At 57.1% G+C, this 56,767-nt stretch carries 55 protein-coding genes and 1 tRNA gene (2 of these 56 cut by a window edge); 28 read left to right on the top strand and 28 right to left on the bottom strand.

Annotated elements, in window-relative coordinates; genetic code table 11:
- Positions 1–252: the final stretch of a YbdK family carboxylate-amine ligase gene (locus FOY93_RS05865; RefSeq protein ID WP_143344787.1), read on the top strand. Its footprint begins 870 nt before the window's first position; 252 of the gene's 1,122 nt are visible here — the last part of the coding sequence; the start codon falls outside the window, past its left edge; it ends in the stop codon at positions 250–252.
- On the opposite strand, the gene FOY93_RS05860 is transcribed toward FOY93_RS05865, so the two are convergent.
- From FOY93_RS05860 to FOY93_RS05850, 3 genes are all read right to left on the bottom strand, one after another.
- Complete coding sequence (locus FOY93_RS05860) at positions 182–3,337, bottom strand: efflux RND transporter permease subunit (RefSeq protein ID WP_143344786.1); 3,156 nt, start codon at positions 3,335–3,337, stop codon at positions 182–184. The two genes, FOY93_RS05865 and FOY93_RS05860, sit on opposite strands and share 71 nt — an antisense overlap.
- Positions 3,338–3,346: 9 nt before the next feature.
- Positions 3,347–4,411, bottom strand: coding sequence for an efflux RND transporter periplasmic adaptor subunit (locus FOY93_RS05855; protein WP_143344785.1), 1,065 nt, complete (start codon positions 4,409–4,411; stop codon positions 3,347–3,349).
- A 139-nt stretch (positions 4,412–4,550) separates the two neighbouring features.
- On the bottom strand, positions 4,551–7,259 hold the full coding sequence (locus tag FOY93_RS05850; RefSeq protein ID WP_143344784.1) for a cation-transporting P-type ATPase: 2,709 nt from the start codon (positions 7,257–7,259) through the stop codon (positions 4,551–4,553).
- Positions 7,260–7,738: 479 nt separating this feature from the next.
- Between FOY93_RS05850 and FOY93_RS05845 the strand changes: the two genes are divergently transcribed.
- Positions 7,739–7,987: a DUF1158 domain-containing protein gene (locus FOY93_RS05845; protein ID WP_013097677.1), complete on the top strand. Its 249-nt coding sequence runs from the start codon at positions 7,739–7,741 to the stop codon at positions 7,985–7,987.
- 82 nt (positions 7,988–8,069) lie between these two features.
- Here the strand turns inward: FOY93_RS05845 and FOY93_RS05840 are convergent, their stop codons facing one another.
- Positions 8,070–8,411 (bottom strand): RamA family antibiotic efflux transcriptional regulator, encoded by a 342-nt coding sequence (locus tag FOY93_RS05840; RefSeq protein ID WP_032668308.1) that lies wholly within the window; start codon positions 8,409–8,411, stop codon positions 8,070–8,072.
- Between the two features lie 32 nt (positions 8,412–8,443).
- Positions 8,444–9,547: an MBL fold metallo-hydrolase gene (locus FOY93_RS05835; protein ID WP_143344783.1), complete on the bottom strand. Its 1,104-nt coding sequence runs from the start codon at positions 9,545–9,547 to the stop codon at positions 8,444–8,446.
- 190 nt (positions 9,548–9,737) lie between these two features.
- Here FOY93_RS05835 and FOY93_RS05830 point away from each other — a divergent pair, with 190 nt between their 5' ends.
- The 3 genes from FOY93_RS05830 to nfsB all read left to right on the top strand — a co-directional run bounded on the left by FOY93_RS05830 (position 9,738) and on the right by nfsB (position 11,460).
- Positions 9,738–10,328, top strand: a complete 591-nt coding sequence (locus FOY93_RS05830; protein WP_133293937.1) for a TetR/AcrR family transcriptional regulator — start codon at positions 9,738–9,740, stop codon at positions 10,326–10,328.
- On the top strand, positions 10,318–10,686 hold the full coding sequence (locus FOY93_RS05825) for an MmcQ/YjbR family DNA-binding protein (protein ID WP_133293936.1): 369 nt from the start codon (positions 10,318–10,320) through the stop codon (positions 10,684–10,686). The genes FOY93_RS05830 and FOY93_RS05825 overlap by 11 nt, the downstream gene beginning before the upstream one ends.
- A gap of 120 nt (positions 10,687–10,806) precedes the next feature.
- Positions 10,807–11,460, top strand: coding sequence for an oxygen-insensitive NAD(P)H nitroreductase (gene nfsB, locus FOY93_RS05820; RefSeq protein ID WP_133293935.1), 654 nt, complete (start codon positions 10,807–10,809; stop codon positions 11,458–11,460).
- Positions 11,461–11,487: 27 nt separating this feature from the next.
- Here nfsB and FOY93_RS05815 read toward each other — a convergent pair whose 3' ends face one another.
- Together FOY93_RS05815 and FOY93_RS05810 are read right to left on the bottom strand one after the other, a co-directional pair.
- Complete coding sequence (locus tag FOY93_RS05815; protein WP_143344782.1) at positions 11,488–12,090, bottom strand: hypothetical protein; 603 nt, start codon at positions 12,088–12,090, stop codon at positions 11,488–11,490.
- Positions 12,091–12,242: 152 nt separating this feature from the next.
- The gene (locus FOY93_RS05810; protein WP_104949205.1) at positions 12,243–13,112 is read right to left on the bottom strand and encodes a helix-turn-helix transcriptional regulator; all 870 of its coding nucleotides are present in this window, start codon (positions 13,110–13,112) and stop codon (positions 12,243–12,245) included.
- Positions 13,113–13,219: 107 nt separating this feature from the next.
- On the opposite strand from FOY93_RS05810, the gene FOY93_RS05805 reads away from it, so the two are divergent.
- Together FOY93_RS05805 and FOY93_RS05800 are read left to right on the top strand one after the other, a co-directional pair.
- Positions 13,220–14,656: an MFS transporter gene (locus FOY93_RS05805; RefSeq protein WP_136195311.1), complete on the top strand. Its 1,437-nt coding sequence runs from the start codon at positions 13,220–13,222 to the stop codon at positions 14,654–14,656.
- Between the two features lie 65 nt (positions 14,657–14,721).
- Positions 14,722–15,966 carry a mechanosensitive ion channel family protein gene (locus FOY93_RS05800; RefSeq protein ID WP_133293931.1) on the top strand — a complete coding sequence of 415 codons (1,245 nt, stop codon included), beginning with the start codon at positions 14,722–14,724 and terminating at the stop codon, positions 15,964–15,966.
- Between the two features lie 86 nt (positions 15,967–16,052).
- Here FOY93_RS05800 and pheP read toward each other — a convergent pair whose 3' ends face one another.
- The 8 genes from pheP to FOY93_RS05760 all read right to left on the bottom strand — a co-directional run bounded on the left by pheP (position 16,053) and on the right by FOY93_RS05760 (position 25,350).
- Entirely contained in the window at positions 16,053–17,441 is a 1,389-nt protein-coding gene (gene pheP / locus FOY93_RS05795; RefSeq protein WP_115874408.1) for a phenylalanine transporter, read from the bottom strand.
- Between the two features lie 103 nt (positions 17,442–17,544).
- Positions 17,545–19,728: a TonB-dependent receptor gene (locus tag FOY93_RS05790; protein WP_133293930.1), complete on the bottom strand. Its 2,184-nt coding sequence runs from the start codon at positions 19,726–19,728 to the stop codon at positions 17,545–17,547.
- Positions 19,729–19,912: 184 nt separating this feature from the next.
- Entirely contained in the window at positions 19,913–20,188 is a 276-nt protein-coding gene (yahO, locus tag FOY93_RS05785; RefSeq protein WP_023310654.1) for a DUF1471 family periplasmic protein YahO, read from the bottom strand.
- A gap of 149 nt (positions 20,189–20,337) precedes the next feature.
- Complete coding sequence (locus FOY93_RS05780; RefSeq protein ID WP_143344781.1) at positions 20,338–21,369, bottom strand: ABC transporter ATP-binding protein; 1,032 nt, start codon at positions 21,367–21,369, stop codon at positions 20,338–20,340.
- A gap of 1 nt (position 21,370) precedes the next feature.
- Positions 21,371–22,945: an ABC transporter permease gene (locus FOY93_RS05775; protein ID WP_168708019.1), complete on the bottom strand. Its 1,575-nt coding sequence runs from the start codon at positions 22,943–22,945 to the stop codon at positions 21,371–21,373.
- 24 nt (positions 22,946–22,969) lie between these two features.
- Positions 22,970–23,986: an iron ABC transporter substrate-binding protein gene (locus tag FOY93_RS05770; protein WP_133293927.1), complete on the bottom strand. Its 1,017-nt coding sequence runs from the start codon at positions 23,984–23,986 to the stop codon at positions 22,970–22,972.
- A gap of 354 nt (positions 23,987–24,340) precedes the next feature.
- Positions 24,341–25,171 (bottom strand): CPBP family intramembrane glutamic endopeptidase, encoded by an 831-nt coding sequence (locus FOY93_RS05765; RefSeq protein ID WP_136195308.1) that lies wholly within the window; start codon positions 25,169–25,171, stop codon positions 24,341–24,343.
- A gap of 102 nt (positions 25,172–25,273) precedes the next feature.
- Positions 25,274–25,350, bottom strand: a tRNA-Arg gene (locus FOY93_RS05760).
- 278 nt (positions 25,351–25,628) lie between these two features.
- On the opposite strand from FOY93_RS05760, the gene FOY93_RS05755 reads away from it, so the two are divergent.
- The 3 genes from FOY93_RS05755 (at position 25,629) to fimZ (ending at position 28,512) form a co-directional block, all read left to right on the top strand.
- The gene (locus FOY93_RS05755) at positions 25,629–26,327 is read left to right on the top strand and encodes an EAL domain-containing protein (protein WP_133293925.1); all 699 of its coding nucleotides are present in this window, start codon (positions 25,629–25,631) and stop codon (positions 26,325–26,327) included.
- Positions 26,328–26,351: 24 nt separating this feature from the next.
- On the top strand, positions 26,352–27,080 hold the full coding sequence (locus FOY93_RS05750; protein ID WP_111963361.1) for a helix-turn-helix transcriptional regulator: 729 nt from the start codon (positions 26,352–26,354) through the stop codon (positions 27,078–27,080).
- Between the two features lie 799 nt (positions 27,081–27,879).
- Positions 27,880–28,512: a fimbria biosynthesis transcriptional regulator FimZ gene (fimZ, locus tag FOY93_RS05740; protein ID WP_008499339.1), complete on the top strand. Its 633-nt coding sequence runs from the start codon at positions 27,880–27,882 to the stop codon at positions 28,510–28,512.
- A 51-nt stretch (positions 28,513–28,563) separates the two neighbouring features.
- Here the strand turns inward: fimZ and sfmF are convergent, their stop codons facing one another.
- From sfmF to fimA, 6 genes are all read right to left on the bottom strand, one after another.
- Positions 28,564–29,085 (bottom strand): fimbria assembly protein, encoded by a 522-nt coding sequence (gene sfmF / locus FOY93_RS05735; protein ID WP_115874402.1) that lies wholly within the window; start codon positions 29,083–29,085, stop codon positions 28,564–28,566.
- A gap of 9 nt (positions 29,086–29,094) precedes the next feature.
- Positions 29,095–30,102, bottom strand: coding sequence for a type 1 fimbria D-mannose specific adhesin FimH (gene fimH / locus FOY93_RS05730; RefSeq protein ID WP_115874401.1), 1,008 nt, complete (start codon positions 30,100–30,102; stop codon positions 29,095–29,097).
- Positions 30,095–32,656: a fimbrial biogenesis usher protein gene (locus FOY93_RS05725; protein WP_143344780.1), complete on the bottom strand. Its 2,562-nt coding sequence runs from the start codon at positions 32,654–32,656 to the stop codon at positions 30,095–30,097. The genes fimH and FOY93_RS05725 overlap by 8 nt, the downstream gene beginning before the upstream one ends.
- A gap of 14 nt (positions 32,657–32,670) precedes the next feature.
- The gene (fimC, locus tag FOY93_RS05720) at positions 32,671–33,363 is read right to left on the bottom strand and encodes a type 1 fimbria chaperone FimC (protein ID WP_127729854.1); all 693 of its coding nucleotides are present in this window, start codon (positions 33,361–33,363) and stop codon (positions 32,671–32,673) included.
- A gap of 34 nt (positions 33,364–33,397) precedes the next feature.
- Positions 33,398–33,943 carry a type 1 fimbrial protein subunit FimI gene (gene fimI, locus FOY93_RS05715; RefSeq protein ID WP_133293923.1) on the bottom strand — a complete coding sequence of 182 codons (546 nt, stop codon included), beginning with the start codon at positions 33,941–33,943 and terminating at the stop codon, positions 33,398–33,400.
- Positions 33,944–34,011: 68 nt separating this feature from the next.
- Positions 34,012–34,575 (bottom strand): type 1 fimbrial major subunit FimA, encoded by a 564-nt coding sequence (fimA, locus tag FOY93_RS05710; protein ID WP_023310641.1) that lies wholly within the window; start codon positions 34,573–34,575, stop codon positions 34,012–34,014.
- A 310-nt stretch (positions 34,576–34,885) separates the two neighbouring features.
- Here fimA and folD point away from each other — a divergent pair, with 310 nt between their 5' ends.
- The 5 genes from folD to FOY93_RS05685 all read left to right on the top strand — a co-directional run bounded on the left by folD (position 34,886) and on the right by FOY93_RS05685 (position 39,396).
- Positions 34,886–35,752, top strand: a complete 867-nt coding sequence (gene folD, locus FOY93_RS05705) for a bifunctional methylenetetrahydrofolate dehydrogenase/methenyltetrahydrofolate cyclohydrolase FolD (RefSeq protein WP_008499332.1) — start codon at positions 34,886–34,888, stop codon at positions 35,750–35,752.
- Between the two features lies 1 nt (position 35,753).
- On the top strand, positions 35,754–35,966 hold the full coding sequence (gene ybcJ, locus FOY93_RS05700) for a ribosome-associated protein YbcJ (RefSeq protein ID WP_023334767.1): 213 nt from the start codon (positions 35,754–35,756) through the stop codon (positions 35,964–35,966).
- 235 nt (positions 35,967–36,201) lie between these two features.
- The gene (locus FOY93_RS05695; protein WP_024906880.1) at positions 36,202–37,701 is read left to right on the top strand and encodes a PTS transporter subunit EIIC; all 1,500 of its coding nucleotides are present in this window, start codon (positions 36,202–36,204) and stop codon (positions 37,699–37,701) included.
- Between the two features lie 83 nt (positions 37,702–37,784).
- Positions 37,785–38,801, top strand: coding sequence for a Mal regulon transcriptional regulator MalI (gene malI, locus FOY93_RS05690; protein ID WP_115874396.1), 1,017 nt, complete (start codon positions 37,785–37,787; stop codon positions 38,799–38,801).
- Positions 38,802–38,874: 73 nt separating this feature from the next.
- A complete protein-coding gene (locus FOY93_RS05685) occupies positions 38,875–39,396 on the top strand; it encodes a metal-dependent hydrolase (RefSeq protein WP_136195304.1) in 522 nt (173 codons plus the stop codon).
- A gap of 87 nt (positions 39,397–39,483) precedes the next feature.
- Here the strand turns inward: FOY93_RS05685 and cysS are convergent, their stop codons facing one another.
- A complete protein-coding gene (gene cysS / locus FOY93_RS05680; RefSeq protein WP_143344779.1) occupies positions 39,484–40,869 on the bottom strand; it encodes a cysteine--tRNA ligase in 1,386 nt (461 codons plus the stop codon).
- 174 nt (positions 40,870–41,043) lie between these two features.
- Between cysS and ppiB the strand changes: the two genes are divergently transcribed.
- The 6 genes from ppiB to mnmH all read left to right on the top strand — a co-directional run bounded on the left by ppiB (position 41,044) and on the right by mnmH (position 45,509).
- A complete protein-coding gene (ppiB, locus tag FOY93_RS05675; protein ID WP_127729840.1) occupies positions 41,044–41,538 on the top strand; it encodes a peptidylprolyl isomerase B in 495 nt (164 codons plus the stop codon).
- A 3-nt stretch (positions 41,539–41,541) separates the two neighbouring features.
- Positions 41,542–42,264 (top strand): UDP-2,3-diacylglucosamine diphosphatase, encoded by a 723-nt coding sequence (gene lpxH / locus FOY93_RS05670; RefSeq protein ID WP_133293919.1) that lies wholly within the window; start codon positions 41,542–41,544, stop codon positions 42,262–42,264.
- 135 nt (positions 42,265–42,399) lie between these two features.
- Positions 42,400–42,609: a YdgH/BhsA/McbA-like domain containing protein gene (locus tag FOY93_RS05665; protein ID WP_111963370.1), complete on the top strand. Its 210-nt coding sequence runs from the start codon at positions 42,400–42,402 to the stop codon at positions 42,607–42,609.
- Positions 42,610–42,780: 171 nt separating this feature from the next.
- Complete coding sequence (gene purE / locus FOY93_RS05660) at positions 42,781–43,290, top strand: 5-(carboxyamino)imidazole ribonucleotide mutase (protein WP_014882834.1); 510 nt, start codon at positions 42,781–42,783, stop codon at positions 43,288–43,290.
- Positions 43,287–44,354, top strand: coding sequence for a 5-(carboxyamino)imidazole ribonucleotide synthase (purK, locus tag FOY93_RS05655; RefSeq protein WP_133293918.1), 1,068 nt, complete (start codon positions 43,287–43,289; stop codon positions 44,352–44,354). The genes purE and purK overlap by 4 nt, the downstream gene beginning before the upstream one ends.
- Before the next feature lie 84 nt (positions 44,355–44,438).
- Complete coding sequence (gene mnmH / locus FOY93_RS05650; protein ID WP_133293917.1) at positions 44,439–45,509, top strand: tRNA 2-selenouridine(34) synthase MnmH; 1,071 nt, start codon at positions 44,439–44,441, stop codon at positions 45,507–45,509.
- Positions 45,510–45,596: 87 nt separating this feature from the next.
- Here the strand turns inward: mnmH and FOY93_RS05645 are convergent, their stop codons facing one another.
- From FOY93_RS05645 to ybbA, 3 genes are all read right to left on the bottom strand, one after another.
- Entirely contained in the window at positions 45,597–46,742 is a 1,146-nt protein-coding gene (locus FOY93_RS05645; RefSeq protein WP_133293916.1) for a porin, read from the bottom strand.
- A 184-nt stretch (positions 46,743–46,926) separates the two neighbouring features.
- Positions 46,927–49,341 (bottom strand): putative ABC transporter permease subunit YbbP, encoded by a 2,415-nt coding sequence (ybbP, locus tag FOY93_RS05640; protein WP_136195302.1) that lies wholly within the window; start codon positions 49,339–49,341, stop codon positions 46,927–46,929.
- The gene (ybbA, locus tag FOY93_RS05635) at positions 49,338–50,024 is read right to left on the bottom strand and encodes a putative ABC transporter ATP-binding protein YbbA (protein ID WP_008499319.1); all 687 of its coding nucleotides are present in this window, start codon (positions 50,022–50,024) and stop codon (positions 49,338–49,340) included. Before ybbA ends, ybbP begins: the two co-directional genes overlap by 4 nt.
- Here ybbA and tesA point away from each other — a divergent pair.
- The 3 genes from tesA to FOY93_RS05620 are packed head-to-tail and all read left to right on the top strand — an operon-like array spanning position 49,995 to position 52,330.
- Positions 49,995–50,618, top strand: a complete 624-nt coding sequence (tesA, locus tag FOY93_RS05630) for a multifunctional acyl-CoA thioesterase I/protease I/lysophospholipase L1 (protein ID WP_115874389.1) — start codon at positions 49,995–49,997, stop codon at positions 50,616–50,618. The two genes, ybbA and tesA, sit on opposite strands and share 30 nt — an antisense overlap.
- Positions 50,619–50,646: 28 nt before the next feature.
- The gene (locus tag FOY93_RS05625; RefSeq protein WP_136195300.1) at positions 50,647–51,417 is read left to right on the top strand and encodes an SDR family oxidoreductase; all 771 of its coding nucleotides are present in this window, start codon (positions 50,647–50,649) and stop codon (positions 51,415–51,417) included.
- Between the two features lie 58 nt (positions 51,418–51,475).
- Positions 51,476–52,330 carry a co-chaperone YbbN gene (locus tag FOY93_RS05620; protein ID WP_023310624.1) on the top strand — a complete coding sequence of 285 codons (855 nt, stop codon included), beginning with the start codon at positions 51,476–51,478 and terminating at the stop codon, positions 52,328–52,330.
- Between the two features lie 51 nt (positions 52,331–52,381).
- Here the strand turns inward: FOY93_RS05620 and fetB are convergent, their stop codons facing one another.
- Together fetB and fetA are read right to left on the bottom strand one after the other, a co-directional pair.
- Positions 52,382–53,164 carry an iron efflux ABC transporter permease subunit FetB gene (gene fetB / locus FOY93_RS05615; RefSeq protein ID WP_111963376.1) on the bottom strand — a complete coding sequence of 261 codons (783 nt, stop codon included), beginning with the start codon at positions 53,162–53,164 and terminating at the stop codon, positions 52,382–52,384.
- On the bottom strand, positions 53,157–53,828 hold the full coding sequence (gene fetA / locus FOY93_RS05610; protein WP_136195299.1) for an iron efflux ABC transporter ATP-binding subunit FetA: 672 nt from the start codon (positions 53,826–53,828) through the stop codon (positions 53,157–53,159). Before fetA ends, fetB begins: the two co-directional genes overlap by 8 nt.
- A gap of 143 nt (positions 53,829–53,971) precedes the next feature.
- Here fetA and FOY93_RS05605 point away from each other — a divergent pair, with 143 nt between their 5' ends.
- The 3 genes from FOY93_RS05605 to FOY93_RS05595 are packed head-to-tail and all read left to right on the top strand — an operon-like array spanning position 53,972 to position 56,231.
- Entirely contained in the window at positions 53,972–54,823 is an 852-nt protein-coding gene (locus FOY93_RS05605) for a hypothetical protein (protein WP_143344778.1), read from the top strand.
- A 44-nt stretch (positions 54,824–54,867) separates the two neighbouring features.
- Positions 54,868–55,782 carry an SPFH domain-containing protein gene (locus FOY93_RS05600; protein WP_008499312.1) on the top strand — a complete coding sequence of 305 codons (915 nt, stop codon included), beginning with the start codon at positions 54,868–54,870 and terminating at the stop codon, positions 55,780–55,782.
- On the top strand, positions 55,779–56,231 hold the full coding sequence (locus FOY93_RS05595) for an NfeD family protein (protein ID WP_032656590.1): 453 nt from the start codon (positions 55,779–55,781) through the stop codon (positions 56,229–56,231). The genes FOY93_RS05600 and FOY93_RS05595 overlap by 4 nt, the downstream gene beginning before the upstream one ends.
- On the opposite strand, the gene cueR is transcribed toward FOY93_RS05595, so the two are convergent.
- A complete protein-coding gene (cueR, locus tag FOY93_RS05590) occupies positions 56,228–56,638 on the bottom strand; it encodes a Cu(I)-responsive transcriptional regulator (protein ID WP_021241620.1) in 411 nt (136 codons plus the stop codon). The two genes, FOY93_RS05595 and cueR, sit on opposite strands and share 4 nt — an antisense overlap.
- A gap of 108 nt (positions 56,639–56,746) precedes the next feature.
- Between cueR and copA the strand changes: the two genes are divergently transcribed.
- Positions 56,747–56,767, top strand: the beginning of a protein-coding gene (copA, locus tag FOY93_RS05585) for a copper-exporting P-type ATPase CopA (protein ID WP_143344777.1). The gene runs 2,478 nt beyond the window's last position; the window shows 21 of its 2,499 coding nt (coding positions 1–21); it begins with the start codon at positions 56,747–56,749; its stop codon lies beyond the right edge, outside the window.

Here is a 56,767-nt window from a genome sequence, read left to right as displayed (position 1 = left end):
GGGCTGGAGGGGATCCTGACGGACGTGCATACCGGTGAGCAAAAAACCGTGGCGGAAGACATCGCCTGGCTGCTGGAGCAGGTGGCGCCGTCTGCCGATAAGCTCGGCGCGACGAGCGCAATCAATGAAATTGCCCTGCTGTTAAAGCAGGGCAAGAGCGAGGCGCAGCGCATGCGGGAGTTTATCGCCGACGGTGGCTCGCTGATTTCTCTGGTTCAGAAGCACTGCGAGCTGTGGGCGACGAGTCCGTAAGTCCGTGGCCCCACTCGCGCAGGCGCTGGAACAGCACGAACAGCGCGGGGATAAACAGGATCCCCACCACGGTCGCCACCAGCATGCCGCTGAACACCGTGGTGCCGATGATGCGGCGGCTCTGGGCACCCGCCCCGGTCGCCAGCATCATCGGCAATACGCCGATAATGAACGACACGGCGGTCATCATCACCGCGCGGAAGCGGCGCGATGCCCCTTCCCGCGCGGCATCGACAATCGCCATTCCGTCCATGCGCCGCGCGCGGGCGAACTCCACGATCAGGATCGCGTTCTTGGCGGCAAGGGCTATCAACAGCACCAGACCAATCTGCACGTACACGTCGTTGGCGTAGCCCGCCAACCACAGCCAGACCAGCGCCCCGCCGATGGCGAAAAGCACCGAGAGCATCACGCTCGCCGGGAGCGTCCAGCTCTCGTACTGGGCAACGAGGAACAGCCACGCCATCACCACCGCCGCCAGCACAATCCATATCGCCTGATTGCCGGTCTGCTGCTCCTGGTACGACATGCCGCTCCAGGCGTAGTCGTATCCGGCCGGCAGGCTTTCCGCCAGAATCTCGCCCATCGCCGCCATCGCGGTGCTGCTGCTCACTCCTTCCGCCGCCGAGCCGCTCACCGACACGGACGGGAACTGGTTGTACTGCTGCAGGAACGGCGCGCCGACGGTCGGCGTAATGGTGACGAGGTTGCTCAGGCGCACCCGCTCGCCGCTGTTGCTGCGCACGAACAGCTCGCCGATCTGCTCGGCGCGCTCGCGCCACTGCATCTCGTTCTGCATCACTACGTGGTAGACGCGGTTGTTGACGCTGAAATCCCCGGCGCGCGTGCCGCCAAAGGCGGTTTGCAGGCTGCTGAAGATGCGCGACACCGGCACGTCGAGGCGCGCGGCGCGCTCGCGGTCAACGGTCAGCGTCAGCTGCGGCACGTTGCTGCTCCAGGTGGTGAACACGCGGCTCAGCTGCGGATGCTGGTTGGCTTTCGCCAGCACTTCACGCGTCACGCGCTCCAGCTCTGCCGGGCTCTGCCCCGCCTGCGCCTGGATGCGCAGGTCGAAGCCGGAGGCGTTGCCCAGCCCCGGCAGCGTCGGCGGCGCGAAGGTCATGATGGTGGCTTCCGGCAGGGCCAGCAGCTGGCGCTGCAGGGTGCCCATCACCTCCTCCAGCGGCGGACGCTCGCTCCAGTCCTTCAGCATGATGGAGATAAACCCGCCGTTGGAGGCGCTGGTGCCGTTGAGGATGTTAAATCCGGAGACCTGAATGACGTCCTCCACCGCCGGATTTTGGGCGATCAGCTCCCGCGCGGTGGTCATCACCGCTTCGGTGCGCTCCAGCGAAGCCGCTTCCGGCAGCTGAACGCTGGCGAAGAAGTAGCCCTGGTCCTCCTGCGGCAGGAAGCCTTTTGGCATCGACATAAAGCTGAACAGCACGACTGCCGCCGCGCCTGCGGTGGCCAGCAGCGCCAGCCACGGACGCAGGTTTAAGACATGCACGAGGCGGGTGTAGAAACCGCGTGTCGCGTCCAGCCCGCGGTTGAAGGCGCGATAAATGGCCGCCGGTTTCTCCGGGCGCGGACGCAGCAGCATCGCGCACAGGGCGGGCGTCAGGGTCAGCGCCACCAGGCTTGAGAGCGTCACGGCGGTGGAGAGCGTCACCGCGAACTGGCGGTAGAGTTCGCCGACAATCCCCGGCAGCAGCGCCACCGGCACAAATACCGCCAGCAGCACCAGCGTCGTCGCGATGACCGGCCCGGCAATCTGGCGCAGCGCCAGCGCGGTCGCCGCCGTGCGGCTCTGCCCTTCCGCCATCAGCGTTTCGACGCTTTCCACCACCACGATGGCGTCATCTACCACCATGGTCAGCGCCAGAATGATGGCGAACAGGCTCAGCGTATTGGCGGAGTAGCCGAGCGCGTAGAGCACCGCAAAGGTGCCCACCAGCGACACCGGAATGGCAAGCGCGACAATCAGCGTCGCGCGCCAGCTTTGCAGGAACAGGGAAACGACCACCACCACCGCCAGCATCGTGAGCGCCAGCGAGGCGCCGATCTCTTTAATGGTGGCGGCGACAAAGGTGGTGGTGTCGAATTTCACCTCATAGACCAGGTCGTCCGGGAAGCGCGTCGAGAGGCGCTCCAGCTCCCCGCGCACCGCGTCGGCCACGCGCAGGGCGTTGGCGGACGGCGTCGGGTAGATACCCAAATAGGCGGAGTCGTGCCCGTTCAGCTGCGCGCTGGAGCTGTAGCTGCGCGAGCCGAGCTCGATGGTGGCGACGTCCTTCAGGCGCACCAGCTGGCCCATCTCGCCCGAGCGGATGATGATGTCGGCAAAGTCGTCGGCCTGGCTTAAGCGCCCCAGCCCGTTGATGGTCAGGGTCTGCTGCTGGCCGTTGAATACCGGCGGCGTGCCCACCTGGCCCGCCGCCCCCTGCACGTTCTGCTCGCGCAGCGCCTGCGCCACGTCGTCGGTGGTGACGTTCAGGGCGTTCATGCGATCCGGGCGCAGCCAGATGCGCATGCTGTAGTCGCGCGCGCCGAACATCTGCACCTGCCCCACGCCGGGCAGACGCGACAGCGCCTCGCGCACCTGGGTGCTGGCGTAGTTGCTGACGAACAGCGGCGTGTGGGTGTTGTTCGGTGAGTAAAGACTTACCCCCATCATCAGGTTAGTGGCGCGCTTGCGCACCTGCACGCCATTTTGCTGCGCCTCGGTCGGCAGCTGCGCCACGGCCTGCGCCACGCGGTTTTGCACGTCGATGGCGACGAGATCCGGATCGGTGCCCGCCGCAAAGGTGATGTTCAGGCTGTAAGTGCCTTCGTCCGAACTGGTGGACTCCATGTAGAGCATATGATCCACGCCGTTCAGCTGGGTCTCCAGCGGCGTGGCGATGGCCTCCGCCACGTCGGCCGAACTGGCGCCCGGCCAGCTGGCAGAAACATTCACCACCGGCGGCGTAATCTGCGGATACTGCTCCACCGGGATAATCCTCAGCGCGATGGCCCCCAGCAGGGTAATGACCAGCGCAATCACCATCGCGAAGCGCGGGCGTTTGATGAAAAACGTCAGCATGAGGGCTCCTTAATTCAGTATCTGGACGGCAGCGCCGGGCTGCACGCGCTGCGCACCGTCAGTAATCGCTCGCTCACCGAACTTCACGCCGGATAAAATCCGGAACTGCTGGCCGATCTGTCCGGCGACCTTCAGCGGGCGCATTTCGGCTTTGCCGTCGGCATTTACCACCCAGGCAAAGAACCCGTCGCCGTTCTGCTGCACCGCTGCGGCAGGCAGGGTCAGCACCGGCTGCTCGCTTGCCGGACGCAAAAACACGTTCACATTGCCGCCGGGCAGCAGCTGATGGCGCGGGTTAGCAAACTCGGCGCGCAGCATCACGCTGGCGGTACGCGGGTCAATGCGGTTATCCACTGACGTCAGCTCGCCGCTGACGCGCTGTCCGTTGCTGTCGATCAGCGCCTGCCAGGCACGCTTCATGGCGTTGATATCCGCATGCTGTCCGGCTTTGGTGGAAAATGCCCCCTCTTCCAGCGCAAAGGCGATACGGATCGGGTCAAGCTGCACCACCTCCACCAAAACGCCGCTCGCCGGGTTGACCAGGCTACCCACGTGAAAGCTGCTGTGGCCCACGCGGCCGTCAATTGGCGAGGTGATTCGGGTGTAGCCCAGGGTGACGTTGCGGGCTTCGAGCCGGGCCTTCGCCTGCTCGAGAGCGGCACTGGCGACGTCGCGCTGCATGCGGGCGTTGTCCACGTCGTGACGGCTGATGGCGTTGCTGCTGCCGAGACTTTCAAAGCGGGAAAGCTGCTGCTGCGCCTGGCGCAGCGTGGCTTCGGTGCTTTTCACTTCGGCCTGCGCCAGGCGCAGGGCAGCGCGCGGCTCGGCGTCGTCCAGCTCAAACAGCACGTCGCCTTTTTTCACGTACTGCCCGTCGCGGAAGTGAATTTTGGTAATCATGCCTTCCGTACGCGCCCGTAGCTCAACGGTGTGGATGGCTTCGATGCGGCCCGGGATCTGGCGCTCGGCGGCGTGGGCGGTTTGCTCCACGGTGGCGACCCGAACGGGGATCGCAGCGGCGAAGACGGGTTGCAGGGTACTGACAAGAAGTGCGAACAGGAGTGGAAGTTTCATGGGAGTACCTCAGCGTTGTCTCCCCTCACCCCGGCCCTCGCCCCACAGGGGCGAGGGAGAAAACCGAGCCCAAGGGAGAGTACCAGACTGCCCCCTCTCCCCTGTGGGGAGAGGGTTAGGGTGAGGGGTAAGGTTTTAGTTATGCAGACTTACGGAACCTGCGGGTCAGTCGCTTCTCGATTTCGACGACGAAGAACATTACGCCTGCAACGGCCAGGGTCACAAACCAGTAGCGCAGCGGCAGGGCTTCGGTGCCGAACAGCATCTGCATAAACGGCAGGTAGATAATCGCCGCCTGGAGCAGGAACAGCACGCCCGTCACCAGCCAGATCCCTTTGTTTGCCAGCAGACCACGGTTGAGGGAGAACCCTTCGGTGTTGCGGCAGTTAATCATGTATACCCACTGGGCGCAGACCAGCATCTGCAGCAGCACGGTGCGGATGAACTCCGCGCTGTGGCCGCGCGGAGCCAGCCAGGCTTCCAGCGCAAAGGCGGCGATGGCAATCATGGTACCGACGAAAGCCACGCGCCAGACGGCGTAGGCATCCATCACGTGCTGCCCGGTCTGACGCGGCGGGCGGCGCATGATGTTGCGCTCGGCAGCTTCGAAGGCCAGGCCGAAGGAGAGCGTGGCTGAGGTGGCCATGTTCATCCACAGAATCAGCACCGGCGTCAGCGGAATAATGTTCCCCGCCAGCAGCGCAATCACAATCAGCAGCCCCTGCGCCAGGTTGGTCGGCATGATGAACAGGATGGTCTTCTTCAGGTTGTCGTAAACGCGACGCCCCTCTTTCACCGCGCTGGCGATGGTGGCGAAGTTATCGTCCGTCAGGACCATATCCGCCGCCTCTTTGGTCACTTCCGTGCCCTTGATGCCCATCGCGATGCCCACGTCCGCCTGACGCAGCGCCGGGGCGTCGTTTACGCCGTCGCCGGTCATGCCAACGATTTCGCCTTTGTCCTGCAGCGCTTTCACCAGGCGCAGCTTATGCTCCGGGCTGGTGCGGGCGAAGATGTCATACTTCACCGCGGCTTCCGCCAGCGCGGCGTCGTCCAACTTCTCCAGCTCGTAGCCGGTGACCGCCTGCTCGCTGTTGGCGATCCCCAGCATCTGGCCGATGCTCATCGCCGTCTGCGGGTGATCCCCGGTGATCATCTTCACGCGGATCCCCGCCTGCTGGCAGGCGTTAATCGCGTCAATCGCTTCCGGACGCGGCGGATCCATCATCCCGGCGATGCCGAGGAAGATCAGGCCGTGGCTCAGGTCATCGTGCGTCAGTTCCTGCTCGCCGTTCGCCGGCTTGAACGCCGCGGCGACCATGCGCAGCCCCTGACGCGCATAGCGCTCCATCTCACTTTCCCAGTACGTGCGGTTGAAGGGTTCCGCACCGTGACGGGTCTGCTGCTGCGAACACAGGGCAAAAATCACGTCCGGCGCGCCGGTGATCAGGATCTGCTCCTCGCTGCCAATCTGGTAGTGGGTGCTCATGTACTTGTACTGCGAGTCGAACGGGATCTTGTTAACCAGCGTGGTCATTACCGGCTCAAGGCTGGCCTTCGCCGCCAGCACCTTCAGCGCGCCCTCGGTCGGCCCACCGGTGATGCCCCACAGGCCGCGCTCGTCCTGAATCAGCTGGCTGTCGTTACACAGGTCGATGGTACGCAGGTACTGCTCCAGCACGGTGCCCGGCTGGATGTGGACCGGCTCGTCGCTACCTTCCAGATAGATGTTGCCTACCGGCTCGTAGCTGTTGCCGTCCACGCGGTAGCAGGCGTCGGCGGTGATGATCGCTTTAACCGTCATCTCGTTCATGGTCAGGGTGCCGGTTTTATCCGAGCAGACCACGGTCATCGCGCCGAGCGTTTCAACCGTCGGCAGCTTGCGGATAATCGCCCGCTTGCGCGCCATCGCCTGCACGCCCAGCGAAAGGATGATGGAGATAATGGCCGGCAGACCTTCCGGTACGGAGGCCACCGCCAGGCTAATCAGGGAGAGCAGGAGCTCGCCCATCGGGATCTCGCGGAACGCCAGGCTGAAGACAAACAGCGCGGCCATCATCGCCAGAATAATCACGAAAATCGCTTTACCCAGCTTGTCCATCTGCACCAGCAGCGGCGTACGGTGCTTTTCGATACCCGCCATCATCTGGTTGATGTGGCCGAGTTCCGTATCTTTACCGGTCGCGGTGACCACACCGATACCGCCGCCCGCGCTGACGGTCGTCCCGGAGAAGACCATGTTGGTGCGATCGCCCAGCGGTAATTCCCCGCTAAGTGGATTAACGTGTTTATCCACCACGGTCGATTCACCGGTCAGAATCGCCTCTTCCACGCGTAAATTATGCGCTTCGATTAAACGCATATCCGCCGGAATACGATCCCCCGCGCGTAATACAATAATATCGCCCGGGACGATTTCAGTTGTGGGGATTGTTTCGTGACTGCCGTTACGAATAACGCGCGCCTCGCTGGCGAGCATATTACGAATACTCTTCAGGGATTTTTCCGCGTTGCTTTCCTGAATATGACCAATTAGGGCATTGATTACCGCGACGCCCAAAATAACCAGCGTATCAACCCAGTGGCCCATTACTGCCGTTAATACGGCGGCGGCCAGCAGGACATAAATCAGCACATCATTAAAATGGGCTAAGAAACGCAGCCAGACAGGCTTGCCTTTTTTCTCCGGCAGCGCGTTCGGACCTGTTTTTTGCAGACGCGCCTGCGCCTCTGCACGGTCCAGACCGCTTGCCTGGCTCTGCGCATGTGCAAGAGCCTGCTCTACGGTCTGCTGGTATGCCAGCCCGCCGGAAGGCGGCACGTTAGGAGTCAATTTTTTTTCAGTCATCGTATTTTTCCTTCAATTTCCGGTGAACAGAAGCCTGAATTCCTTTCGGGCTTAAATAAATTCATTTTAAAGTCTTGCGGGTAAAATTGATCTACCGCAATATAATGACTTCTCGGTTATTCAAAACTGATTAAAACTATTTCGATGATCTGATTTTTACAAAATATTTCTAAACCAAAACTAAACGAGGGGGAACCATGTGGGGTATTTATCGCGGGCGCAGACTGGTGTTATACGTTATCGCGGCCATTGTTATTGCCACGTTAATTGGTTATAGCACCTATACATTTGTAAAATTATTTTCCTGATGCGGACGTTTATTTACATAACGCGATATTAATATAAACGCCGGGTCGTATGTTGTTATTTGTGCGCAGTAATAATGTCTTTGTTTTATTCAAAAAGGTCAGCGGGGCTGATATTGCTTTACGTTACAGAATGCCGGACAATGACATTTTTAACTGACGATTAACATTACGATGAAACACCCGCTAGAATCGCTGCTCACCGCAGGCGGCATTTTATTACTGGCCCTGCTTTCGTGCCTGCTGCTCCCGGCGCCTTCGCTTGGGCTGGTGCTGGCGCAGAAGCTGGTTCAGACCTTTCACATGGTCGATCTGAACCAGCTTTACACCATTCTGTTCTGCGTGTGGTTTTTACTGCTCGGGGCGATTGAATTCTTCGTGCTGCGTTTCGTCTGGCGACGCTGGTTTTCCCTGGCGTCGTAAGCCAATAAAAAAGCCGGGTGGCGACTTCGCCTTACCCGGCCTGTGATGGCAATTTTCCTGACCCGCCAGGGCGGAAAACAGCTCAGTGCGGCTGACTGTGGTTCTCCTTGCGGTACGCACCAGGAGGCTGGTTGAACGTGCGGGTGAAGATACGGGTAAACGTCTGCTGCGAGTCAAACCCGTAACGCAGGCAGATGTCGTACACCCGGGCGTCGGATTCACGCAGATCGCGCGCCGCCAGCAGCAGCTTACGTTCACGGATATAACGCCCCAGGCTCTCCCCTTTGTACTGCATAAACAGCCGCTGCAGGTGCCACTTCGAGTAGCCCGCGTGGCGGGCAATCTCTTCTATACGTAATGGCTGGTGCAGATTGTCGTCGATCCATTCGACGATAGTGTCGATGACTTGAGCGGAAATGGTCATACTGCTGTCCCCCTCTGCTTCTCGCTTAAACATTATTCCCACCACGCGCGAAAGGTTTGCGTGGCGTCATTCACCCGGACGGGCTCGCCCAGTTCCGGCGTCAGCAACCGATAATTTTTATCCTTGCTGGCTTTTGCCAGCTGGATCAGCGGATCGTTCCAGGCGTGTTTCGCCAGCACGAAGCGTCCGTTATGCCCCGGCACCACGGCTTTCGCGTTCAAATCCGCCGAGGCCTGCGCCGTTTCCTCCGGCAGCATGTGGATGTACTTCCAGTCCTGGTCGTACTGGCCGTTCTCCATGATGGCGACGTCCACTTCGCCAAACTGTTCACCGATGGCCTTGAAGTGCGGGCCGTAACCGGAATCCCCGCTGTAGTAAACATTCTGCTCTGGCGTAACGAACATGAAGCTGCCCCACAATGTGCGATCGCGTTTGATGCCGCGACCGGAGAAGTGACGCGCTGGCAGAACGTGCACCGTCAATTCATCGCTGATGCTTACCGACTGGTTCCAGTCGCGCTCGTCAATAATCTCGGACTTCATCCCCCAGTAGCGCAGGTGGGATCCTACGCCCAGCGGCGTCACCACGCGCTTTACCTTCGGCATTAGCGCCCGGATGGTGGCGTAATCCAGATGATCGTAGTGATCGTGCGAAATAATCAGCAGGTCGATCTCCGGCATGCGTTCAGCGCGCCACGGATACTCGCCGGCAAAGGCCTTATTGAGGAACGAGAACGGCGCGGCATAGTTGCCAAGAACCGGGTCAATCAGGATGCGTTTACCCGCGAGCTGCAGATACCACGATGAGTGACCGAGCCACACCAGTGTGTCCTGCTCCAGCGGCAGGCTCGCAAGATCGGTTTTCACCAGCGGCAGCGGCCGGGTCGGGCGGGCGTTTTCGGTTTTTTTGGTCAGAAACTCCCACATCGCGACCAGCATATTTTTGTCACCGTTATAACCCGGCGTCGGCAGCGTGTTGTGGAATTTCCCCTCGCGATACTGTGGGGAGGCCTCCACTTCAGTGAGCCTTTCACACTGCGGCGGCTGGCCGAATCCGGCATTCAGAACAAACGGTAAACTCGCGGCTGAAGCAATAATCATGATTAACACCACGCAGATGAAGAGAGGTTTTTTCATATCCTGACCCGAAAACGCGCCCCATCCGATAGCGTGCGCAGGGTAAACTTGATTATGAGTGAGTAAGCACTCATTATAGATATGATGATAAAGTCGTCAAGACGTTTTCGATCTTTGACATTCCGCGTTGCAGCGTGTCAAAGCACGTGTTTCAATCAGGGTTTTTATAATTGACAGGAGGAAAAATTTAGTGGCACGTCCGAAGAGTGAAGATAAAAAACAGGCCTTACTGGAAGCCGCAACGGTGGCGTTTGCACAGTCAGGTATTGCCGCCTCAACGGCGCTCATTGCCCGTAAGGCGGGCGTCGCCGAAGGCACCCTGTTCCGCTACTTTGCTACGAAAGACGATCTGCTGAATGCCCTCTATCTGCACCTGAAGCAAGATCTCTGCCAGACCATGCTCGCGAACCTCGATCGCACCATCACGCTGCCTAAAGAACATACCCGCAATATCTGGAACAGCTATGTGGACTGGGGTATTCGTAACCCCGTTGCGCATGCGGCGATCCGCCAGATTGGCGTCAGTGAAAAGCTGAGCACCGAAACGGAACAGGCGGTGAAAGAGATGTTCCCGGAGCTGCATGAACTCTGCCGCCGCTCGGTGCGTCAGGTGTTTATGTCTGATGAATTTAAAACGTTTGGCGATGCGCTTTTCTTATCGCTGGCCGAATCCACGATGGAATTTGCCACCCGCGATCCGTCCCGCGCCGTTGAGTTTAAAGCGCTCGGCTTTGAGGTGATGTGGCGCGGGCTTGCCCAGGAAGAGAGCGATGGACAGTAAAACGTTGCAGGAGCACGCAAAACGCGTGGCGCTGGAGCTGCCGTTCACCGAACACTGCTGGCCGTTTGGGCCGGAGTTTGACGTGTTTAAAGTGGGTGGAAAAATTTTCATGATTGTGGCCGTCGCACACGGGCGGCCGCACGTCAGCCTGAAGTCAGACCCGGAAAAATCGCTGTTAAATCAGCAGATTTATCGCGGCGTTGAACCGGGCTATCACCTCAACAAAAAGCACTGGATTTCCCTTTACGGCACTGAAGACGTGACGCCGGAACTGGTTACCGATCTCATTAATGATTCCTGGCATCTGGTGGTGGATAAACTGCCGAAAAAAGACCAGAAGTGGATCCGGCCGGTCTGATTGTTCGTCTGAGACGAACAGATTAAGCGCTCGAATTGCCCTTATCTTTTTCCGCGTCCCGCTGTAATCTGCTCTCCTTTCGCGCCCGCACGCGGGCGAATTTCATCATCAGGAGTTGTTATGGATATCATTTCTGTTGCGCTGAAACGCCACTCCACCAAGGCGTTCGACGCAAGCAAAAAACTGACCGCTGAAGAAGCGGAAAAAATCAAAACCCTGCTGCAGTACAGCCCGTCAAGCACCAACTCCCAGCCGTGGCACTTCATCGTGGCCAGCACCGAGGAAGGAAAAGCGCGCGTGGCGAAATCCGCTGCGGGCACCTATGTGTTCAACGAACGCAAAATGCTGGATGCCTCTCACGTGGTGGTGTTCTGCGCGAAAACCGCGATGGACGATGCATGGCTGGAGCGCGTTGTCGACCAGGAAGAGGCCGATGGCCGTTTCAACACGCCGGAAGCTAAAGCCGCGAACCATAAGGGCCGCACCTACTTCGCCGACATGCACCGCGTGGATCTGAAAGATGACGACCAGTGGATGGCGAAGCAGGTTTACCTGAACGTCGGTAACTTCCTGCTGGGCGTTGCTGCGCTGGGCCTGGACGCAGTACCGATTGAAGGTTTCGACGCCGGGATCCTCGACGAAGAGTTTGGCCTGAAAGAGAAGGGCTTCACCAGCCTGGTGGTGGTGCCGGTTGGGCATCACAGCGTTGAAGATTTCAACGCCACGCTGCCAAAATCTCGCCTGCCGCTGAGCACGATTGTGACCGAGTGCTGATCAACACGGGCCGCTCTGTGCGGCCCGTTACGCTTTACTGATGTCTAACCTGGGATGTGGATGCACGTCGCGATCGTATCTCCAGGCAAACGCAATCCAGCGCTCCTCCAGTTCGGCATATGAACTCACCGGTGTTAAGTGCCACTCTTCCCCTACCGTACCGTCCGCCACGCTTATCCGATAATTCATGCTGAACGCCCAGTCGATCATGCGTAACCAAAACCACTGTCCGTCACCGGTTTGCTCGCTGTCAGAAACCACAATGTCGTATTCGCTTAGCACCCACTGGAAGAAGGATTGGGGTAATCCACTGATTACCCGCTGATGGACAGCGCGTGGCGTACGCCAGACCATAACCTGTGTCGCAGCCCCGTGGGGAAAGGTAATTTCTTTATGAAACGTCAACCTAACGGCATACGCCGTATAGGGTTTTCCGTCGTCGATGGTGACGAGACGATATTCATTACCGTAGCGCGATTTTATCAGGCGATATCCCACCGGCAGCATAAATCCGGGCAGATGAAAATCCACCGTACCCCGCGCAAGAAACGCTTCGGTATGTTCGACGTTTCGGGAGATAAGGCCTAATTTTTGGCTGAAATCTGCGGAATCAATCATCAGTGGCAACATGGTGGTTGCTCATTGCGAGAGTATAGACGACTTAACACCTCGTCGAAATGATGTCGATTCAGTCGATGGGTTTAAGCTAAACCCAACATTACACCGGTCTCCTCCACTTAGCAGATTCGGCTCTTATTCCCTGAAACCGTCTCGCAAAAAACTTATTTCCCCTGCGCCGCCAGCCACGCCATCGCCCGCTCCCCGGCCTCATCCACCGGCAGATACACCAGCAACCGCGAGCCGTTTCGCGGCGCGGAATACCAGTACATCTGCTGCAGCGTAAAATCCCCCAGCTCGGGATGGGTAAACAGCTTGAGCTGGTTCTCCACGCCGCGCACGTCGTTGCGCTGGTGCCACAGGGTTTTAAACTCTTCGGACACCGCAAAGAAGCGCGCCAGTTTGGCCTCCCACAGAGGATCGCCCCGGTGTTCGGCCATCGCCGCCCGGAAATAGGAGACAAAGATGGGCAGCACGTCGTCGCGTCTGCCGAGGCGGGCGCGCCACGCCGGATGGGTGAGGAACAGATAAATACAGTTGCGATCTTCGGGAGGGATGTCATTGAAATCGACGCCCATCAGATGCCCGAAGCTGTCGTTCCACGCCACGATATCGAAGTTCGGTTTCTGAATGCTGGCGGGTTTCGGCATCAGCGTATCCAGCAGGCGGCGCGTGCCTTCGCTGATGCCCTCGCAGCAGACCGCCTGCGGCGCTTCACCCGGCGGTAAACCGGCTAATACAAACAGGTGCCGGGCTTCAGTTGGGGTACATTGCAGCGCTTTTGCCACGGCCGCCATCACCGCGCTGGACGGATTGACGTCCCTGCCCTGCTCAAGCCAGGTGTACCAGGTCACGCCCACGTCAGCGAGCATCGCCACCTCTTCCCGGCGCAGACCCGGCGTGCGGCGACGACCGCTGCGCGGCAGGCCGAGACGCTGCGGATCGAGGCTTTCACGCCGGGCGCGTAAAAATGCCCCGAGCTGTTTTCGGGTGTCATCCTGAAGTGAGACGACAGGTTCAGACATCAGCGCCATAAATCCCCCTGCATGGTAGTGCCAGTACCAGTATAAGCAAGAACTGGTACCCGTTTATCTGATGGTAGATGCTACGACCATCTGCTGAATGACGCAATGGAGTTACCATGAATACGTCAGTTGTTTCACCGGGTCGCGCTGGCCTGATATTGCTGTTAACCGGCCAGATGCTGCCGATGATTGATACCTCAATCACCAACGTGGCGCTGGACGCCATTACCCATTCACTGCACGCTACCGCCACCGAGCTGGAGCTGATCGTCGCGCTCTACGGCGTGGCCTTTGCCGTCTGCCTCGCGCTCGGCAGCAAGCTGGGGGATAATTTTGGCCGTCGCCGTCTGTTCATGTGGGGTGTGGCGAGCTTTGGCCTGGCCTCGCTGCTCTGCGGAATAGCGGGGAACATTGAACAGCTGCTGGCCGCGCGCATCGTTCAGGGCGCGGGTGCCGCACTCATCATGCCGCAAATTCTTGTCACGCTGCACGTGACGCTGAAAGGTACCGCCCACGCAAAAGCCATCAGCCTGTTTGGCGGCATCGGTGGGATTGCGTTTATCGTCGGCCAGATGGGCGGCGGCTGGCTGGTGTCGGCGGATATCGCCGGGCTGGGCTGGCGTAACGCCTTCTTTATCAACGTGCCGATCTGTCTGGTGGTGCTGGCGCTAAGTCGCCATTTCGTACCCGAAACCCGTCGCGAGACGCCGTCACGCATCGACTGGACCGGAACCGTGCTGCTGGCGATCATTCTTTGCTGCCTGCTGTTCCCGATGGCGCTCGGCCCACAGTGGCACTGGTCGTGGCCGCTGAAGGTTATGCTTCTCGCCATTATTCCGCTGGGCTGGCTGACGGCGCTGAATGCGCGCAAAAAGGAGCGTGAGAATGCCCACCCGCTGATCCCGCCGCGCCTGCTGCAGCTTCGCAGCGTTCGCTTTGGCATTCTGATTGCGATGCTCTTTTTCAGCGTCTGGTCCGGGTTTATGTTCTGTATGGCGCTCACCATGCAAACCGGTCTGGGGATGGCCCCATGGCAGTCCGGAAACAGTTTTATCGCCCTTGGCGTGACCTACTTTGTTTCGGCCTGGTTCGCGCCGCGGCTGATTGCCCGCTACAGCACCAGCACTATTCTGCTGACGGGTCTGGCAATCCAGATTATCGGCCTGCTGGCTCTGATCGCCACGTTCCGCATTTGGGGCGTGGAAAATACCCCCCTGACGCTGGCACCCGCCACCGGACTGGTGGGCTACGGTCAGGCGCTGATCGTGAACAGTTTCTACCGCATCGGGATGCGCGATATTCAGCCTGACGATGCCGGGGCCGCGAGCGCCATTCTCAGTACCCTGCAGCAGGCCGCGCTGGGGCTTGGCCCGGCCATTTTCGGCGCGATTTTGCTCCACGCGCTGCAGAACCATCACGGGGATTACACCCAGGCGGTGAACGTCTTCCTGATGGTGGAAACGGCGATGATGGTGGTGCTTGCCCTGGCGACGCTGCGCATCCGCCATCGCCTGTGCCTGCCGGTGGTAAAGGTCTGCCAGGCCACCAAATAAGCCCGTGAATTTGCATAATAGATCCGCAGCCGCCATTATGGGGCTGCATCAATACAGGAGACGTTATGCAGGAATTAATTGCTCAGGTTGAAGAGTTAGGCATTGAAATTAATCACACCACCTCTTTAGTGATTATCTTTGGTATTATTTTTCTTACCGCCATCATCGTTCATTTTATTCTGCACAAAGTGGTGCTTCGCGCTTTCGAAAAACGCGCGCAGGCCAGCAGCCATTTGTGGCTGCAGATCATCACCCAGAATAAATTATTTCACCGTCTGGCCTTCACCCTTCAGGGGATAATCGTCAACGTTCAGGCGGTACTGTGGCTGCAAAAAGGCAGCGAAGCGGCGGAAATTCTCACGACATGCGCAAAGCTGTGGGTCATGGTGTATGCCCTGCTCTCCTTCTTCTCGCTGCTGGACGTGATTTTTAATCTGTCGCAGAAAATGGCCACCGCATCACAGCTGCCGCTGAAGGGGATCTTCCAGGGCATCAAGCTGGTGAGCGCCATCCTGGTGGGGATATTGATTATCTCCCTGCTCATCGGCCAGTCCCCGGCGATTCTGATCAGCGGTCTGGGCGCCATGGCTGCCGTTCTGATGCTGGTGTTTAAAGACCCGATACTCGGACTTGTGGCGGGGATTCAGCTTTCCGCCAACGACATGCTCAAGCTCGGCGACTGGCTGGAGATGCCGAAATACGGTGCCAACGGCACGGTGACGGACATCGGCCTGACCACCGTTAAGGTGCGAAATTTCGATAATACGATTACGACCATTCCGACGTGGGCGCTGGTCTCCGACGCCTTTATCAACTGGAGCGGCATGTCGGCCTCCGGCGGTCGACGCATTAAGCGCAGCCTGAACATTGATACCACCAGCATTCATTTTCTCGACGAGCAGGAACAGCAGAAACTTATTCAGGCGAAACTGCTTAAGCCCTATCTGGCCGCTCGACATGAGGAAATAAACCTGTGGAATCAGAAGAACGGTGAAGGAGAATCGGTATTAAACCTTCGCAAGATGACCAATATCGGCACCTTCCGCGCCTACCTGAACGAATATCTTCGCAACCACCCGCGCATTCGCAAAGATATGACGCTGATGGTGCGTCAGTTGGCGCCTGACGCGAATGGCTTGCCGATTGAAATATATGCCTTTACCAATACGGTGGTCTGGGCAGAATATGAGGAGATACAGGCCGACATCTTCGACCATATTTTCGCGGTGGTGGATGAATTTGGTTTGCGTATTCACCAGTCGCCGACGGGGAATGATATTCGCTCCCTGTCGGGGGTCATCGTCAGATAATCAGTTTCGGACACCGGGCGTGAAGGCAGGTGCGGTCTGGTGCCCTCACCCCGGCCCTCTCCCACGGGGAGAGGGTGAAAAGCAGATCACTTTTTTCGGGATAGCTTAAACGCCACAAACAGGAATATAACCCACACCGGCAGCAGCATCGCGGACAGGCGCATCTCATCCATGGTGCACATCAGCACCAGAATCAGCCCCAGGAAAGCGATACAGATGTAGTTCCCCGCCGGGTAAAGGAGCGCTTTGAACTGCGTTTCGCGTCCCTTGCGGCGCATCGCGGCGCGAAAGCGCAGGTGCGCCAGGCAGATCATGATCCAGTTCAGCAGCAGCGTGGCGACAACCAGCGCCATCAGCAGGCCGAAGGCCTCTTTCGGCAGGAGGTAGTTGATCAGCACCACCAGCGACGTGATGGCCCCTGACAGCAACAAAGAGTTCACCGGCACGCCGCGACGGCTAACGCGGGTTAAAAAGCGCGGTGCGTTGCCCTGTACGGAGAGGCCAAACAGCATACGGCTGTTGGAGTAAACGCCGCTGTTATAGACCGACAGCGACGCCACCAGAATGACGAAGTTCAGCGCCGAGGCGACCACGTTGCTGTTCAGATCGTGGAAAATCATCACGAACGGGCTGCTGTCGGACTTCACTTCCACCCACGGATAGAGGGCCAGCAAGACCACCAGCGAGCCGATGTAGAACAGCAGGATCCGATACACCACCTGGTTAACCGCTTTGGGAATGCTTTTATGCGGGTCGCGCGCTTCGGCGGCGGTAATGCCAATTAGCTCCAGCCCACCGAAGGAGAACATGATCACCGCCAGGGAGAGAATCAGCCCTTTCCAGCCGGTGGCGAGGAAGCCGCCGTGCTGCCACAGGTTGTCGATCGTGGCGCGCTCGCCGCCGTGGCCAGAGAACAGCAGCCACAGGCCAAAGCCGATCATGCCGATAATCGCCAGCACCTTGATCAGCGCAAACCAGAATTCGGTTTCGCCATACAGGCGGACGTTGACGAGGTTAACGGCGTTAATAATGATGAAGAAGGCCGCCGCCCAGACCCACGTCGGGACATCCGGCAGCCAGTACTGCATATAGATGCCTGCGGCGGTTAACTCCGCCATCCCCACCAGCACGAACATTACCCAGTAGTTCCAGCCGGACAGGAAGCCGGCAAACGGGCCCCAGTATTTATAAGCAAAGTGCGCGAAGGAGCCTGAAACCGGCTCTTCAACGACCATCTCGCCAAGCTGGCGCATGATCAGGAAGGCAATAATCCCGGCGATACCATAACCCAGCAGAACCGCCGGGCCAGCCATCTGAATAGCGGGGCCTATGCCGAGAAACAGCCCGGTACCGATTGCGCCGCCAAGGGCAATTAACTGAATATGTCGATTTTGCAACCCACGTTGCAGCGTCGGATTCTGATCCGACGAGGCTTCGGCGCTACCATGGCCTGAAGCGGATGACGCGTCTTTCACGTCCTACCCCTGTCTCTTTTTTAGAAGGGGCACGTTTTAACACTTCATGCTGGAGGTAGCAAGGGATTGGGGCATCCCTGCCCCGGATAACGAGATGGAACGCTTAGAATTCGTAGCCAACCGAGACCTTAAAGGTGCGCGGTTCGCCCTGCGTAATATAGGTACCGGAATCGTCCACGCTGGCCCAGTAGTTTTCATTGGTCACGTTGTCGATGCCCGCGCGCACGGTCATCTGGTTTGCATTGTGGTTCACCGCGAAGCGATAGCGCATCCCCAGATCCAGCGTGGTGTAGCTGTCCAGCTTTTTGGTGTTTGCAAGGTCAGCATATTGCGCGCCGGAGTGATTCACGCGGGCGGTGGCAGTCAGGCCGTCAATCGGCTTAATGTCGTACTCTGCGCCCAGCACGGCGTAAAAGTTCGGAATACCGATCGCATCGTTACCCTGATTTACGCCGTTTTTGGTTTTGGTTAGCTCAGCCTGCAGCCAGGTAGCGCTGGCGTTCAGACGCATCCCCAGCATTGGCTCGCCGAAGACGTTCAGCTCCACGCCACGGTTACGCTGTTCAGCGTCAAGGCCGTAGTGACCGCTGTCGTCGAGGATCGCCGACGGCATTTTGATTTCGAACAGCGCAAGCGAGCCGCCTACGCGGCCAAAGTCCGCCTTCACGCCCACTTCATTCTGCTTAGAGTGAACGATACCGGTGCTCTGGCCGTAGTTGGTGGCGGTATTAGGCGCGGTTTTGCCCGGCTGCAGCGCTTCGGTATGGTTGGCATAGAGGGAAAGCGTCTCCCACGGCTTGTAGACCACGCCGTAGGTTGGCATCCAGCGGCTGCCGTCGAAGCCATCCGCCGCGTTTTCCGCACCGGTAATTTTGTTATACCCGCGAATGACCACCTTCTGGTGGCGGGCGCCTGCGGTGAACAGCAGTTTGTCGTCCAGTACGCCCAGCGTATCGCTCAGCAGCCAGCCCTGTGTGCGCGTGCGTCCGCTGGTCAGCGGGTCGCTGTACTTTCCGCCGGAGCCGTTGAAGTTGCTGCTGTCCGGCATATCGACGCCGGTATTGTGGTAGATGTTGGTGGTCGGGTTATCCTTCGCAGCCGACATTTTCCACGCGATTTTTTCGTTTTTGGTCATCGCCGAATAGCCGACATTGACCTTGTGCGAGATAAAACCGGTATCAAAGTTACCGCGAATGCCCGCCATGCCGCTGACGGAATCGCTGATACGGTTGGTATCAAGGCGGCTGGCCGTTGCCTTACCGCTTTTATCGACCAGCTTCGGCGCGCTGTAGATCCCTTCCTCGTGCGCGTGCTGCGCGCCCAGGCCGGTGTAGGCGGTCCAGCCGTCGGTGATGTCGTACTCGCTGCGCCACATCCCGAACTCGTTTTCGATGTCGCTGTAGGCCCACTTCTGAGAGAAGTTGCGATCGTTTTTCGGCGGCTCGGGTACGAAATCCACCGCGGAGATATTGACGCTGATCGGGCTGCCGTGGAAGGTTTTCTTCTGATAGCCGAGATCCAGCGAGGTGCGGAAGCGGTCACCGCTGTAATCCAGGCCGGTAGAGAGCAGCGTGGTGCGGCGGCGGTCATTCGGTATGCCGGTTTCCCCTTCGCGATGGACCAGGTTCACCCGCGCGCCAAACTGGTCGCTGTCGCCGTAGCGACGGCCCGCATCCAGCGTGGTGCCAATCTGGGAATCAGAGGTATAGTCGATGCCCACTTTCGCCTGCGGGAGTTCGCCCGCGTGTTTGGGCTCAAGGTTGATCATCCCGCCCACGCCGGAGCTCGCCGCGCCGTTCATCAGCGAGTTGGCCCCTTTGAAGATCTCGATGCGATCGACCATCTGGGTATCTACTACCTGCCGCGGCAGCACGCCGGACAGACCGCCAAAGGTCATGTCGTCACCGTCAAACTTCAGGCCGCGGATGCGGTAGGTTTCCGCGCTGTTGCCATACCCCTGAACGAACTGCACGCCCGCGTCGTTAGCGACCACGTCAGCAATGGTTTTCGCCTGCTGATCTTCCACCAGCTTTGAGGTGTAGCTGATGATGTTGAACGGCACGTCCATGGCGTTCTGCTGGCCCAGCATTCCCATGCGTCCGCCGTTCGCCACCTGTCCGTCAAGGAAGGCCGGTACCAGCTGGTCGCCACCGGGTTTGAACTCGCTGGCAGGCTTAGCCTGCACGATGAGGGTATCTTCTTTTTGATCGTCAGCCGCGAAGGCGGAATGTGTTATTGCGCCAACGGCGAGCGCCAGCAGCGTTTTGTGTATGTTGGTGTTGTTCATCGTTAACTCATTTGAAAGTGCGCGCAAAAATGACCCGTTGTCGGGCCTTAGAATGTGTTTGCTGAAATGCAAATGAGAACTATACGCATTATAAATGCATTAGCAAGTGTAACCGCGTTCATGAGGAGGTATGGCGAGAAAAGAGGGTGAACAACCACCCCGTTTCGGGGTGGCTGCAATGACGTTATTTTTTCTTGTAGATATTGGCCGTACCGTGAATTTTATTGTTGGTGTTCCCTGAAGTGAGCACCAGGACATCCGCGCCTTTCTTATCGGCTTTCTCAATCAGTTCTTTTTTTGCATCATCCACCGATACTTCATTCGAGGTGTTTACCGTACCGATTTTTTTATATTGAGATGCAACTTTTTTGAACTCGCTTTTAGTGAGTAGCTGTGCAGCAAAAGCATTGGTTGTAAACAGTAACGCCGTTCCCAACAAAATAGCAGTCGTCTTTTTCATAACCTTTTTCCTTGAGATTAATCAGCAACTACGAAAAACCTCACGCATTGCGGTGAGGTTTTATGAGCATGGTAGAGAATCTCAGAGAATGCCATACCTTCGGGAAAAATCTTTTATAACAACCCGTTGCATGAAATTACTAACGAATATTAAGAATATTCGAATACACGTGCGGTGCCAGCAATATCAATGCGTACCGTCGTGCCAGGGTTCCATCCTGGCTGGCTGACGGTCTTCAGGGTCACGGGCTCGTGCTGCCCGGCGAGCCCAAGGGTGAGCGTCGACAGCTGGCCGGTGAAGTCCACATCAAGAATCGAGATTGGGCTTTCATGGGAGGCACATGCCGTCACGCTCAGCTGTTCCGGGCGCAGCATCACTCTGCCCTGCCCTGTAGCCTGCGCGTTGTCCGTGGGCACCTCACCCAGGGCGCACAGGGCGTAGCCCGCGGTGAGCTGCGCAGGCAGGATCAGCGCATCGCCAAGAAACAGCGCCGTCTCTTCGTCAACCGGACGGGTGTACACCTCATAAGGCGTCCCGACCTGCGTGAAGCGCCCGGAGCGCATGACCGCGACCTGCGTGGCAAAGGACAACGCTTCGTTCTGATCGTGGGTGACCAGAATCGAGGCCACGCCCGCTTCGGCCAGCAGATCGGCCGTGGCTTTACGGGTCATGGCGCGCAGGCCGGTGTCCAGCGCCGAGAAAGGTTCATCCAGCAGCATCAGTGAAGGACGCAGGGCCAGCGCACGGGCAAGCGCCACGCGCTGCTGCTGTCCGCCGGAAATCTCATGGGGCCAGTGCGTTGCGAGCTGCCTGTCCAGAGAGACCATCTCCATCAGCGCCTCAACGCGCTGGCGCTTCTCGTGGCGGGTACCGTCCAGCCCCCAGGCAATGTTGTCTGCCACATTAAGGTGGGGGAAAAGCGCCCCTTCCTGAGGTACAAAACCGATCCGGCGCAGGTGGGCGGGAACAAAGTTGTTTTCATCAAACAGCGTTCTCCCCTGCATGACAATACGTCCGGTGTCGGGCGTTTCGAACCCGGCAAGAATACGCAGCAGCGTGGTTTTCCCCGACCCGGACGGCCCGACAATCGCCGTCCTGCTCCCCGGCGCAACGCTCAGGTTTAAGCTGTCGAGCACCTGCACATCAGAAAACGATTTAGAAATGGCGGTTAATTCAAGCATGTCATAGCCCTGCAATTTTCTTCGACTGCATATAGAGAATGGCGGTCAGCGGGAGTGAAATCAGGATCATCAGCATCGCGTAAGGGGCGGCGGCAACATAGTCAATTTCACTGGTTAGCGCCCAGAATCCGGTGGAGAGCGTGCGCGTGCCCAGCGGAGAGAGCAGCAGCGTGGCGGTCAACTCGTTGCTGACGCCGAGGAAAACCAGCGCGGCCCCCGCTGCCGCACCCGGCGCGGCCAGCCGCATCGTGACGCTCCAGAGCGCCTTCGCGGGCGTGCTGCCCAGGCTGCGCGCCACGTTTTCCAGCTCAACCGGCGCCTGAGCAATCCCCGCCCGCAGGTTGATGAGCGCACGGGGCATAAACATCAGCAGGTAGGCCAGGAACAGGGTAATTTCCGTCTGGTAAATGGGACGGGCGTAATGAATAGTGACGGTGACCAGCGCCAGCGCCGTGACTATGCCCGGCAGCGAACTGGTGATATAGATGCACCCTTCCAGCATCCGGAAGATGCGGTGTGGATAGCGGATACCGAGCCACGCGATGGGGATCACGCACACGGTCGTGAGAAGTGCGCCGCCCACGCCGAGCATCAGCGTCTGGCGCAGGGAGTGCCAGAGATCGGCACTCATCCAGTTTTGCGCGCCGCCGAGCCAAACCCAGCGACATAGAACAATTAACGGCACGCCCAGCGCCAGCACGATCAGCACGATGAAAAACAGCTGACCCAGCGCGGCCGCCGCAGGCTTCAGCGGCCAGCGTTTCTGCTCGCGCGCGGCCCCGGCGCCAATTCGCGCGTAGCGGGCTTTTCCACGCGTCACGCCTTCCAGCATTAATATAGCCAGGCAGCACAAGGCCAGCACGCCCGCCAGCATGTTTGCCGCCGGGCCGCTGAAGGTAGACTGAAACTGGTCATAAATGGCCGTGGTGAAGGTATCAAAGCGGATCATCACGTACAGGCCATATTCCGCCAGCAGGTGCAGCGCCACCAGCAGCGCGCCGCCGCAGATAGCCAGCTTGAGCTGGGGCAGCACCACACGGAAAAAGACCTTCCACGGCGGCGTGCCGAGCGACGCGGCGACATCTTCAAGCGTCGGATCAAGGCGACGCAGCACCGCCGCAACCGGCATATAGATAAACGGATAGTACGCAAGAACCGAGAGGAACACGCCCGCGGAAAGCCCATGCATGGACGGGACAACGCTCACCCAGGCATAGCTTTGCACAAACGCCGGAATGGCCAGCGGAGCGACCGCCAGCGCGGACCAGATGCCCCGTCCGGCAAGCTGCGTGCGCTCTGTGAGCCAGGCTATCACCACGCCCGTCACGATACACAGCGGAACCGCCAGGGCCGTCAGCCACAGCGTGTTGCCGAGCAGCTCAGCCACACGCGGGCGAAACACCAGCGCCTTAATGGTTTCCCAGCCGGTCTCAATGCCAATGGCAATGATAAAACCCAAAGGCAGAAGCGCCATTAATGAAAACAACACAGCTAACGCAACCATCGGCAGTGCAGGACGCCTGCGGACAGGCTCCTGCACTCTGTTTTTTCCGATGTCGAGACTCAGACCAGACATAAGACGTTCACTTCACTCTCAGGATCACAGCAGACCGGCTTGCGTCATCAGCTCGATAACTTTTTTACTGTTGAGCGTTGAAGGTTCAACTTTCGGTGCATCAAGATCTTTCAGCGGAACCAGTTTCGGGTTGGAGGCCGCGTTCACGCCCACTGCATACTCAAAGGCGTTGTTGGTACGCAGACTTTCCTGACCTTCTTTGCCGGTAATGTACTTGATGAAGGCCTGCGCCTGCGCTTTGTGTTTGCTGGACGCCAGCACGCCACCGCCGGAAAGGCTTACGAACGCGCCCGGATCCTGGTGTTTGAAGTAGTAGAGCTGAGTGTTTTTGCTGTTTTCACCGGTTTTGGACTGGTCGACAAAGCGGTAGTAGTGATAAATCACGCCGCCATCAATCTGGCCGGCATTGACTGCCTTCATCACGGTGCTGTTGCCTTTATAGGCAACGAAATTGGCTTTCATCGCTTTAAGCCATTCCAGGGTGGCCTTCTCGCCCTTCAGGGCCAGCATCGCGCTCACGATGGCCTGGAAATCCGCGCCTGAAGGAGATGCCGCCCAGCGGCCTTTCCACTCGGGTTTCGCCAGATCCATCAGCGACTTAGGCAGCTGCTGTTCGCTGAGTTTTGCCGGGTTATACACAAATACCGTGCTGCGGGCGGCAATGCCGATCCAGCGGCCGTGCGCAGGACGATATTCCGCCGGTACCTGCTTCAGGGTGTCTGGATCCAGCGGCGCAAACAGGTTTGCATTATCCACCAGCACCATGGACGGCGAGTTCTCCGTCAGGAATACGTCTGCCGGCGACGCGCTGCCCTCCTGCACCAGCTGGTTACCCAGCTCGCTGTCATCACCATTACGTAGAGTGACTTTAATACCGGTTTCTTTAGTAAAACCGTCAACCCACGACTTCACCAGGTTTTCGTGCTGCGCGTTATAAACAACGATACCTTCGTTGTTATCGGCGGCAACCGCTTGTGCGGAAAGGAAAAGGGAGGAAGACAACAAGGCAAGCGAGAAGCAGGACAGCAGGCGAGAATTCATGAACATATCCTTAATAGACCAACGGGAGTAACCACTCATAGCTTTGTGGGACAGGATTAAAGCATACAACAACGCTAATGATAATTAGTATCAATCGAGTTTAGTCGTAAAAGTGTAAAATTTCTTTTTAGCAGATTTTAGAATGATAAAAATCCAAATTTTAATGAGAGATAATTATTAGATTAAGAAAACCTTAAGCCTGCCTATAATAAATTAATTAGCCTTCTATTTATTATGACGCGAAGGTAAATCTGTTATTCATGCGCCCGGCAGATATAAAAGCCCCGATATTGCGGGGCTTTGTATGCTTATCCGGAGGTAGCTAAATTTATAAGGCTACTCATTTAAAAAGCATCACATAACCGCATGAGGGGCATACGCAGGATAGGTGAAGAACAATAAATGCACGCCGTTCAGCCCAAAATGGAATAACGTTGCAACCCAGAGCCTGCCGCTCCACATCCACGCCAGGCCGTAAATAATGCCGGAGAGGCTGGCAAAAATAATCAGCAGTAAACCGCCGCTATAATGCATCAGCCCAAAGATGACTGAGGCAATCAACAGCGCTACAACAGGATGAACGATCCGGGACAAGCGCTGCTGAAGGTAGCCTCTGAACAGAGCTTCCTCGGCCAAAGAGACGAAGAAAATATTCGCAAGGGCAAATTGCGCGAACCATTCTGGCGCATGTGGCTCAATTCTCAGCCCGCCCAACGCCACAGCCAGAAGTAACAGCGCGGGTACCGCAAGTACCAATATTCCCCAGCCGAGCTTGCCAATTTTATAGAGGGGTTTTGCTACGAATAGCGTTGGCATGCACGTAATTAAAAAGAACGGCACCACCGCCTTGTCCATATTAAAGTACATACTGAACGGTATGCTTTGCGGACCAACGACGACAGCATCCAGCACTTTGGGATTATGGAAGCCCGGGAGCACATGCATAACCAGGGCAACGGCGATGACCACGCACAGGCCTTCGACCAGATATGTGTATTTATTATTTTTATTACGTAGCCATTCAACAACAGACCAGCCAACAACGATTGATGCAATAACCAGCAGCGCCGGGGCGTCAAGAATACTCTGTTTCCAGCCGAGAAATGCCGTTAATCCCAGCATCAGGTAAGCCAGGCTTTTATTAAGAGAGAGTGCGGCAAGCGAAGTTGCGAGTAGATACCACATAAATGTCCTTCATGACCGGTAAGTTTTAGGGGTGATGTCCCAAATATGTCCCACAATGGAAATCAGGAGGATGTGAAGGAGGCGTAACTCTATGAAATTAAATGGCACGCCCTGTAGGATTCGAACCTACGACCTACGGCTTAGAAGGCCGTTGCTCTATCCAACTGAGCTAAGGGCGCACTGAGAAGTGTGTACTTCGCGGTGGTGAAACGCGAAGAATTATACGGTCAATGGCAGGTGAGTCAATGCCTTTTCCGTTTTCAGAGTCAATTACCGCTAGCCGATTGTAAATACGGCTATTTTCTCAACATTTTGTCCTGTTTCACCGTAAAATTTAGCGCTGCGAAAAGGCTTAGTTGCATTTAAGTAACGCCTGCTGTTTTCCCGAACGTCAGCTCGTCACACTAGAGTCAGGTATCCCGGCCGCCTGGAGGCTGACAGACAACAGGACAATGGAGTGACAGCGCAAAACCTGATCGATACGCCCCCCCGGTTACAGTACATATCTCAGGACATCGTCGGCATTAAGCTTGAGCCCATCGTCGCCCTTACCTCCTTACGTCAGGTTGGCGTCGAGGTCCTTAGCGTTCTGGCCGACACGCGGCACAGTGAGGACTTTTTTTGCGATCGGTCCGCAGACTGGTCGATAACGCTGCTTGAAGCGCAGCTTGCCGCGTTAAAAAATACGCCGCACGGTCATAACCTTTTTATTAATCTGCCGATAACCGTTCTGACAGAGCCCACGTCTTTTCAGCGACTTATAAGATTATCCTGCGTGCCGCTCAATATTGAGTTTGTCGACCCCGCGTCCATTTTGGCGCTTTCCGTCGCACAGAAGCAGTTCGTGGTTCAGAATCTCCATCAGTTGAGCAGACGAGGGCACGCAATCTGGCTGGACGACATCGATGACGTCTTAGTGCAGTCGTTTTTATCCTTTCGACTCCCGTTAAACGGCATCAAAATAGATAAGGAAGCATTCTGGCGTTTACGCGACACCCCTGAGTTGAGGCAACTGGTTTCCCTTTGCTTTCAGCTTGCCGGGAAAGTGCTTATTGAAGGTATTGAGACTGAACGCGATCGTACCTGTGCACTGCAGGCAGGCGCAGATCTCGGCCAGGGGTATTACTGGCCGTCCTGGACATGGCCGGAGGATTAGAAAGCCATTTCCAGGAGGGAGACCATGCGAATGACAGTGCGCCGTTACCGGCGGCGGCGTACAGGAAGTGATGCACTGGGATTTACGCGCTCACCTTTTGCTCCCCCCTTTTTCGACCGGCTCGAATTCTTGAGCCAGTCCATCAGCCAGCCCCGCAAAACAGACGCCCCTTTTATCCTTCTGGTGACTGAGGATCACTACCTGCGCACCGGTTTTCTCAACGGGCAATTTCCCCTGAGCAGCTGCTGCGACTACGCCACGCTGGACGATGCCCTCATCGCTCAGACGCAGTGGCCCTCAGCCCGTCTGGTCGTGGATATTGAAAGCCGGTCCACGGGGCTTCTGGAGAAACTGGATCAGTTGAGACGGCATAGTCTGTTTCCTCCGTTCCTGACGCCCTGGCTGTTGGTCAGGGCCGATAATTACGACACCCGCCTCTTCTGCAAAGCGGCAGGTCCCTTTCATGTTCTCGAACGCCAGCTGAATGCCGCTGCGCTCCAGCAGAGCCTGCTGGATACCCTCCCTCCGCAGGGTACGGAGAAAGACTGGTTTTCGCGCAACGAATGGCCCATCCTGCAGGAGCTTTCCCGGGGCAAGACATTACGTCAGATTGCCCTTATGCAGAATCGTCCCTATAGCCGTATTATCTATCGTCTCAGCTGCATTCTGGTGAAGCTCGGGCTGAGCCATCGTCAGGAATTACTGCATCTTCTTAATAACCTCTCAGACTGCACATTTTCACTCACGTCCTAACCCCTTATTTCCTAAAGCTGTTTAGGAATTTACTTACCACTTGCGTTGCATAAATGTTAATTTTTAACAATTAAATCGAATTTATAACTATTCCTAATTTAAGGACGCGAACATTGTGAAATGCCACAGAATGAACAAACGGCAGCACTTTACTCCATCCGTTAAGTGAATGCAGATAGCGTTAACAAGATGATAATGATGTAAAAACAAGCAGCTTAGCGACAACGTCCGGGAGGAAAAAGCAAAGCGGATAGCATGTTCTCCTGTGCAGGAGATGCGGACCTTCTAATCAACCAGCGCGCTTTCAGATGAAGGACTGGCGGCCTGCGAGGGCAATTGTTGAGCTCATCAGCGTGGGTTAGTCCCCCTAAATGATGGGTATTTTCGTTAACAATTAATCAACATAAAGAGATATCTGTTATTTTTTGTTATTACATAAAGATGAAAATATGCGGTAAATGAGATAACAGGATATTTCCGCTAAATTTAAAAAAATAGCGATTCAGATCCAGAAGATAATACAAACCCATAAGCGGATATTAATTTACAGGGTTTTCGGAAAAAACTTACCCTGTATAATAAGATGCGTATCAAATCTGAATAAGAAAAACCTTTTTGCCAACACCAGCCTAATGAGATGACCGCGCTGAGGCATAGTTCTTTTCATTACGTAAACAAGGATGCTTTCGCTCTTTCCAGGGAAATACTACGGTATAGGGATCTGCACATTATATCCTTCCGGCATTTCGAGAGTTTTACAAACTCTGCATAACGCTTTTAACAATCTGAGGCATTAAAAATGAAACCGGCATCCGTTATCATTATGGACGAACATCCTATCGTCAGAATGTCGATAGAAGTCCTGCTACAGAAAAATAAGAATATCACAGTCAAGCTCAAGTCTGGCGATAGCCATGAAGTTCTTGACTGTATCCGCAATCACCCTATCGATCTGGTGATCCTTGACATTGAACTCACGGGCACGGATGCTTTCGCTTTGCTTAAGAGAATCAGAAACTTAAACAAAGACATTAAGGTTCTGTTTCTCTCGTCTAAATCAGAGTTATTTTACGCGGGTCGCGCCATTCGCGCCGGGGCAAATGGCTTCGTCAGTAAGCGTAAAGATTTGGGTGAGATCTACAACGCCGTAGAAATGATCCTGATGGGCTATTCCTTTTTCCCGTCAGAAACGCTGAACTTTATAAACCATTTGGGTTCAGGGAAAGGGATGGCAGTAGATATGCCATTATCGAATCGCGAGGTCACGGTATTACGATATCTGGCGAATGGATTATCCAATAAGGAAATTGCTGAACAGCTACTATTAAGCAACAAAACCATTAGCGCGCATAAATCCAATATTTATTCCAAGCTGGGTGTGCAAAGCATCGTGGAATTAATTGATTACGCCAAAGCGCACGAACTGCTTTAACCTGAATTCACTCCCTGCAGCTTATCTGAGCTGCAGGGAGTGCGGTCAGTGCTAATTATAGTTAATCATAAAGGTGGCATCCGCATCGGCTCGTCCGGGCTGAGGGTTATCTGCGGTGGCAATATAATTGGCATAAAACGACAGTATCGCATTCCCCTGTGCATCAACCGAGACCGGCTGGCTGGCCTGCTGGAGAGCCAGGCGCGTTTTATCCGCATCCCTGATCTCTACCGCGACACGACTTGCAGTACTGGCGTCATTCAGCGCCAGCAGGCCGCTATTGCTCCCGTCGGCTTTACCCGAAAACGTGATGGACGCCGAGCCCGGCGGACAGCCGGTCAGCTTCAGCGTAAACGGCATGGGCTGCGTGCGGCTCCCGGTGGTGCTGAGCTGTTTGGTGGGCCAGGTCCCCAGCGTGACGGTCTTGTCGCTGTCGCTGCCTTCAGCGACGCAGGTAAAATCGACAATATTGCCGTAGAGCCGAATGTTGATCTCACCCAACGCGGTGTCCGCCTGGGCCTGTGTGCAAAGCGCAAAGAGCGCCACGGTGATTAAACGGATCCCGTTTCGCATATCGGCTCCTTAATCGTAATCCACGCGCAAATACCCGCGCGAGGTGAAGCGCCCTTCCGCAGGCTTATTGCCCGTCACGCTCACCGGCCAGACTCGGATCCCCACCTGCGCCTGCGCGCTGTCGTCAAGGCGGAACGGAATTTTACTTGTCAGGTTGTTAGGCGTCAGCGGCGCCCCGCTCTGATTAGCAATGATGAATCCCACATCCGGGTTATCCGACACCAGCACATTATCAGAGACTTTTTCCGCCTCGACGCGCATCGTCAGCATGGCGTTCGCCTCTACGTTGGTGCATTTAATGGCGATGGTTTTACTCTGCGATGAGACGCCCTCCGGTTTGTTACCTACGCCCGCCTTGCTGAACAGGGAGGCGCCAATGTCGCCGAAATCAAATTCCACCACGTTACCGGCATTAATGGCGCAGCTTTGCGGCACCTGAATGGTTCCGCTGTAGCTAATGGTATAGACCGGCGTGGTGAGCGGATCCGAGGAGGTGGTGGTGACGTAGACGCGGAACATGGTGGCGCGCGGGATAACGACCATGTTAATAAAACGCCGGGTCACCTTAAGGCGGAAGACAAGGCTGGAGTCCTGAACGCCAAACGGTTTGTTTTTGGAGACGTTAGGATGGCTCCCCATCTGGATATAGCTTTTAGGCGGATAAAACACGCCAGCATAGCTGTCCGTGATTTTCATGGCCCCGTCCAGATAGTCGTTCAGCTTCAGATACTGATAGCCATCGCTCGTTCCCGTTACCTGATAATCGGTCACATAGCTACGCTTGGTGGTATTCCCGACGGTGCCCTTCGGGCAGACGGCATTGACCCCTACCCACTGCGACTTCTCGCTGAGCGTCACGACCTGTCCGATCTGGTTATTCGAGCTGTTGAATTTATCCGTCAGATCGTAATGCACTTCCGTCGGCACGCCTTTTTCATTGACGCACACGGTCGCTAATGCGTTTGTCGCAGGCAGTAACGCCAGAAGCGACAAAGCAAAGATTTGAGTTTTAATCACAGCCGATCCCCTTAAGTGTGATTGCCTGTTGCAGGCTCTTTTCAGGCAAGCTATAAGGCGCGCGACACTGGGACTGCGCCCCGTCGCCCCACTGGATCAGCAGTTCGCCTTCCAGCGGCAGCCCGCTCAGGTAAATTTGCCCGTCATCCCCCACCATGCTGGTCACGCCGCTTCGGTTTTCGCGAACCACCGCGCCGAACGGCACCGGCTGGTTGCCGCGCATCACCGTCAGCAGGGCGCGCACGCCGATGCGGGTATCAAAGCTGGCGCGCACCAGCGCGCCTTTGGTCGGCACCACGCTGCTCACGTTGTTTTCGATATCGGTGTTGTTGCTCATGGTGTTGGTATCCAGCGCCACACGGTTGTAGCGGTAGACAGTGGCATACGGCATCACCGCGTAACCACGCCAGTCGGTTCTCACGCCGGTCTGGTTTTCCACGCTGACGCCAGATGCCCCCGGAGCTTTGATCAGCACGTTGGTGTCCCCCAACGGCTGGCTGAAGGTCACGCCATCGGCGTGGCCGACCACCCCGCCGGAGAGCTGCCAGTTGAGATCGTGCTGATCGTCGCTGTAGTTGTAGCCGACGCCCAATGTGCCGTAGGTCGCCTGCCAGTTGGCGCTGGCGCTTCCGCTTGAGCCGTTGGTGCTGGTGTGTCCCTGGGTCACGCTGTAGTTCAGGTTGCGGTCTTCCAGCAGCGTGCCGCTGACGCCGGTTTGCCAGCTAGTGTCGCCATCGCTGTTCCGGCTGGCGGATGCCGTAGCGTAGGCGCGGTCAATCGCGCTGTCCCGGCGATAGCCCTGACGGGTAAAGATACTGAACGGCACGGAGACGTTAAACGACGCGATGCGGTCGGTGCCGTCGATCCCGACGGATTTGTTCCACGACCACGAGACGGAGTAGTTGATCCCCTTCATGCCTCCCGCGTAGCCCAGCTGGTACCAGAGATTCGTCTCGTCTGTTCCCCAGTAGGTCTGCTCGCTACCGGAGATATAGACCGAGCCATAGTCCCCCAGCGACTGAGAAACGTTGAGCTGGAAGCGACCTTTTTTATTCCACGTCAGGTTGTGATAACTCTGCACGTCCGGCACATCGTTATCGTTCTTGCTATCGGCATACTGATAGCCCTCCATTGAGCGCCAGGCCACATCGTCAAGGGTGTAAAACCCTTTTGTGGAGTAGCGGTAGCCCAGCAGCTGGAAGTTGGTGCCGAAGCCGTTAAGGGATTTCGCGTAGAGGAAGCGCAGAGACTGCCCTTCATGCTTGCTGTCGTCCGCGAGCTGGCTGCGGGCGTGGGTGATATCGAGCGAGACCGCGCCCCAGTCGCCCAGGTTTTTTCCGGCCCCGACGGCCACCGCGGTATAGCGCGATGCCAGCTGAGTTCCGCCGTAGAGCGTGTAACCGTTGGCGAGACCGGTAATCAGGGTTCCCTGGGTGAAGAATGGCGTATCCTGATCGCTGTTACCGCTGCGGTAATCCCCCGCCACGAGGTCATACTTCCAGCGCCCTTCACGCTGCAGAAGCGGCACGGTGGAGTACGGCACGGTATAGCGCTGCTGGGTGCCGTCTTTCTCTTCGACCGTGACTTCCAGGTCACCGCTTGAGGAGGTGGGGTTAAGATCGGTGATGGCGAATGCGCCCGGCTGCACATAGCTTTGATAGATAACGTAGCCATTCTGTCGAACGACCACTTTGGCGGGCGTACGGGCGATCCCGCGCACGGTCGGCGCGTAGCCCTGCAGGCTGTCCGGGTACATGCTGTCAGACGAGAAAAGCCGCCCGCCGCGAAAACCCATGCTGTCGAAGACGTCATTCCCGGTATTGCTGTCGCCCAGCACCAGTTCACTTTTCAGCGGGATGACGGTGCGCTGCGCCCAGGTGCCAATATTCTGCCACTCGCTGTGCCGCTGCCCGTTATTCTCCGTGTACCGCCATGCGCCGTTGTTACGTAAACGCCAGGCGCCATAGTTCAATCCGCTTTGCAGGTTGAGGTAATAGCTGTCGTCTTCGCTTCCCCGGTTACCGGAGAAGCTGTAGTTCACCAGTGCGGCGGGGATACCTTCATCCCACTGTTCAGGCGGAATATAGCCCCGGGCGCTGTTTTGCAAAGCCACCTGCGGCAGGCTGACGTCCAGACGCTGCGAGGCAAAGTTGAATACCGTTTCGCTGCCGGGTATGGCCGTGGTCAGCGGAACGCAGGTCTCGCCCTGCACCTTAGCCAGCTCGGGAAACGCCGCGACGTTGACGCCAAAGCGATCGAGCATCGCGCGCGTAATGCACGCCGACAAACCGCCCGCCACCGGCGGCGTGTTCTCTGCCTGCTCAAAACGCACGTCCTGGGTACCGATAAACTCATCGTTACGCCAGATATCCACGCGATAAACGCCGGGTGCCTGCTGGTGTCCCTGTTCAAAACGCGACAAATCCGCCACGCTGGCGGTATCGTCGGACAAAAAGGCCGGGTTGAAATAACTTTCGCTCCAGCCAGCCTGCGGCCAGAGCGCAGCCATCAGCGCCAGCGCAACCGGGCAGTAACGTCCCTGGTGGTTTTTCATCGCCCTGACTCTGCTCACAGGTTGACGCTACGCGCCGGGGTGATGGCACCGTAGTCATTCACGCTCTGCCAGGAAAGCGTACCGCTGGCACCGGCTGGCAGCACCTGCTGAGACGAACTTTTCGGCGCAACCATCAGGTTGTCCAGCGTCTGCCCGCCCAGCTTCAGATTAACGAGCGTGATATAATACGGCGACGCGTTGCTGACTTTGAGATGGTTGCCCGTGCGCTCAAACCGCAGCTGGGAAAGCGCCTCTTCCGGCTGCATCGCCAGGTTGTTCGGGCGCACAAACAGCTTGATGCGTGAAAGGATAGCCAGCTGCAACACGTTATTGTTTTCCGTTTTCGCTTTGTTCACCGACGGGATCGCCTTCACGTTCATGTAAAAGAGCGATTCGCGATCGGCAGGCAGCGCCGGCCCGGCGTAAATAATACGCAGCGTGTTTTCGCTGTTCGGCTCGCTAACAAACAGGGGCGGAGTGACGGCAAACGTTTTTTCTTTTTGCCCGCTCGCATTTTCGATCCACGCGTTAATTAAATAACGTTCCTGTTTGTTGCTGTTGGTGATCGCCAGCGACGTTTGCTTCGCCTCTGCCGGATAAATAACGCGCGTGGCCCCCAGTGCAATACCGCCGGATGCATTTGCGCATGCAGAAACCATCATCAAAATAAACGATAAAAAAAGTCCTGGTTTAATTAGGGTATTCATCACAACCGTACCTTTAATAATGTGTTCGCAGGTGTTACGGATAAATCAACGTAAACCAGACATCCGACTGAATTTTGCCTGGCTCGAGATGTTCGGAAATAGCCCGATAGCGGGCGCTAAAATGGAACGCGAGCTCGCGGGTATCGACAGGCAGCCAGCTGACGGCCGTAGCGTTTGGGATTATCTGACGTTGCTGTTCGTCAAAGAGCGCCAGCCCGACGCCGCTGCTGACGGGTGTTTCACCCGGCCGCGATGTCGCCAGAAAGACCTGCGGATCCTCTGCGGGTGTGACGCCCTGAAACTGGATCCCCACGGTGCGCGAAACATCAACGCTGCAGTCCAGCAGCCGTACGGTGAAAGGCACATTCACCGTGGAAAAACTGCCCACGCCGGAAAATGAATTGGTTCGGTACTGGCCCATGTCGATGCGCATATTCTGGCTGTCGGGCGCCACGGCGCAGCCGCCGTTCACCAGTTCACCTCTGAGATGAACCTTGCCGCCTTCGATCACCACGGTATGCGCCGATGCCGGGCAAGCCATCGCAAGGGTTAACAGCAGTAGTGTTCCAGTCCTTGTCATCCTTCGTTCCTGGCATTAGCGTATGACGGGCCTCGTCCCTGAGGCCTGAACATCCCTGTGCGGAGGAATTACTCGTATTTCATTACGAAGGTGGCGTCAGCGTTCGCCTGACCTGGCTCAGTGGTGGCAGCCGTTGATTTGTAACGCGCGGTGAACTTCAGGGTGTTGGTCCCTTCGATCAGCGTCTGCGCAGCAGAGAAGGTCGCGCCGTCTGGGGTCAGAACGCTGGATTTGCTGTCGAGGATCTCGATACCCACGCCTTTCGCGGTGTTGTCGTTGTTACCGGAGGTGACGGCCAGCAGGGTTTTGTCGGTTGGGTCGATCTGACCGGTAAACGCAACGGCTGCAGTTTTGGCAACCAGCGGATCGCAATCGTTCAGTTCAATGTTGAATGGGATATTAGAGGTGGTGTCGCCCACTTTGGTGAATTTCGCGGTACGATACTGACCCAGATTAACGGTCTGCTCGGAAGAATCAGTATTTACTGAACAAGCAGCATTAACCAGCTCACCTTTAAAATGTACGGTACCGCCATTTACGGAAACCGGCGCAGCAGGATCCGCTGCATTTGCGGCACCCGCAACCAGGGCCAAAGTTGCAATAACAGTAGAAGCAATGTTGCTGAGTTTCATGTCTATTCCTTTAAAATGTAAATAACCCTTCCCGCGAATAATCGGGAATAAGAAATACGTTCAATTGATGAATTGAAAGCTTATTTCGGAGGAGACAAAGTAGCTCAGGACGCGGTTTTTAAATATGTCAAAACGCTGCCATTTCGCCAGGTCACATCCTAATCCCGCCTAAGAAATTGACCATCCCTTAAGAAGGGTTTTTGCGTCACGCTGATAAAAACGCGTAAAGGGTGACTGACAGCGACGCTCGCTTCTGACAAAATACACGCGATCCCCCCTTTCAAACGTTACAGACGGAATCTTCTCTCTGATGGCAGCAAAGATTATTGACGGTAAAACGATTGCGCAGCAGGTGCGCTCTGAGGTCGCGGAAAAAGTGAAGGCGCGTAAAGCTGCCGGAAAACGCGCCCCCGGGCTGGCCGTTGTGCTGGTTGGCAGCAACCCGGCATCGCAAATTTATGTCGGCAGCAAGCGCAAAGCGTGTGAAGAGGTGGGCTTCGTCTCCCGCTCTTACGATTTGCCGGAAACCACCAGCGAAGCAGAACTGCTGGAACTTATTGACACCCTGAACGCCGATAAAGAAATCGACGGTATTCTGGTTCAGCTGCCGCTACCCGCCGGTATCGACAACGTGAAGGTGCTGGAGCGTATCGCACCGGATAAAGACGTGGACGGTTTCCACCCGTACAACGTTGGCCGCCTGTGCCAGCGTGCGCCGCGTCTGCGCCCGTGCACGCCGCGCGGTATCGTGACGCTGCTTGAGCGTTATAATATCGACACCTACGGTCTGAATGCCGTGGTCATCGGCGCGTCCAACATCGTGGGCCGTCCGATGAGCATGGAGCTGCTGCTGGCCGGCTGCACCACCACCGTCACCCACCGCTTCACTAAAAACCTGCGCCACCACGTTGAGAACGCCGATCTGCTGATCGTTGCGGTCGGCAAGCCAGGCTTTATTCCTGGCGAGTGGATTAAAGAGGGTGCGATTGTCGTGGACGTCGGAATTAACCGTCTGGAAAACGGCAAAGTGGTCGGCGACGTGGTGTATGAAGATGCCGCCGCGCGCGCGTCTTACATTACCCCAGTACCGGGCGGCGTAGGCCCGATGACCGTAGCAACGCTGATTCAGAATACGCTGCAGGCGTGCGAAGAATATCACGACGTAGAGGACGCGTAAGATGGCGACTTTTTCATTAGGTAAACATCCGCACGTTGAGCTGTGCGACCTGCTCAAGCTGGAAGGCTGGAGCGAAAGCGGCGCACAGGCGAAAATCGTTATCGCCGACGGGCTGGTAAAAGTCGACGGCGTGGTAGAAACGCGCAAGCGCTGCAAGATTGTCGCGGGCCAGACCGTGAGCTTTGAAGGGCAAAGCGTAACCGTTACGGCCTGAGCCGTTTGATGCCCTCACCCTAACCCTCTCCCACTGGGAGAGGGGATATAAAATCCCCTCCCCCCCATCGCGGTTATTTATCGATCCACTTCAAATAATCACTATTTCATCTGTTGAAAAGTGAAAATTCAGTTGCGCGTTTTTCACTCTTTGCCCACGATAAGTAGAACGTTCTACTAAAACGTTCTACTTACAATAACAGCGCCAAAAAAAGCGCTACTCGGGGGAAATCAGCATGAGTCTGATATCAGGGTTTGTTAAATCGCTGTCTAAGTTATCGATGATTGGTCGCGCCTTAATGCTGCCAATTTCACTGCTTCCCGCTGCGGGCCTGCTGCTGGCCTTCGGCGATAAGTTCCATCTGCCGCTGATGATGAACGCGGGCGGGGTTATTTTTGATAACCTGCCGATGCTGTTTGCCATTGGCTCCGCCGTGGGTCTGGCGTCAGAATCCGGTATTGCGGCGCTGTCTGCGGCCGTTTCGGTGTTTGTCACGAATATCACCATCAGCACCGTGCTGAGCATCACGCCGGAAATGGCCTCCCAGGGCGGGAAATACGCCATGGTGGTGGGCATTCCGACGCTGCAGATGGGCGTCTTCGGCGGCCTAATCTGCGGTATTCTCGCGGCCTGGTGCTATAACCGCTTCCACACCATGCAGCTGCCGGAGTTCCTCGGCTTCTTCTCCGGCAAGCGCTTCGTGGCGATTGCAACGGCGTTCCTCTCGTTCCTGATGGGGCTGCTGCTGCCATACGTCTGGCAGCATATTCAGGCCGGTATCGACGCGCTCTCCGTGGTGGTGAACGGTGATAATCAGGCGGCGTCGACCTTTATCTTCGGTCTGGTAGAGCGCGCGCTGATCCCGCTAGGTCTGCACCATATCTGGTATCCGTCCTTCTGGTATTCGTTTGGGGATTACACCACCCAGGCAGGCCAGGTGATCCACGGCGACCAGACCATCTGGTTCAAGATGCTGGAAGAAGGGGTGAAATCCTTCAGCAGCGACACCTACCAGAACGCTGGTAAGTTCATGCAGGGTGAATTCCCGCTGATGCTGTTCGCGCTGCCTGCGGCATGCCTGGCGATGTATCACGAAGCCCATACGAAGAATAAGAAAATCGCGGCCGGTATTCTGTTCTCCGCGGCGCTGACCTGCTTCCTGACGGGGATCACCGAACCGGTTGAGTTTACCTTTATCTTCGTGGCGCCGATCCTGTACGTCTTTAACGCCATCATGGCGGGCCTGGCCTACATGACCATGTACCTGCTGCATGCGCATATCGCCAAGTCGTTCTCCGCGGGCTTTATCGACTATCTGTCATTCGGGATCCTGCCGTCCTTTAACGGCTACCAGACCCACTTCCTGAGCGCCATTATCATCGGCATTCCAATGGGCCTGATTTATTACTTCACGTTCCGCTTTGTGATCCGTCGTTTCGACGTGAAAACGCCGGGCCGCACTGAAGTGACCGCTAACGCGGATGAGAAATCGGATTCCGAACTCGCGACAGAGATCATCACCCTGCTGGGCGGGGCGCATAACATCGACTCCGTCGGCGCCTGTATCACCCGTCTTCGCCTGGAAGTGACAAAAAGCGAGGTGGTGGATAAAGACGGTCTGAACGGACTCGGCGCGCGCGGCGTGGTGTTTGTCGGCGACAACGGTATTCAGGTGATTTTCGGTGCCAGAGCACAGTTTATCGCCCAGACCATGTCCACCATGATCGGCAAATAATAAGATGCCTGAACGACACGTCTCCTGTACGCTGGGAGACGTGTTTTATCTGGCTGATAATCGGTAAATTTCAGGGAGCGGTTTTGAAGAAAGTCAGCATTATTGATGTCGCAAAGCACGCGGGCGTGTCGGTCTCAACCGTCTCGCTGGTGCTGCGCCAGAAAGGGAAAATCTCAGAGGCAACGATCGAGAAGGTCAACGCTGCCATCAATACGCTGGGCTATGTTCATAACGTTGCCGCTGCCAACCTCCGCGCCAATACGTCCAACCTGATTGGCCTGATCCTCCGTGACTTTAGCGACAGTTTCTCCATCAAGGTGATGGCGAGCATCGTTCAGGATCTCGAAAAACAGGGGTATATGGTTTTTCTCGGTCAGCCCCAGAACGACCATGACCATCTTGAGCGCTGCCTGCTGTCGTTTAAGCAGCAGGGCGTCGCCGGAGTTATCTATCTGGCCTCGGATACCCGCACGTCTACCCTGCCGGAACAGATTCGCCGCTGCCCGCTGCCGCTGGTGGTGGTCTCGCAGTCGCTGCTGGATGAAAAATGCAATCTGGTGATGCGCGATAACCGACAGGCGGCCAGTCTGGCGGTGCGTTATCTTATCGAGCGCGGTCACCGCAATATTGCCTACATTGGCGGACGCGAAGGCTGCCTTATCCGCGAACAGCGCCTGCTCGGTTTTCGCAGCGCGATGGCGCAAAACGGGCTGGTCTGGCGCGATGAATACTCTCCGGCCTGCAGCGATGACACGCTGGCCGCGGGTTTCGCCACCCGCCAGCTGCTGGAAAAAAACAACACCATCACCGCCCTGCTCTGCCACTCGCCGGATGCCATGATCGGCTCCATCTCCGGTATTCATCAGGTCGGGCGTACGGTGGGTAAAGATGTGTTTCTGACGCAGCAGGTCGCGCTGGTCGGTTTCGAAGATATGCTCCACGTTAACCTCACCTCACCCTCGTTTACCTACGTCTCGTCCGCCAGCGAAGAGACGGGGCGTCAGGCGGCCGGGCTGATTATCCGCACGCTGAAGGAGCCGACGCTGCAAACCCAGCGAATTACGCTCTCCGGGCAGCTTATCGCTCGCGAGTCGGCGTAAATTCAGAATTTCGCACAGGTTTTTTAGCGCGGGATGACTGCTATATTTCCATGATTTACCATGGATAATTACAATGCCTACCGTTATTACGCACGCTGCTGTTCCGCTTTGCCTGGGCTTAGGCCTGGGAACCAAAGTGATTCCTCCCCGCCTGCTGTTTGCCGGGATTATCCTCGCCATGCTTCCGGATGCCGACGTGCTGGCATTTAAATTTGGCGTCGCGTACGGCAATGTTTTCGGCCACCGCGGCTTTACCCACTCCCTGCTGTTTGCCTTTGTAGTGCCGATACTTTGCGTGCTGACTGGACGACGTTGGTTCAGAACCAGCCTGACGCGATGCTGGCTGTTTTTAACCGTGTCACTGCTGTCGCACAGCCTGCTGGATTCGATTACCACGGGCGGGAAAGGCGTCGGCTGGCTGTGGCCGTGGTCTGATGAACGCTTCTTTGCGCCGTGGCAGGTGATTAAGGTGGCGCCGTTTGCGCTGTCGCGCTATACCACGCCGTACGGGCATGAGGTCATTATCTCGGAACTGCTGTGGGTGTGGCTGCCGGGGGTGGTGCTGATGGGAATGTTGTGGTGGAAAAGAAGGTAAAAAAAAAGCCGGGTGGCGGCTACGACTTACCCGGCCTACTTTTGCCTGTAGGCCCGGCAAGCGTGAGCGCCACCGGGCGTTACAGACTTACTTACGACGCCAGGTCGTTCCCTGCGGGCCATCTTCCAGAATGATTCCCATCTCGGTCAGACGATTGCGCGCCGCATCTGCCGCCGCCCAGTCTTTCGCCTGACGCGCTTCCAGACGCGCTTTGATCAACGCTTCAATTTCCGCCACTTCACCGTCATCTGCCTGCGCACCGCTCTGCAGGAACGCGTCCGGCTCCTGCTCCAGCAGGCCAAGCACGGAAGAGAGCTTACGCAGATGGGACGCCAGCGCATTCGCCGCGGCCATATCTTCTGACTTCAGGCGGTTTACTTCGCGCGCCATGTCGAACAGCACGGAGTACGCTTCCGGGGTGTTGAAGTCGTCGTTCATCACCTCAACAAAGCGGGCTTCGAACGCTTCGCCGCCAGCAGCAGGAACAGACCTGTCGGTACCGCGCAGCGCGGTATACAGACGCTCCAGCGCCGAGCGTGCCTGTTTCAGGTTCTCTTCGCTGTAGTTCAGCTGGCTGCGATAGTGGCCGGACATCAGGAAGTAGCGCACGGTTTCCGCGTCGTAGTACTTCAGCACGTCGCGCACGGTGAAGAAGTTACCCAGCGATTTAGACATCTTCTCGCGGTCAACCATTACCATCCCGGAGTGCATCCAGTAGTTAACGTACTCGCCGCCGTGGGCGCAGGTGGACTGCGCGATTTCATTTTCATGGTGCGGGAACATCAGATCCGAACCGCCGCCGTGAATGTCGAAGTGCTTGCCCAGCTGCTTGCAGTTCATCGCGGAACATTCAATGTGCCAGCCCGGACGGCCCTCTCCCCACGGGGATGGCCAGCTTGGCTCGCCCTCTTTGGACATTTTCCACAGTACGAAGTCCATCGGGTTACGCTTCACGTCAACTACGTCAACGCGCGCCCCGGCCTGCAGCTGATCCAGATCCTGACGGGAAAGCGCACCGTAGGTTGGGTCCGTCGGCACGGAGAACATGACGTCGCCGTTGTCCGCAACGTAGGCATGACCGCGGGCGATCAGCTTTTCGGTGATCTCGATGATTTCGTGAATATGGTGGGTCGCGCGCGGCTCGCTGTCCGGACGCAGAATATTCAGGGCGTCGAAGTCTTTGTGCATCTCAGCGATCATGCGATCCACCAGCGCGACAAAGCTTTCGCCGTTTTCATTGGCGCGCTTGATGATCTTATCGTCGATGTCGGTGATGTTGCGCACGTATTTCAGGTTGTACCCCAGAAAACGCAGGTAGCGAGACACCACGTCGAAGGCGACAAAGGTACGGCCATGGCCAATGTGACAGAGATCGTAAACCGTAATACCACACACGTACATGCCAACTTCCCCGGCATGGATAGGTTTAAATTCCTCTTTTTGGCGCGTCATTGTATTAAAGATTTTTAACATCGAAGATTCCATGTAAACACGTGTGTGGTTGAAAACCGGCTATTCTACCCGTAATTCAAACCCGAAGCAGCACACAATGCAAGGTGATCGCATCCTGTGGTTATGCTATAACAAGCCCCTATAGATGACCCGAAGGCGGGTCGACGTACCACAATAACGGAACAGGATGCAAAAATGGTTACTTTCCACACTAATCATGGCGATATCGTAATCAAAACCTTTGATGACAAAGCGCCTGAAACAGTTAAAAACTTCCTGGACTACTGCCGCGAAGGTTTCTACAACAACACCATTTTCCACCGCGTGATCAACGGTTTTATGATCCAGGGCGGCGGTTTCGAACCTGGCATGAACCAGAAAGCCACTAAAGAGCCGATCAAGAACGAAGCGAACAACGGCCTGAAAAACACCCGCGGCACGCTGGCGATGGCGCGTACTCAAGCGCCTCACTCTGCTACCGCGCAGTTCTTCATTAACGTGGCTGACAACGACTTCCTGAACTTCTCCGGCGAAAGCCTGCAGGGTTGGGGCTACTGCGTATTCGCAGAAGTGGTTGAAGGTATGGACGTGGTTGACAAGATCAAAGCCGTCGCTACTGGCCGCAGCGGTATGCACCAGGACGTTCCTAAAGAAGACGTTGTGATTACAAGCGTGACCGTCAGCGAGTAATTCGTGGCGACACTCTTTATTGCAGATCTGCATCTGCAAACAGAAGAACCGGCGATTACCGCCGGTTTTCTGCGTTTTTTACGCGGTGAAGCGAAAAGCGCCGATGCGCTGTACATCCTGGGCGACCTGTTTGAAGCCTGGATTGGCGACGACGACCCTAACCCGCTGCACCGTGAAATGGCAGCCGCCATTCACGCGCTGGTAGATTCCGGCGTCCCCTGCTACTTCATTCACGGCAATCGTGATTTCCTGATCGGCAAGCGCTACGCCCGCGAAAGCGGCATGACGCTGCTGCCGGAAGAACGGGTACTCAATCTCTATGGCCGCAAGGTCCTGATCATGCACGGCGACACGCTCTGCACCGACGATACCGGCTACCTGGCGTTTCGCGCCAAGGTCCACACCCCGTGGATCCAGAAGGTGTTCCTTGCCCTGCCGCTGTTTATCCGCAACCGTATCGCTGCCAGAATGCGTGCAGGCAGCAAAGCCGCCAACAGCAGCAAATCCATGACCATCATGGACGTGAATCCGCAGGCCGTGGTAAGCGTGATGGAAAAGCATGACGTTCAGTGGTTGATCCACGGTCATACCCATCGTCCAGACGTCCATTCCCTTATCGCCAACGGCGAACCGGCCCATCGCGTGGTGTTGGGTGCCTGGCACACCGAAGGCTCCATGGTCAAAGTCACGCCAGAGGGCGTCGAGCTGATCGCTTTCCCGTTTTAACCCCTCAAAAATCATTCTATTTTTTTGAACAATATCGGCAAATTGTTTCGATTTTAATCAGTCCGTGGTCGGTCTACTATTTATCACATCAGGGAAAACGCCCTATCCCAGACAAAATACTTAAGGAATACGACCATGAAATCCATCAAAACTTTCGTTGCAGTTGCTGCTCTTTCTCTGGCTTCTTTCGGTTCTTTCGCTCAAAGCGTGAGCGCAACTGCCTCTACCCTTGACCGCGCAGAAGCGAAAATCGCTGCACAGGCTGCTGAACAGGGTGCGTCTTACAAAATCACCAGCGCGAAGGTCGACAACCGCGTCTATATGACCGCAGAACTGACGAAATAATGATTGCCCATCGACGAAAACAGACCGCCAGAATGCGGTCTGTTTTGTTATGAATTGACGGCAACAATGGTTCAAGATTTAACCGCGCAACCGTTTTCCTTGCCCGTATAACATGCTATTCTCTGTGCCCTCGAAAGCAGTGTGTTTCGCACCACAGGAGTTTTAAGACGCATGTCTTCCCGCAATAATCCGGCGCGTGTCGCCATCGTGATGGGGTCCAAAAGCGACTGGGCTACCATGCAGTTCGCCGCCGAAATCTTTGAAATCCTGAATGTTCCGCACCACGTTGAAGTGGTCTCCGCGCACCGTACGCCGGACAAACTGTTCAGCTTCGCAGAAAGCGCCGAAGAGAACGGTTATGAGGTGATCATTGCCGGCGCGGGCGGCGCAGCACATCTGCCGGGCATGATTGCCGCCAAAACCTTGGTACCGGTTCTGGGCGTCCCGGTACAAAGCGCCGCGTTAAGCGGTGTGGATAGCCTCTACTCCATCGTCCAGATGCCGCGCGGTATTCCTGTCGGCACGCTGGCGATTGGTAAAGCGGGTGCCGCCAATGCCGCCCTGCTGGCTGCGCAGATCCTGGCGACACACGATAAAGCGTTGCATCAGCGTCTGGCGGAGTGGCGTAAAGCCCAGACCGACGAAGTGCTGGACAATCCAGACCCGCGGGGTGCGGCATGAAGCAGGTTTGCGTCCTCGGTAATGGCCAGTTAGGCCGCATGCTGCGTCAGGCCGGTGAACCGCTGGGGATTGCCGTCTGGCCCGTCGGGCTGGACGCCGAGCCGGAAGCCGTCCCATTCCACCAGAGCGTGATCACCGCCGAGATCGAACGCTGGCCGGAGACCGCTCTGACCCGCGAGCTGGCGCTTCACAACGCCTTTGTTAACCGCGACGTGTTCCCAATCATTGCCGACCGTCTGACGCAAAAGCAGCTGTTCGACAAGCTCGGTCTGCCGACCGCACCGTGGCAGCTCCTGTCCGATAAAAGCGAGTGGAACGACGTCTTCGCCATGCTGGGCGAGCTGGCGATCGTGAAGCGCCGCGTGGGCGGCTACGATGGCCGCGGCCAGTGGCGCCTGCGCGCAAACGACACCGCCGAGCTGCCGGACGACTGCTACGGCGAATGCATCGTTGAGCAGGGCATTAACTTCAGCGGTGAAGTCTCGCTGGTTGGCGCGCGCGGGCATGACGGCCGCACGGTGTTTTATCCGCTGACGCATAACCTGCATCAGGACGGCATTCTGCGCACCAGCGTCGCCTTCCCGCACGCCAATGCTGACCAGCAGGCGCAGGCGGAAGAGATGCTCTCTGCCATCATGCACGAGCTGGGCTACGTGGGCGTCATGGCGATGGAGTGTTTTGTGACGCCGTCTGGTCTGCTAATCAACGAGCTGGCACCGCGCGTGCACAACAGCGGCCACTGGACGCAAAATGGCGCGTCCATCAGCCAGTTCGAACTGCACCTGCGCGCCATCACCAACCTGCCGCTGCCGCAGCCGGTGGTCAATAGCCCGTCGGTGATGATCAACCTGATCGGCACCGATCTGAACTACGACTGGCTGAAGCTGCCGCTCGTGCATCTGCACTGGTATGACAAAGAGGTTCGCGAGGGTCGTAAGGTCGGTCACCTGAACCTGAACGACAGCGACACGGGCCGCCTGAGCGCCACCCTGGAAGCCATGATCCCTCTCCTGCCGTCGGAATACGCGAGCGGTATTGTCTGGGCACAGTCAAAGCTCAAGTAAGACATCTGCGCCGGGGAGTTGACCTTCCCCTTCCCCGGCGTAAAATCCCCGCCCATTGCTGCTGAGTTTTCTTCTGGAATAACCATGAACGATGGAACGGACTATCGCGCGATCCTCGCGTCTGATACCCCTTTAATCGACGTTCGCGCGCCGATCGAATTTGCCCAGGGCGCGATGCCTGCGGCGATCAACCTGCCTTTAATGAACGACGACGAGCGCGCGGCCGTCGGCACCTGCTATAAACGCCAGGGCCCCGAGGCCGCGCTGGCGCTCGGCCATCGCCTGGTGAACGGCAACACGCGTGAAGCACGCATCAACGCCTGGCGGGAAGCCAGTCTTGCCCATCCTGAGGGTTTTCTCTGCTGCGCGCGCGGCGGCCAGCGCTCGCATATCTCGCAGGCCTGGCTGAAAGAGGCGGGTATCGACTACCCGCTGATCCGCGGCGGCTATAAGGCCCTGCGCCAGACGGCGATTCAGGTGACCATTGAGCAGTCGCAAAAGCCGATGGTGCTTATTGGCGGCTGTACCGGGAACGGTAAAACCCTGCTGGTGAAGCAGCACGCGCAGGGTATCGATCTGGAAGGGCTGGCGCACCATCGCGGTTCGTCGTTTGGCCGCACGCTCACGCCGCAGCTTTCCCAGGCCAGCTTTGAAAACCACCTTGCGGCTGAGCTCCTGAAAAAAGACGCCGCACGCTGGGTGCTGGAAGACGAAGGCCGGATGATTGGCTCCAACCACCTGCCGGAGTGCCTGCGCGACCGCATGGTTGAAGCCCCTATCGTGGTGGTCGAGGATCCGTTTGAGATCCGTCTTGAACGGCTGCGCGAAGAGTATTTCGACCATATGTGGGCGGATTTTTCTGCGGCCTACGGTGAAGAAGCGGGATGGAAAGAATACAGCGAGTACCTGCATCACGGCCTGTTCGCCATTCGCCGCCGTCTGGGGCTGCAGCGGTATGCGGAATTCACCGCGCTGCTAGATTCCGCGCTGTTGGAACAGCAACGATCTGGCCGCACGGACGCGCACTTCAGCTGGCTTGCGCCGCTGCTGAACGACTATTACGACCCGATGTACGGCTATCAGCTGGAGAAAAAGGTGGAGAAGATTGTCTATCGCGGGACGTACGGCGAGGTCGCTGACTGGCTTAATCGCTGAAAAAAGCCGGGTGGTGGCTACGCCTCACCCGGCCTACACGTGCATTTGTAGCCCCGGTAAGCGCAGCGCCACCGGGGAACAGACGGCTTAGAAGTCGTAACGCAGACGCACCAGGTTCATATCGCCCAGGTTGTCGGTGCTGGAAGTGAACACGTGTTCGTAATCCACGCGGAAACCGTAATCCAGCTGGAAGCTGATACCCACGCCGTTGTCGATGCGCTGGTAGTTACGGCCGTTCACGTACTCAATGCGATCACCCATGAAGTAAGGCTGGATGGATTTAACCGCGTACTGACCGACTGGGAATTTATAACCGGCGAAGTACTCAATACCCCACGCGTCGCCCGCAAAGTAATCGTTAACAGACACTTTTTTGGTGGTCAGGAAGTTCTGATACCAGCCGCCGCCTGCGGAGAAGGTCCAGTTGTCCGGGGTCCAGCTCAGCGCGGTACCGAGAATGTTCTGGTCGTAGGTTTTGCTGTCGCCGTTGTCCGGGTTACGCATGTCGGCGCGGGTGTAGTTCCACGCGGCGCCCCAGGTCAGGTCGGTAGTCAGGTGGTAATCCAGGCCCAGCGAGCCGCCGCCTTTACGCTTGTAGCGCAGGCCGTTGCCCGGCAGGTATTCACTGTCTTCAAACAGGTAGGATGCATAAATGTCAGCATCGCCCACGGTTTTCTTATATTTCAGCATTTTACGTGAACGGTAAGAACCGTCGTAATCGCCTTTGATCCCGTTACCCGGCGCCTGACCAATCATGTCGTAGTCCCAGACATCGGTTTTCGCGCCCACCACATCATAGTAAACGCTGTTCTGTTGACCGAAGGTCAGCGTACCCCAGGTGTCGCTCTTGAGACCGGTGTAGAGCATACGACGCGTCGTGTCGTGATCGCTCTCGCTGTAGTGGTTATCCCAGTTGAACATTGCAGGGAAGTTCACGCCCAGCTCGTAGTAGCTTACCCAGCTGATATCATCAAACAGGTAGTAATCTGCAGCGAAACGGAAGCGGGTACCGCCGTCAAAACCGTTACGCTTGTAGCTGTTTTTACCGTCGTCGCCGGTCATGTTCTGGAACTGAGGACGAATGCTGCCGCCAACGGTGAAATTCAGGCGGCTCAGCGGGTTACCCGCCTGAGGATCCTGCTTAAGAACCGTGATTTCCGCCTGAGAAGCGAAGGTAGTCAATGCCACTGCCGCGCCGATCGTTGCCGCCAGCGCTGATTTTTTTATAGTCATTATTTTTCCCTTAATAGACACGCTGCTAAATATTTAGCGGGTGAATATTAACTGGAAATAATCGGGCCGTGTGGTCGGTTTTTTAATGTTTTGTGCTACTAAATGAGTGGGTATTATCACTTTGTGCCATTTTAATACTACGCGCCGGAATTAAAAACCGACGCGTAATTATCACAGTGATAAATCAACTGGCAAACTGACGGAACAGGGCTTTGCCCTTTAGCAGCCGCGTGCCGAGCCAGCCTCCGCAGAGGGAAAGCAGCCCCGCGCCGCACAGAGGCAGGATCAACCAAAGACGCCAGTCAGGCTCCCAAGGGAAGTCGAAGACCTTTGTCTGCAGCACCGCCAGCGCCGTCTCTGCGCCAATGGCGGCCACCAGACCGGCCACCAGCCCCAGCAGCGCAAACTCGCTCCAGAGCGTCATTCGCAGCAGCCGCTTTCCGGCCCCCAGCGTGCGGTAAACCACCAGCTCCTGATGGCGCTGGCGCATGCCCACCTGCACCTGGGCCAGCAGCAACAGCACGCCGCAGATCGTTACCAGCACCACCATGACCTCCAGCGCACGGCTCACCTGCTCCAACACCTGCCCCACCTGTTTGAGGATCGCGCCGATATCCAGCAGGCTGACCGTCGGAAACTCCCGGTTGAGCTGGGTCAGCATACCGTTGCCGTTTTCCCAGCGGAAGCTGGTCAGCCAGCTCTGCGGCTGCCCGTCCAGCGCCCCCGGCGGGAAGATAAAGAAGAAGTTGGGCCGCAGGCTTTCCCAGTCCACTTTACGCAGGCTGGTGACCTTCGCGGTAAAATCCTGGGTATCGCCGGTAAAGGTGACGCTGTCCCCCAGCTTCACGTTCAGGCGCGTCGCCAGCCCCTCCTCCATCGACACCTCCCCCGCTTTTGGCGGCCAGGTGCCGGCGGTTATCGGGTTGTGGTCAGGGCGTTTCTCCTGCCAGGTCAGGTTCAGCTCGCGGTTCAGCGACTCGTCCTTGTTCCCCTCCGTTGGCTGCCCGTTGATCTGCGTCAGACGCGCGCGAACGATGGGATAGAACGACTCGGGGATGATGTGATGCTCCGCCAGGAAGCCCTTCAGCGGTGTAACCTGCTCAGGGGCGATATTGATCAGGAAATAGTTCGGGCTTTCCGGCGGAAGCTGCTGCTGCCAGCGATCGAGCAGATCGCCGCGCAGCACCAGCAGCAGTGCCAGCAGCATAAACGACAGCGAGAACGCCGACAGCTGGCTGAGCGTAGACCAGGGCTGGTGCAGCAGACGGTTGATCGCCAGGCGCACGGGCAGGGATTTTACCGTCACCCTTTTCAGGAGGTTAAGCAGTATCCAGCCCAGCACGCCGCACAGCAGCGCCAGCACAACCGCCCCGGCCAGCACCGCCCACAGCAGCGTGCTGCCGCCCATCAGCCACGCCAGCAGCCCCACCGCCACCGCAATAATCATCGGTAGGTAGAACTTCAGCGGCCAGACGTTCGCCACCACATCGTTGCGAAGCACGCGCAGCGGCTGCGTGGCGAGCAGCAGGCGGTAAGGCCGGAGCCCCACCAGCACCGAGATCACCGTCATCGCGCTCAACGCCCACAGCCACGGCCAGAGGCTGGCCGGCGGCAATGCGGCCGGGAGCACCGGTTTTAGCATCACCATCAGCAGTTTTTCAAACAGCAGCCCCATTATTCCGCCGGTCAGCGCCGACAGGATCAGCAGCATCAGCCACTGGCCGACGATCAGCTTGCGCAGCTGCGCCCGGCCCGCCCCCAGGGTTTTGAGGATCGCCACCAGGTCGTAGCGGCTGCGGCAGTAGTGCCCCATCGCCACGGCCACCGCCGCCACCGCCAGCAGCAGGGTCAACAGGGCCGACAACAGCAGGAACTGCTGAGAGCGCTCCAGCGATTTACCGAGCGCCCCCTCGTCCTGCTCCAGCCCGAACCAACGGTGCTCTGGTTTGAGCTGCGGCAGTAGCCATTTTTCATACGCGGCAAGCTGGGCGGGCGTGCCGCCAAACTTATAGCGCCAGGTGACGCGGCTGCCCGGCTGTACCGCATGGGTGGCCGCGACATCAGCGGTGTTCATCAGCAGGCGCGGCGCAAGCTGGAACGGGTTAAACCCAGAGTCAGGCTCCTGCACCACTTCCCCGGCGATTTTCAGCGTGGCGTCGCCGACGTCGATACTGTCTCCAGGTTTCAGGTTCAGCAGCGCCATCAGACGCGATGCCAGCAGCACCGTACCGGGCGTCGGCTTTAATCCCGGCGGGCTGGTCTGTAAGTCACCGTACATCGGGTAGATATCATCGACGGCCTTGACGCTCGCCAGCTGCGGCGTGTCGCCCGCGAAGGTCATGGTCTGGAAGGTGATTTGTTCCCCCACCTTCAGCCCTTCTTTGCGCGCTGCTTCAATCCAGCCCGACGGCACGGGGCGGGAGCTTTCCAGCGCCCTGTCTCCCGCCATAAACTCCCGGCTCTGCTGGCTGAGCCCTTTTTCCATGCGGTCACTGACGCTGCCGAGCGCCAGCACGCAGGCCACCGCCAGGCTGAGCGCCAGCCAGACAATCAGCAGCGAGGGCGAGCGCCACTCGCGCCAGAACCAGCGGGTAATCATGCTTCCTCCTGCAGAACGCCGTTCACCAGCCGCAGGCGACGGTCGCAGCGCGCCGCGAGCTGCGGATCGTGGGTCACGAGGATAAGCGTAGTGCCGTGCTCGCGGTTGAGCGAAAACAGCAGGTCGGCAATCCGGTCCCCGGTTTTACGGTCAAGGTTGCCGGTAGGCTCATCGGCAAAGAGCACCTCAGGGCGGCCGTTAAACGCGCGGGCCAGCGCCACGCGCTGCTGTTCACCGCCGGAAAGCTGGGCGGGAAGATGGTCGAGACGTTTACCCAGACCGAGCTGTTCCAGCAGCGCCTTCGCGTGAGCGCGACTTTCACGGCTATTTTCACCGCGCAGCAGCGCCGGGAGCTCGACGTTTTCCAGCGCGTTCAGGGTCGGGATCAGCATAAAGGACTGAAAGACAAAACCAACGTGACGCGCGCGCAGCGCGGCCCGCGCCTCTTCATCGAGCTGATGCAGCGGCTGCCCGACAAGGTGGACCTCGCCGCTGCTGCCGTCGTCCAGACCGGCTAAAATCGCCAGCAGCGTGGACTTGCCGGAACCGGATTCGCCAATCAGCGCGATGGTTTCAGCGCGTTTGACAACGAGTTCAACTCCGGTAAGGATGGAAAGCTCGTGCTCCCCCTGACCGACGGACTTCTTAAGATGATGAACTTCAACACTGTTTTCCGCTGGCATTTGCCCTTCCTGTTTTTGATTCTGATGACCTTCCGCGCGGCGGCAGCGGACACGTTACTGGTTCTCGGCGACAGCCTGAGCGCAGGCTATCGCATGGCGGCCAGCGCGGCCTGGCCCGCCCTGCTCAATGACAAATGGCAGAGCAAAACGTCTGTAATCAACGCCAGCATCAGCGGCGATACCTCGCAGCAGGGTTTATCGCGCCTGCCTGCGCTGCTCAAACAGCATAAGCCGCGCTGGGTGCTGGTTGAGCTTGGCGGTAATGATGGATTGCGCGGTTTCCAGCCTCAGCAAACCGAGCAAACGCTGCGTACCATTTTGCAGGACATCAAGGCGGCAAACGCCCAGCCGCTGCTGATGCAAATTCGCCTGCCCGCCAACTACGGTCGTCGGTATAATGAGGCCTTTAGCGCGATCTACCCTAAGCTTGCCAAAGAGTTTGATATTCCGCTGCTGCCATTTTTCATGGAAGAGGTCTATCTCAAACCCCAGTGGATGCAAGACGACGGGATCCACCCCAATCGCGATGCGCAGCCGTTTATTGCCGACTGGATGGCAACGCGGCTGGCTCCTTTAGTTAAACATGACTCCTGATTAAGCGGAGATCCTGACAGGTAAAGTTATGCAAAAATCGGTCTTAATTACAGGATGTTCCAGTGGAATCGGCCTGGAAAGCGCGCTCGAACTGAAGCGCCAGGGGTTTCGGGTTCTGGCGGCCTGTCGCAAACCTGACGACGTCGAACGCATGAACGGCCTGGGCTTTACCGGCGTGCTGCTGGATATGGACTCGCCGGAAAGCGTTGAACGCGCCGCCGATGAGGTGATCGCACTGACCGCTAATCGTCTGTACGGGCTGTTTAATAATGCCGGCTACGGCGTGTATGGCCCGCTGGACACCCTCTCCCGCGAAACGCTGGAGAAGCAGTTTTCGACCAACTTCTTCGGCGTGCATCAGCTCACCATGCGTCTGCTCCCCGCGATGCTGCCGCACGGTGAAGGGCGCATCGTGATGACGTCGTCGGTGATGGGACTGATTTCCACCCCGGGCCGCGGCGCCTACGCCGCCAGCAAATATGCGCTGGAGGCCTGGTCCGACGCCCTGCGCATGGAGTTACGCCACAGCGGCATTAAGGTCAGCCTGATTGAGCCCGGCCCGATCCGCACCCGCTTTACCGAAAACGTGAACCAGACCCAGGCGGATAAACCGGTCGAGAACCCCGGCATCGCCGCGCGTTTTACCCTCGGGCCAGAGGCGGTGGTAGCCAAAGTGCGCCATGCTTTTGAGAGTGAACATCCCAAAATGCGCTATCCGGTAACGCTGGTCACCCACGCCGTAGGCTGGTTAAAGCGCCTGCTGCCGGGCCGGATAATGGACAAAATTTTGCACGGTTGAGTTGAAGCGACGACGCTCATCCCCATGTAAAGAACAAACCGACAAAAGAGAAAGCCGCATGTCCGTACAGAATATCGTCAATATCACAGAAGCTAACCTGCAACAGACTCTTGAACAGTCGATGACCAAACCGGTCCTGTTCTACTTCTGGTCTGAACGCAGCCAACACTGCCTGCAGCTGACGCCGGTGCTGGAAAGCCTTGCCGCCCAGTACAACGGTCAGTTCATTCTCGCGAAGCTGGACTGCGACGCCGAGCCGATGGTCGCGTCTCAGTTTGGTCTGCGCGCCATTCCTACCGTCTATCTGTTCCAGAACGGCCAGCCTGTTGACGGTTTCCAGGGGCCGCAGCCGGAAGAGGCGATTCGCGCCCTGCTGGATAAAGTGCTGCCGCGCGAAGAAGAGCTGAAAGCGCAGGAAGGCATGGCGCTGATGCAGGAAGGCAAATACGACGAAGCGCTGCCGCTGCTCAAAGAGGCGTGGCAGCTGTCGAATCAGAACAGCCAGATTGGCCTGCTGCTGGCGGAAACGCAGATCGCCCTGCACCGCTCAGAAGACGCGGAAGCCGTACTCAAGACGGTTCCGCTCCAGGATCAGGACACCCGCTATCAGGGGCTAGTTGCACAAATTGAGCTGCTGAAGCAGGCGGCGGACACCCCTGAAATTCAGCAGCTGCAGCAGCAGGTTGCCGACAACCCGGCCGATGCCGCGCTGGCAAGCCAGCTGGCGCTGCAGCTGCATCAGGTGGGGCGTAACGAAGAAGCGCTTGAGCTGCTGTTCAGCCATCTGCAAAAAGATTTAGCCGCCGCGGACGGTCAGGCGCGCAAGATGTTCCAGGAGATCCTGGCCGCGCTGGGCACCGGAGACGCGCTGGCGTCGAAGTATCGTCGTCAGCTGTACGCGCTGCTGTACTGATAAAAAAAGCCCGGTGGCGGCTTCGCCTTACCGGGCCTGGAAAAGCCGATATTACCCCATCTTTTTCAACTGCGTCACCACCAGCTGGTGGCGCGCGTTGTAGAACTTCCGATAGGTCAGGTAGCAGGCAATGATGGTCGACAGGCTTGCCGTGGAAAGCAGCATAAACGTCACCATGATCTGATACTTAATCGCTTTTACCGGATCGATACCGGCAAAAATCAGCCCCGACATCATGCCCGGCAGGCTCACCAGCCCCACCGTTTTGGCGGAATCCACGGTCGGGATCAGCGATGAGCGAATGCTCTCGCGAATCAGCCGCGCCGAGGCCACTTTTGGCGTCGCCCCCAGGCTTAGTTTCTCCTGCAGCTGCTGCTGTTCGCTGCTGAAACGCTGGCCGAGATTGTTGTAACAGAGCCCAACGGCCACCATCGCGTTCCCCGCAATCATCCCCGAGATAGGGATAACCTGCATCGGCGTAAACTCAATCGAGCCGGAAAGTACCAGCACCGCCAGCGTGAGCGCCGTTCCGGTGGTAATCGCGATAAACGACGAAACAAACGCCTTATCGATGTATTTACTGCGCTTTTGCGCATTCCACGCCGCGTTAAAGCAGATAAAGAGCACCATCAGCAGCGTCAGCACCGCGTGGTTAACGTTGAAGATATACTTCAGCACATAGCCGACGATGATGAGCTGAACCACCGCGCGGCAGATACTCCACACGATATCTTTTTCCAGCCCCAGCTTTTCCCGGTAGCTAACCACAATCGCAATCAGCACCAGCACCATCGAAAAGGCCAGAGATTCGTTGGTAATATTATGTTCACCCACGGTTCGCCTCCTGCATTTTTCCGCCGTGCGGCTGGAGCGTAATCACGTCATCCGCATGGGTTATTTCGTTAGCGTCGTGCGTCACCCACAGCACGGCAATGTTCTGCTCCCGGGCGTAACGATGAATAATCTCGTTAACGTTGCGCTTGTTGACGTCATCGAGCGCGCTGGTGATTTCGTCCAGCAACAACACCTTCGGTAAAAACTGCAGGTTGCGGATCAGCGAGACCCGCTGCTTTTCGCCGCCCGACAGCGCGTTGATGGATTTGGTCAGCGTGTCCTGCGCCAGGCCAAAGCGGGCCAGATCGTTGATAAACTGTTCCGGCTCCGGCGTTTTATTGCGAATCTGCCACGGGAAAATCAGGTTGTCGTAAACCGTATCGCCAAAAAGCACGGGCGTTTGCACGCAGTACGAGACCTGCTGGCGATAGCTTTCCGGGGAAAGCGACGCGATATCCTCGCCTCCAAACAGAATGGCTCCCTCCGTCGGGCTGAGGAGTGACGCCACAATTTTCAGCAGCGTGCTTTTCCCACAGCCTGAGGGACCCGTGATTAATTTAAACTCGCCCGGCGACAGGCTAAACCCGACGTGCTGCAGGATCGTGTTTTCCCCGACTCGAAACCCGACGTCCCTGAGATGCAAAAGGTTTTTTTTATTGTTCATTGCGCTTCCGTTAACCGCTTCGTGTAATAACCGCCTGTAGCATAATCCTTTCGCCCGCACAGCGCGAATAGCCTCACGTTGAAGCAAGTGTTAAACTTTTTGTTTATAAATTGTCACCACCATCACTACAGGAAGTATGCAGCATGGCACATATCTTTTATGAGTTTCCCTCCCTGAAGCCTGGTGTTCCTGATGTCGAAACATTAATGGAAGTCATCAAATCGTCGGAGCTCACGCGGTTTGTGATAGGTGCAGAGGTGGTGGACTTTGTTAAGAAGGCGCTCATCGTGAACACCACGATCGGCAGCTTCAAAAATTGCTATTTCGCCTTCGACAACGGAACACACTTCCTTGAATTTGATGGTCAAGGCAAATCAAAACGCTTCAATGAGGTGCCGGACTGGTTCGTCTCTCCGGCGGAATTTTCACGCACCCAGTGGCTTATCAACCACGATCTTGCGGATGTGAAAGCCACCCGGTTCATTGAGGTCCTGATGTCCTATCCGCTGAAAGCGCGCCGTGCGCACTGTAATTTGTTATTCGGGCTGGAGCTGGAAAAGGTGAATGCGGTTCCGGCCGCGGCGTCAGCGGCAGGAAAAATCGGCAATAAAAACGGAAAAACCACCAAGCCCCGCGTCACCGATCTGGGATCGTTCGAGCTGTTCAGCCAGTTCTTTGCGCGCATGAAAACCGCCGTGCTGGCCGATGAGTTCCCTACCCTGCAGGTCCTGACGGGCATGGATAACCTGGCAAAAGCGCCGCATAATTTAAAGCAGGGTATCAGAACCTGGTTTAAAGCTATCGCGGGCGACCTTCCACCGAATAACAAACGCGTTGAGGCGGGAAATGCCGTTCTGTTCTGCGCCCCCATTCGCGAACAGATCCAGCGTATCGAAGCGCTGGGGCTGGAGAATTACTACCAGGGATTATCGAAAGCCATTGCCGAAGCGGGTGATGGATTCATCTCTGACTTTACCTATACTTACGAGCAATAAACGCACACTTTCACTCGTCACAGCATGCAAAACAGGAGGTTTTTATGCTTATCGTTGTTCCTGTCCTTATTTTCGTTGCGCTGGTTATCGTGGGCGCAGGCGTCAAAATTGTCCCTCAGGGCTATCAGTGGACCGTCGAGCGTTTCGGTCGCTACACCAATACCCTCCAGCCAGGCTTAAGCCTGATTGTTCCGTTCATGGACAGAATTGGTCGCAAGATCAACATGATGGAGCAGGTTCTGGATATTCCGTCCCAGGAAGTGATCTCCAAGGATAACGCCAACGTCACCATCGACGCCGTCTGCTTTATTCAGGTGATTGACGCGCCGAAGGCGGCCTATGAAGTCAGCAACCTGGAGCTGGCGATCGTCAACCTGACGATGACCAACATCCGTACCGTGCTCGGCTCGATGGAGCTGGACGAGATGCTTTCCCAGCGCGACAGCATTAACACCCGCCTGCTGCACATTGTCGATGAGGCCACCAACCCGTGGGGGATCAAAGTCACCCGCATCGAGATCCGCGACGTGCGCCCACCGGCGGAGCTGATCGCCTCCATGAACGCCCAGATGAAGGCCGAGCGAACCAAGCGCGCCTACATTCTGGAAGCCGAAGGGGTACGCCAGGCGGAGATCCTCAAAGCGGAAGGGGAAAAACAGTCGCAGATCCTGAAAGCAGAAGGCGACCGTCAGTCCGCGTTTTTACAGGCGGAAGCGCGTGAACGTTCAGCCGAAGCGGAAGCTCGCGCCACCCAGATGGTGTCCGAGGCGATTGCCGCCGGTGATATCCAGGCCGTGAACTACTTTGTGGCGCAAAAATATACCGACGCGCTGAAAGAGATCGGCTCCGCGAACAACAGCAAAGTGGTGATGATGCCGCTGGACGCCAGCAGCCTGATGGGCTCTATCGCGGGCATAGCCGAACTGATCAAGGACAGCGGAAACGAGCGTAAAAAATGATTGAGCTGATTGTTGCACATCCTCACGCCTTCTGGCTAAGCCTCGGCGGCTTATTGCTGGCGGCGGAGATGCTGGGCGGCAACGGCTACCTGCTCTGGAGCGGTGTTGCCGCCGTCATTACGGGTCTTCTGGTCTGGATCCTTCCCCTGGACTGGGCGTGGCAGGGCGCGCTGTTCGCCGCGCTGACGCTGGTGGCCGCCTGGCTGTGGTGGCGCTGGCTTAACCGGCGGGTCAAAGAGCAGAAACCGGTCGACGCCCACCTTAACCAGCGCGGACAGCAGATTGTCGGCAAGCGTTTTACGCTCGACACCGCGCTGGTGAACGGACGCGGGCACATGCGGGTGGGCGACAGCTCGTGGCCGGTGGTGGCCGACGATGACCTCAGCGCCGGCACGCGGGTGGAGGTCATTGCCGTGGAAGGCATTACCCTGCGGGTGAAAGCCTGCTAAGCGTGGGTTTTACGGTGGCAGCAGCCGGCAAGATTATCGATAATCGGGCAGTCGGCGCTGTCATCCCCCGGACAGGAGTCCGCGAGCTGCAGCAGCTGTTCGCGCATCGCCTGCAGCTCGACGATGTGGCGTTCAATTTCGGCCACTTTTTCCAGCGTGCGTTTTTTCACGTCGGCGCTGTGACGCTTCGGATCGTTGAACAGGTTAACCAGCTCGCCGCATTCTTCCAGATTAAACCCAACCTGTCTTGCCTGGCGAAGCAGCGTCAGCTCATCCAGATGCAGCTGCGTGTAGCTGCGGTAGCCGTTTTCACTGCGCAGCGGCGGCGTGACCAGCCCCTTCTCTTCATAAAAGCGGATCGCTTTGCTGGTTAAGCCGGTTTTTTTTGCCACGTCACTGATATTCACATTTCCCCCTTGACCTTCCCCTTGATGGAAGGTTTAACCTTCATAACAGTTAGCGAAAAGCGTTACTCCGGTCAACAACTGACCAATATATTATACGGGAGTTTTGTTATGTCTCACACTATAGACCTG

The sequence above is a fragment of the Enterobacter sp. 18A13 genome (assembly GCF_007035975.1).
In the GTDB taxonomy this organism is placed as follows: domain Bacteria; phylum Pseudomonadota; class Gammaproteobacteria; order Enterobacterales; family Enterobacteriaceae; genus Enterobacter; species Enterobacter vonholyi.
This window is presented reverse-complemented; position numbering and strand designations above follow the sequence as displayed.

Coding starts and splice junctions, on each gene's coding strand:
- FOY93_RS05860 (WP_143344786.1), bottom strand. CDS start 3,337: ATGCTGACGTTTTTCATCAAACGCCCGCGCTTCGCGATGGTGATTGCG.
- FOY93_RS05855 (WP_143344785.1), bottom strand. CDS start 4,411: ATGAAACTTCCACTCCTGTTCGCACTTCTTGTCAGTACCCTGCAACCC.
- FOY93_RS05850 (WP_143344784.1), bottom strand. CDS start 7,259: ATGACTGAAAAAAAATTGACTCCTAACGTGCCGCCTTCCGGCGGGCTG.
- FOY93_RS05845 (WP_013097677.1), top strand. CDS start 7,739: ATGAAACACCCGCTAGAATCGCTGCTCACCGCAGGCGGCATTTTATTA.
- FOY93_RS05840 (WP_032668308.1), bottom strand. CDS start 8,411: ATGACCATTTCCGCTCAAGTCATCGACACTATCGTCGAATGGATCGAC.
- FOY93_RS05835 (WP_143344783.1), bottom strand. CDS start 9,547: ATGAAAAAACCTCTCTTCATCTGCGTGGTGTTAATCATGATTATTGCT.
- FOY93_RS05825 (WP_133293936.1), top strand. CDS start 10,318: ATGGACAGTAAAACGTTGCAGGAGCACGCAAAACGCGTGGCGCTGGAG.
- nfsB (WP_133293935.1), top strand. CDS start 10,807: ATGGATATCATTTCTGTTGCGCTGAAACGCCACTCCACCAAGGCGTTC.
- FOY93_RS05815 (WP_143344782.1), bottom strand. CDS start 12,090: ATGTTGCCACTGATGATTGATTCCGCAGATTTCAGCCAAAAATTAGGC.
- FOY93_RS05810 (WP_104949205.1), bottom strand. CDS start 13,112: ATGGCGCTGATGTCTGAACCTGTCGTCTCACTTCAGGATGACACCCGA.
- FOY93_RS05805 (WP_136195311.1), top strand. CDS start 13,220: ATGAATACGTCAGTTGTTTCACCGGGTCGCGCTGGCCTGATATTGCTG.
- FOY93_RS05800 (WP_133293931.1), top strand. CDS start 14,722: ATGCAGGAATTAATTGCTCAGGTTGAAGAGTTAGGCATTGAAATTAAT.
- FOY93_RS05790 (WP_133293930.1), bottom strand. CDS start 19,728: ATGAACAACACCAACATACACAAAACGCTGCTGGCGCTCGCCGTTGGC.
- yahO (WP_023310654.1), bottom strand. CDS start 20,188: ATGAAAAAGACGACTGCTATTTTGTTGGGAACGGCGTTACTGTTTACA.
- FOY93_RS05780 (WP_143344781.1), bottom strand. CDS start 21,369: ATGCTTGAATTAACCGCCATTTCTAAATCGTTTTCTGATGTGCAGGTG.
- FOY93_RS05775 (WP_168708019.1), bottom strand. CDS start 22,945: ATGTCTGGTCTGAGTCTCGACATCGGAAAAAACAGAGTGCAGGAGCCT.
- FOY93_RS05770 (WP_133293927.1), bottom strand. CDS start 23,986: ATGAATTCTCGCCTGCTGTCCTGCTTCTCGCTTGCCTTGTTGTCTTCC.
- FOY93_RS05765 (WP_136195308.1), bottom strand. CDS start 25,171: ATGTGGTATCTACTCGCAACTTCGCTTGCCGCACTCTCTCTTAATAAA.
- FOY93_RS05750 (WP_111963361.1), top strand. CDS start 26,352: ATGCGAATGACAGTGCGCCGTTACCGGCGGCGGCGTACAGGAAGTGAT.
- fimZ (WP_008499339.1), top strand. CDS start 27,880: ATGAAACCGGCATCCGTTATCATTATGGACGAACATCCTATCGTCAGA.
- sfmF (WP_115874402.1), bottom strand. CDS start 29,085: ATGCGAAACGGGATCCGTTTAATCACCGTGGCGCTCTTTGCGCTTTGC.
- FOY93_RS05725 (WP_143344780.1), bottom strand. CDS start 32,656: ATGAAAAACCACCAGGGACGTTACTGCCCGGTTGCGCTGGCGCTGATG.
- fimC (WP_127729854.1), bottom strand. CDS start 33,363: ATGAATACCCTAATTAAACCAGGACTTTTTTTATCGTTTATTTTGATG.
- fimI (WP_133293923.1), bottom strand. CDS start 33,943: ATGACAAGGACTGGAACACTACTGCTGTTAACCCTTGCGATGGCTTGC.
- fimA (WP_023310641.1), bottom strand. CDS start 34,575: ATGAAACTCAGCAACATTGCTTCTACTGTTATTGCAACTTTGGCCCTG.
- folD (WP_008499332.1), top strand. CDS start 34,886: ATGGCAGCAAAGATTATTGACGGTAAAACGATTGCGCAGCAGGTGCGC.
- ybcJ (WP_023334767.1), top strand. CDS start 35,754: ATGGCGACTTTTTCATTAGGTAAACATCCGCACGTTGAGCTGTGCGAC.
- FOY93_RS05695 (WP_024906880.1), top strand. CDS start 36,202: ATGAGTCTGATATCAGGGTTTGTTAAATCGCTGTCTAAGTTATCGATG.
- FOY93_RS05685 (WP_136195304.1), top strand. CDS start 38,875: ATGCCTACCGTTATTACGCACGCTGCTGTTCCGCTTTGCCTGGGCTTA.
- cysS (WP_143344779.1), bottom strand. CDS start 40,869: ATGTTAAAAATCTTTAATACAATGACGCGCCAAAAAGAGGAATTTAAA.
- ppiB (WP_127729840.1), top strand. CDS start 41,044: ATGGTTACTTTCCACACTAATCATGGCGATATCGTAATCAAAACCTTT.
- FOY93_RS05665 (WP_111963370.1), top strand. CDS start 42,400: ATGAAATCCATCAAAACTTTCGTTGCAGTTGCTGCTCTTTCTCTGGCT.
- purE (WP_014882834.1), top strand. CDS start 42,781: ATGTCTTCCCGCAATAATCCGGCGCGTGTCGCCATCGTGATGGGGTCC.
- purK (WP_133293918.1), top strand. CDS start 43,287: ATGAAGCAGGTTTGCGTCCTCGGTAATGGCCAGTTAGGCCGCATGCTG.
- mnmH (WP_133293917.1), top strand. CDS start 44,439: ATGAACGATGGAACGGACTATCGCGCGATCCTCGCGTCTGATACCCCT.
- FOY93_RS05645 (WP_133293916.1), bottom strand. CDS start 46,742: ATGACTATAAAAAAATCAGCGCTGGCGGCAACGATCGGCGCGGCAGTG.
- ybbP (WP_136195302.1), bottom strand. CDS start 49,341: ATGATTACCCGCTGGTTCTGGCGCGAGTGGCGCTCGCCCTCGCTGCTG.
- tesA (WP_115874389.1), top strand. CDS start 49,995: ATGAACTTCAACACTGTTTTCCGCTGGCATTTGCCCTTCCTGTTTTTG.
- ybbA (WP_008499319.1), bottom strand. CDS start 50,024: ATGCCAGCGGAAAACAGTGTTGAAGTTCATCATCTTAAGAAGTCCGTC.
- FOY93_RS05625 (WP_136195300.1), top strand. CDS start 50,647: ATGCAAAAATCGGTCTTAATTACAGGATGTTCCAGTGGAATCGGCCTG.
- FOY93_RS05620 (WP_023310624.1), top strand. CDS start 51,476: ATGTCCGTACAGAATATCGTCAATATCACAGAAGCTAACCTGCAACAG.
- fetA (WP_136195299.1), bottom strand. CDS start 53,828: ATGAACAATAAAAAAAACCTTTTGCATCTCAGGGACGTCGGGTTTCGA.
- FOY93_RS05605 (WP_143344778.1), top strand. CDS start 53,972: ATGGCACATATCTTTTATGAGTTTCCCTCCCTGAAGCCTGGTGTTCCT.
- FOY93_RS05600 (WP_008499312.1), top strand. CDS start 54,868: ATGCTTATCGTTGTTCCTGTCCTTATTTTCGTTGCGCTGGTTATCGTG.
- FOY93_RS05595 (WP_032656590.1), top strand. CDS start 55,779: ATGATTGAGCTGATTGTTGCACATCCTCACGCCTTCTGGCTAAGCCTC.